The sequence below is a fragment of the Bacteroides sp. OM05-10AA genome, from assembly GCF_003439055.1.
GTDB classification, from domain to species: Bacteria; Bacteroidota; Bacteroidia; order Bacteroidales; family Bacteroidaceae; genus Bacteroides; species Bacteroides intestinigallinarum.
In genome coordinates this window covers 57672-115342 of record NZ_QSUR01000020.1, presented here as the reverse complement: position 1 = coordinate 115342, position 57671 = coordinate 57672, and the positions used below count along the sequence as shown (strand labels likewise).

At 43.6% G+C, this 57671-nt stretch carries 52 protein-coding genes (2 of these 52 cut by a window edge); 27 read left to right on the top strand and 25 right to left on the bottom strand.

Going from position 1 to position 57671, the window contains the following annotated elements; genetic code table 11:
• The 3 genes in view from DXB58_RS16365 to DXB58_RS16355 are tightly spaced (at most 2 nt apart) and all read right to left on the bottom strand, a layout consistent with a single transcriptional unit that may run on beyond the window.
• A protein-coding gene (locus DXB58_RS16365; protein ID WP_122137549.1) for an SP_1767 family glycosyltransferase crosses the window boundary here: on the bottom strand, nucleotides 1–799 show its 5' portion. 113 nt of this gene lie to the left of the window's left edge; only the first 799 of its 912 coding nucleotides appear in the window; its start codon is at nucleotides 797–799; its stop codon lies beyond the left edge, outside the window.
• 2 nt (nucleotides 800–801) lie between these two features.
• A complete protein-coding gene (locus DXB58_RS16360) occupies nucleotides 802–2256 on the bottom strand; it encodes a lipopolysaccharide biosynthesis protein (protein ID WP_122137548.1) in 1455 nt (484 codons plus the stop codon).
• Nucleotides 2249–3364, bottom strand: a complete 1116-nt coding sequence (locus DXB58_RS16355; RefSeq protein ID WP_122137563.1) for a glycosyltransferase family 1 protein — start codon at nucleotides 3362–3364, stop codon at nucleotides 2249–2251. Before DXB58_RS16355 ends, DXB58_RS16360 begins: the two co-directional genes overlap by 8 nt.
• A 567-nt stretch (nucleotides 3365–3931) precedes the next feature.
• Between DXB58_RS16355 and DXB58_RS16345 the strand changes: the two genes are divergently transcribed.
• Together DXB58_RS16345 and DXB58_RS16340 are read left to right on the top strand one after the other, a co-directional pair.
• The gene (locus DXB58_RS16345) at nucleotides 3932–4996 is read left to right on the top strand and encodes a Lin1244/Lin1753 domain-containing protein (RefSeq protein WP_122137562.1); all 1065 of its coding nucleotides are present in this window, start codon (nucleotides 3932–3934) and stop codon (nucleotides 4994–4996) included.
• A 199-nt stretch (nucleotides 4997–5195) separates the two neighbouring features.
• Complete coding sequence (locus tag DXB58_RS16340; protein WP_122137546.1) at nucleotides 5196–7001, top strand: bifunctional DNA primase/helicase; 1806 nt, start codon at nucleotides 5196–5198, stop codon at nucleotides 6999–7001.
• A gap of 98 nt (nucleotides 7002–7099) precedes the next feature.
• Here the strand turns inward: DXB58_RS16340 and DXB58_RS16335 are convergent, their stop codons facing one another.
• Complete coding sequence (locus tag DXB58_RS16335) at nucleotides 7100–7357, bottom strand: DUF4248 domain-containing protein (protein WP_004311607.1); 258 nt, start codon at nucleotides 7355–7357, stop codon at nucleotides 7100–7102.
• A 281-nt stretch (nucleotides 7358–7638) separates the two neighbouring features.
• On the opposite strand from DXB58_RS16335, the gene DXB58_RS16330 reads away from it, so the two are divergent.
• The gene (locus DXB58_RS16330) at nucleotides 7639–8175 is read left to right on the top strand and encodes a DNA-binding protein (protein ID WP_122137545.1); all 537 of its coding nucleotides are present in this window, start codon (nucleotides 7639–7641) and stop codon (nucleotides 8173–8175) included.
• A gap of 212 nt (nucleotides 8176–8387) precedes the next feature.
• Complete coding sequence (locus DXB58_RS16325) at nucleotides 8388–8834, top strand: N-acetylmuramoyl-L-alanine amidase (RefSeq protein WP_122137544.1); 447 nt, start codon at nucleotides 8388–8390, stop codon at nucleotides 8832–8834.
• 103 nt (nucleotides 8835–8937) lie between these two features.
• On the opposite strand, the gene DXB58_RS16320 is transcribed toward DXB58_RS16325, so the two are convergent.
• From DXB58_RS16320 to DXB58_RS16290, 7 genes are all read right to left on the bottom strand, one after another.
• The gene (locus DXB58_RS16320; RefSeq protein WP_122137543.1) at nucleotides 8938–10056 is read right to left on the bottom strand and encodes a glycosyltransferase family 1 protein; all 1119 of its coding nucleotides are present in this window, start codon (nucleotides 10054–10056) and stop codon (nucleotides 8938–8940) included.
• 26 nt (nucleotides 10057–10082) lie between these two features.
• Nucleotides 10083–11276 carry a glycosyltransferase family 2 protein gene (locus tag DXB58_RS16315; protein ID WP_122137542.1) on the bottom strand — a complete coding sequence of 398 codons (1194 nt, stop codon included), beginning with the start codon at nucleotides 11274–11276 and terminating at the stop codon, nucleotides 10083–10085.
• Nucleotides 11277–11290: 14 nt separating this feature from the next.
• On the bottom strand, nucleotides 11291–12208 hold the full coding sequence (locus DXB58_RS16310; protein ID WP_122137541.1) for a glycosyltransferase family 2 protein: 918 nt from the start codon (nucleotides 12206–12208) through the stop codon (nucleotides 11291–11293).
• Complete coding sequence (locus tag DXB58_RS16305) at nucleotides 12205–13515, bottom strand: O-antigen ligase (RefSeq protein WP_122137540.1); 1311 nt, start codon at nucleotides 13513–13515, stop codon at nucleotides 12205–12207. Before DXB58_RS16305 ends, DXB58_RS16310 begins: the two co-directional genes overlap by 4 nt.
• Nucleotides 13505–15730 (bottom strand): hypothetical protein, encoded by a 2226-nt coding sequence (locus DXB58_RS16300; protein ID WP_122137539.1) that lies wholly within the window; start codon nucleotides 15728–15730, stop codon nucleotides 13505–13507. Before DXB58_RS16300 ends, DXB58_RS16305 begins: the two co-directional genes overlap by 11 nt.
• Nucleotides 15731–15741: 11 nt before the next feature.
• Nucleotides 15742–16488 (bottom strand): TolC family protein, encoded by a 747-nt coding sequence (locus DXB58_RS16295; RefSeq protein WP_122137538.1) that lies wholly within the window; start codon nucleotides 16486–16488, stop codon nucleotides 15742–15744.
• A 137-nt stretch (nucleotides 16489–16625) separates the two neighbouring features.
• A complete protein-coding gene (locus DXB58_RS16290; protein ID WP_199487974.1) occupies nucleotides 16626–17897 on the bottom strand; it encodes a BamA/TamA family outer membrane protein in 1272 nt (423 codons plus the stop codon).
• A 218-nt stretch (nucleotides 17898–18115) separates the two neighbouring features.
• Between DXB58_RS16290 and DXB58_RS16280 the strand changes: the two genes are divergently transcribed.
• The 16 genes from DXB58_RS16280 (at nucleotide 18116) to DXB58_RS16200 (ending at nucleotide 34561) form a co-directional block, all read left to right on the top strand.
• Nucleotides 18116–19510 (top strand): C1 family peptidase, encoded by a 1395-nt coding sequence (locus DXB58_RS16280; RefSeq protein ID WP_122137536.1) that lies wholly within the window; start codon nucleotides 18116–18118, stop codon nucleotides 19508–19510.
• 171 nt (nucleotides 19511–19681) lie between these two features.
• Complete coding sequence (locus DXB58_RS16275; RefSeq protein ID WP_122137535.1) at nucleotides 19682–21031, top strand: Na(+)-translocating NADH-quinone reductase subunit A; 1350 nt, start codon at nucleotides 19682–19684, stop codon at nucleotides 21029–21031.
• A 121-nt stretch (nucleotides 21032–21152) separates the two neighbouring features.
• On the top strand, nucleotides 21153–22325 hold the full coding sequence (locus tag DXB58_RS16270) for an NADH:ubiquinone reductase (Na(+)-transporting) subunit B (protein ID WP_004306321.1): 1173 nt from the start codon (nucleotides 21153–21155) through the stop codon (nucleotides 22323–22325).
• A 13-nt stretch (nucleotides 22326–22338) separates the two neighbouring features.
• Nucleotides 22339–23013, top strand: coding sequence for a Na(+)-translocating NADH-quinone reductase subunit C (locus tag DXB58_RS16265; protein ID WP_074636550.1), 675 nt, complete (start codon nucleotides 22339–22341; stop codon nucleotides 23011–23013).
• Nucleotides 23014–23034: 21 nt separating this feature from the next.
• Nucleotides 23035–23676 carry an NADH:ubiquinone reductase (Na(+)-transporting) subunit D gene (locus DXB58_RS16260; protein WP_117933127.1) on the top strand — a complete coding sequence of 214 codons (642 nt, stop codon included), beginning with the start codon at nucleotides 23035–23037 and terminating at the stop codon, nucleotides 23674–23676.
• Between the two features lie 30 nt (nucleotides 23677–23706).
• Nucleotides 23707–24333, top strand: coding sequence for an NADH:ubiquinone reductase (Na(+)-transporting) subunit E (gene nqrE, locus DXB58_RS16255; RefSeq protein WP_008999403.1), 627 nt, complete (start codon nucleotides 23707–23709; stop codon nucleotides 24331–24333).
• Between the two features lie 18 nt (nucleotides 24334–24351).
• Entirely contained in the window at nucleotides 24352–25626 is a 1275-nt protein-coding gene (nqrF, locus tag DXB58_RS16250; protein ID WP_117933129.1) for an NADH:ubiquinone reductase (Na(+)-transporting) subunit F, read from the top strand.
• Between the two features lie 249 nt (nucleotides 25627–25875).
• The gene (locus DXB58_RS16240) at nucleotides 25876–26055 is read left to right on the top strand and encodes a hypothetical protein (protein WP_122137534.1); all 180 of its coding nucleotides are present in this window, start codon (nucleotides 25876–25878) and stop codon (nucleotides 26053–26055) included.
• Nucleotides 26056–26059: 4 nt separating this feature from the next.
• A complete protein-coding gene (locus tag DXB58_RS16235; RefSeq protein WP_122137533.1) occupies nucleotides 26060–27388 on the top strand; it encodes a DEAD/DEAH box helicase in 1329 nt (442 codons plus the stop codon).
• A 205-nt stretch (nucleotides 27389–27593) separates the two neighbouring features.
• Nucleotides 27594–28661 (top strand): 3-phosphoserine/phosphohydroxythreonine transaminase, encoded by a 1068-nt coding sequence (serC, locus tag DXB58_RS16230; protein WP_122137532.1) that lies wholly within the window; start codon nucleotides 27594–27596, stop codon nucleotides 28659–28661.
• A 98-nt stretch (nucleotides 28662–28759) separates the two neighbouring features.
• Nucleotides 28760–29680: an NAD(P)-dependent oxidoreductase gene (locus tag DXB58_RS16225; RefSeq protein ID WP_008999406.1), complete on the top strand. Its 921-nt coding sequence runs from the start codon at nucleotides 28760–28762 to the stop codon at nucleotides 29678–29680.
• Between the two features lie 162 nt (nucleotides 29681–29842).
• Complete coding sequence (locus DXB58_RS16220; protein WP_122137531.1) at nucleotides 29843–31090, top strand: DUF1015 domain-containing protein; 1248 nt, start codon at nucleotides 29843–29845, stop codon at nucleotides 31088–31090.
• A gap of 250 nt (nucleotides 31091–31340) precedes the next feature.
• The gene (locus tag DXB58_RS16215; RefSeq protein ID WP_004300400.1) at nucleotides 31341–31958 is read left to right on the top strand and encodes a YigZ family protein; all 618 of its coding nucleotides are present in this window, start codon (nucleotides 31341–31343) and stop codon (nucleotides 31956–31958) included.
• A 96-nt stretch (nucleotides 31959–32054) separates the two neighbouring features.
• A complete protein-coding gene (locus DXB58_RS16210; protein WP_122137530.1) occupies nucleotides 32055–32801 on the top strand; it encodes a C39 family peptidase in 747 nt (248 codons plus the stop codon).
• A 35-nt stretch (nucleotides 32802–32836) separates the two neighbouring features.
• The gene (locus tag DXB58_RS16205) at nucleotides 32837–33922 is read left to right on the top strand and encodes an HpaII family restriction endonuclease (RefSeq protein ID WP_122137529.1); all 1086 of its coding nucleotides are present in this window, start codon (nucleotides 32837–32839) and stop codon (nucleotides 33920–33922) included.
• Nucleotides 33923–33991: 69 nt separating this feature from the next.
• Nucleotides 33992–34561: a nitroreductase gene (locus tag DXB58_RS16200; protein WP_122137528.1), complete on the top strand. Its 570-nt coding sequence runs from the start codon at nucleotides 33992–33994 to the stop codon at nucleotides 34559–34561.
• Between the two features lie 123 nt (nucleotides 34562–34684).
• Here the strand turns inward: DXB58_RS16200 and gcvP are convergent, their stop codons facing one another.
• From gcvP to DXB58_RS16170, 6 genes are all read right to left on the bottom strand, one after another.
• On the bottom strand, nucleotides 34685–37534 hold the full coding sequence (gene gcvP / locus DXB58_RS16195; protein WP_122137527.1) for an aminomethyl-transferring glycine dehydrogenase: 2850 nt from the start codon (nucleotides 37532–37534) through the stop codon (nucleotides 34685–34687).
• Between the two features lie 112 nt (nucleotides 37535–37646).
• A complete protein-coding gene (locus tag DXB58_RS16190) occupies nucleotides 37647–38285 on the bottom strand; it encodes an MBL fold metallo-hydrolase (RefSeq protein WP_122137526.1) in 639 nt (212 codons plus the stop codon).
• Between the two features lie 43 nt (nucleotides 38286–38328).
• On the bottom strand, nucleotides 38329–38949 hold the full coding sequence (gene rsmG / locus DXB58_RS16185; RefSeq protein WP_004300406.1) for a 16S rRNA (guanine(527)-N(7))-methyltransferase RsmG: 621 nt from the start codon (nucleotides 38947–38949) through the stop codon (nucleotides 38329–38331).
• A 113-nt stretch (nucleotides 38950–39062) separates the two neighbouring features.
• Nucleotides 39063–39914, bottom strand: coding sequence for a DUF3298 and DUF4163 domain-containing protein (locus DXB58_RS16180; RefSeq protein ID WP_074557205.1), 852 nt, complete (start codon nucleotides 39912–39914; stop codon nucleotides 39063–39065).
• Between the two features lie 144 nt (nucleotides 39915–40058).
• Nucleotides 40059–40292 carry a YecH family metal-binding protein gene (locus DXB58_RS16175; RefSeq protein WP_004306297.1) on the bottom strand — a complete coding sequence of 78 codons (234 nt, stop codon included), beginning with the start codon at nucleotides 40290–40292 and terminating at the stop codon, nucleotides 40059–40061.
• Nucleotides 40293–40366: 74 nt separating this feature from the next.
• Nucleotides 40367–41452, bottom strand: coding sequence for a metallophosphoesterase (locus tag DXB58_RS16170; RefSeq protein ID WP_122137525.1), 1086 nt, complete (start codon nucleotides 41450–41452; stop codon nucleotides 40367–40369).
• A gap of 196 nt (nucleotides 41453–41648) precedes the next feature.
• On the opposite strand from DXB58_RS16170, the gene DXB58_RS16165 reads away from it, so the two are divergent.
• The 4 genes from DXB58_RS16165 (at nucleotide 41649) to DXB58_RS16150 (ending at nucleotide 47098) form a co-directional block, all read left to right on the top strand.
• Nucleotides 41649–42047, top strand: coding sequence for a hypothetical protein (locus DXB58_RS16165; RefSeq protein ID WP_122137561.1), 399 nt, complete (start codon nucleotides 41649–41651; stop codon nucleotides 42045–42047).
• 124 nt (nucleotides 42048–42171) lie between these two features.
• The gene (locus tag DXB58_RS16160; RefSeq protein WP_122137524.1) at nucleotides 42172–44394 is read left to right on the top strand and encodes a TonB-dependent receptor; all 2223 of its coding nucleotides are present in this window, start codon (nucleotides 42172–42174) and stop codon (nucleotides 44392–44394) included.
• Between the two features lie 72 nt (nucleotides 44395–44466).
• Nucleotides 44467–44790 carry a heavy-metal-associated domain-containing protein gene (locus DXB58_RS16155; RefSeq protein WP_117933150.1) on the top strand — a complete coding sequence of 108 codons (324 nt, stop codon included), beginning with the start codon at nucleotides 44467–44469 and terminating at the stop codon, nucleotides 44788–44790.
• A 97-nt stretch (nucleotides 44791–44887) separates the two neighbouring features.
• Entirely contained in the window at nucleotides 44888–47098 is a 2211-nt protein-coding gene (locus DXB58_RS16150) for a cation-translocating P-type ATPase (RefSeq protein ID WP_122137523.1), read from the top strand.
• A 139-nt stretch (nucleotides 47099–47237) separates the two neighbouring features.
• Here DXB58_RS16150 and DXB58_RS16145 read toward each other — a convergent pair whose 3' ends face one another.
• Nucleotides 47238–48077 carry a helix-turn-helix domain-containing protein gene (locus DXB58_RS16145; protein WP_074636520.1) on the bottom strand — a complete coding sequence of 280 codons (840 nt, stop codon included), beginning with the start codon at nucleotides 48075–48077 and terminating at the stop codon, nucleotides 47238–47240.
• A 66-nt stretch (nucleotides 48078–48143) separates the two neighbouring features.
• On the opposite strand from DXB58_RS16145, the gene lipB reads away from it, so the two are divergent.
• Nucleotides 48144–48827: a lipoyl(octanoyl) transferase LipB gene (gene lipB / locus DXB58_RS16140; protein ID WP_122137522.1), complete on the top strand. Its 684-nt coding sequence runs from the start codon at nucleotides 48144–48146 to the stop codon at nucleotides 48825–48827.
• On the opposite strand, the gene DXB58_RS16135 is transcribed toward lipB, so the two are convergent.
• The 7 genes from DXB58_RS16135 to DXB58_RS16105 form a co-directional block, all read right to left on the bottom strand.
• The gene (locus tag DXB58_RS16135; RefSeq protein ID WP_122137521.1) at nucleotides 48784–49701 is read right to left on the bottom strand and encodes a PorV/PorQ family protein; all 918 of its coding nucleotides are present in this window, start codon (nucleotides 49699–49701) and stop codon (nucleotides 48784–48786) included. The genes lipB and DXB58_RS16135 overlap by 44 nt on opposite strands.
• A gap of 2 nt (nucleotides 49702–49703) precedes the next feature.
• A complete protein-coding gene (locus DXB58_RS16130; protein WP_122137520.1) occupies nucleotides 49704–51260 on the bottom strand; it encodes an N-acetylmuramoyl-L-alanine amidase-like domain-containing protein in 1557 nt (518 codons plus the stop codon).
• A gap of 6 nt (nucleotides 51261–51266) precedes the next feature.
• Entirely contained in the window at nucleotides 51267–53255 is a 1989-nt protein-coding gene (locus tag DXB58_RS16125) for an OPT family oligopeptide transporter (RefSeq protein WP_122137519.1), read from the bottom strand.
• A gap of 105 nt (nucleotides 53256–53360) precedes the next feature.
• Nucleotides 53361–53756: a DUF1573 domain-containing protein gene (locus DXB58_RS16120; RefSeq protein ID WP_004300420.1), complete on the bottom strand. Its 396-nt coding sequence runs from the start codon at nucleotides 53754–53756 to the stop codon at nucleotides 53361–53363.
• A 98-nt stretch (nucleotides 53757–53854) separates the two neighbouring features.
• Nucleotides 53855–54454, bottom strand: a complete 600-nt coding sequence (locus DXB58_RS16115; RefSeq protein WP_122137560.1) for a DUF4923 family protein — start codon at nucleotides 54452–54454, stop codon at nucleotides 53855–53857.
• A gap of 13 nt (nucleotides 54455–54467) precedes the next feature.
• On the bottom strand, nucleotides 54468–55073 hold the full coding sequence (gene yihA / locus DXB58_RS16110) for a ribosome biogenesis GTP-binding protein YihA/YsxC (RefSeq protein ID WP_122137518.1): 606 nt from the start codon (nucleotides 55071–55073) through the stop codon (nucleotides 54468–54470).
• A gap of 7 nt (nucleotides 55074–55080) precedes the next feature.
• Nucleotides 55081–56532, bottom strand: coding sequence for a sodium:solute symporter (locus DXB58_RS16105; protein WP_122137517.1), 1452 nt, complete (start codon nucleotides 56530–56532; stop codon nucleotides 55081–55083).
• A gap of 91 nt (nucleotides 56533–56623) precedes the next feature.
• On the opposite strand from DXB58_RS16105, the gene recR reads away from it, so the two are divergent.
• Nucleotides 56624–57241, top strand: a complete 618-nt coding sequence (gene recR, locus DXB58_RS16100) for a recombination mediator RecR (protein ID WP_122137559.1) — start codon at nucleotides 56624–56626, stop codon at nucleotides 57239–57241.
• A gap of 26 nt (nucleotides 57242–57267) precedes the next feature.
• Nucleotides 57268–57671, top strand: the 5' portion of a protein-coding gene (locus DXB58_RS16095; RefSeq protein WP_122137516.1) for a hypothetical protein. 55 nt of this gene lie beyond the right edge of the window; the window shows 404 of its 459 coding nt (coding positions 1–404); the start codon lies at nucleotides 57268–57270; its stop codon lies off the right edge, out of view.

The following is a 57671-nucleotide window of genomic DNA, read 5'->3' as shown; positions in this document are numbered from 1 at the left end:
CTCCCATCCGCCACCATTCATACTCTACGTCCACATGACCAACGTCGATGGCCTGATAGCCGGCTTTAAACAAATCGTAGGCCAACACAGTGGCTGCGGGGCCGAGGGCAATCAGAAACAAGGCTTCTTTTTCCACTTTGCAGGCCTCCCGCTTGATGTCTTCCAGGCGTTCGAATGCATCTCTGGGCGGACAGAGAATACGCCGGATGCTCCGGGCATTATCGAAAAGATCGTTGCCCACTCCGAGCCGGCTTTTCTCCCCTTCGATGAAGACGATGTCCCGGTTGTCCCAAATGCCCTTCATGTCGTGAAACCATCGGGCGGAATCTTCTTTGCGGGCAAAATCCATATACGGACGGGTGACGAATGTATTATAATATTTTCGTCCCGCTACCAGCAAACGGTCCCACCACGAACCGTACAGATAAAAATGAGTTCTCCAGAACCGGCGACTTTTGCGATTGTAGCGATACAAATCGCGGAATGCGTCGGAGATGCAGACAATATGTCCTTCTTCGTGACTTTGCAGCACTTCGGTCAGTCTTTTAGCCAATAACGGATCACCTTTCTGGAAACGGATTTCCTTTTCCGGACTGGTGAGCAACACTTCACCGTCGCCAAAACGGCTGACAGAGCAACGGTCGTCGATGATTTTACGTATCGTTTCGTCGATGGAAGCTACTTGCGGTGTGATTTTTCTCTTTTTCCGCAAGACGATGTACCAAAAATTGTACCATTCCACAGTGCTACCATATCTTATTTTATAACGTAGCGTTATAAAAATGTCGCGTATATTCATAGCTATAGACTTTTTTTTCTGAACGACCGCACTTTACCGATAATGTCATACTCATGCGTCATCTGTATATAAATGCCAAAGATAATAAAACTAACGATACCTTTAGCAATAATTGTCACAAAAATGTTCATCCCTTCCAGCGCATACTGCATTGGAATGAGGGCTAATGCTATCAAAATGCTAATCACCAACGGAGAAATAAGCTGACGGATGAACGGCCAGGCACTTTGCCGGAAGGTCACCCGGTACATCTGCCAATAACACTGTATGAAGTTGATGGTGAATGTCACCACAATGCAACTGGCCACTGCTGTCAGGGTTCCAAAATGGAAGATGCCGAGCAAAATTCCCGCCACGTTGAACGCGGACGAAAACACTCCGCACACAAACAAACTTCGTGTATCGCCTGCCGCTTGAAAGATGGAGCCGGACGAAGAGAGTATAATCTGAATCCCTACGGAGAGCGACAGTATCCGGAACACGGGTACGGACGGCATCCATTGATCGCCGAAAATAATAAGCGTCACTTCCTCTGCCGTGAAGAAAAGCAGCACGCTAAGCGGCAGACCGATAAAGGCGAGGAAACGGACGATACGTTCGTAAGAACTCAACAGTTTTCCCTTGTCATTCTGGAAATCGCTGAAAATAGGGTGCATCACCGGAGTGATTACCTGCGTGATATTCTGCAAGGGCAGCATCATCAAACGATACGACTTTTCGTAATATCCCAGATCGGACATACTCATATATTTACCAATCAGCAGTTTGTCCAGATTGCGGCTGAAATAGTTGATAACATTGAACAGGAATTGATAGGCGGAATAGGAAAATATCTTCCGGAGTACCGTCAGTCCGAGTGTGAAACGCAACCGTTGCGGATAACGCTGAAAGGAAATCACGAAGATCAGTACGCTGGATACGATTGGATTGATAATCAATGCGTACAATCCTGCTCCGCAGAGGGCGGCGGTTACCGCGGCTGCACCTGCCGAAATCTGGATGACGAAGCTACGGATGGCAATGAATTTAAATTCTTTGTTCCGGTAGAACATGGCTCCCGGCACGATGGTGGCGGAGGCGAAGAACAGGTTGACGGACAGCAGTTGGCACAGGATGCGCAGGGTGTCGCTTTGGTAGTAATCGGCGATGATCCACGAAGAAGCGAAAAACAGGATGCTGATTCCGATGCCCGTCCATATAGTAAATGAGAAGATGTCCGACAAATCATCTTTAGTCAGCGATTTGTGCTGCACGATGGCGGGAGACACTCCCATGTCGGTGAGAAGATTGAAGAAGGCGATGATTACGGTGGCAACAGCTACGATACCGAAGTCGTCCGGTGATAGCAGACGGGCCAGAATTCCTGCCACAACAAGGGATATGACGACGCCACTGTATTTGGCCAGCGCTGTGTAAAATACCCCCGAAAATAATTGACTCTTAATGTTATTAGCCATTGATTGCTTGTTTATATGTTTGCGCGTATGCTTGTCCCACTTTGCGGATGCTCATGTTTTCCATACCGTATGCGTAATTCACTTCCCCTTGTCCCCATGCGGCAAGCCGGCGGGCTTCTTCGAGTGCTCGCAGGATGTCTTTCTTGTCGTCGGGATCGAAAGTCGGGTTACCGGTTTCGGAAAGCAGTTCGCCGATGTTTCCCACCTTGGGACCCACCACAACTTTGTGGTAGAGGAAGGCGAGGGGGACATTGCCCGAATTCAGTATATCTTTCCGCTGGATGAATATCACGTCTGAAGCAGCCATATAGTAGGGCAGGTCGCAGTTGTCTATCAGCTCGTCGTTGGCTCCCGCTTGTAGTTTATACATACGGTTGAGCAGCGGCATGAGCAGATAGTATCCGGCTTTTGAAATCCATTGTTTGATGAAATTCCTGCCATAGCTGTTGCGTCTCGAGAAAGGGTAGAGGCGCGGAGCCAGCAGCATCTTGTGCTCCTCGTCCCAGGCGCGGAAAGCTCCGAGCACCATGCGTATTTCTTCACGGTTGCGGAATTTTCCGAAAGCCGTGACGATGAATGCATCTTGCGAGAGGTTGAGATACTGACGTGCACGCTCTACGCTGATATCTTCTTTGTAGGTATATTGGTAAATGTGATGAGGAATGACAACATTCTGACTGTCAGGATACTTCGTGAGAAATTCGTCCCGGCTAAACCGTCCCATGTGTACAACGATATCACTCTGCGATTCGATAATGTCATAGGCCCGGCTGATGATTCCGTTTGCGTAATGCGGACGGACATTGTGGCGTGTGTAGACAAAACGCGTTCCCCCGGAACGAAAAAAACTGATTCGCTCTTCCAGACGCCTGATGATATCAGGATCGTTGCATGTCCATCCCACCACTTCTTCCGGCCACTGGAAATGTATGATGTCATAATGCTTATCCGAGTTCCAAAACTCTTTTGTGGAACATCGCACGTCAATGCCAGCCATCCTGATCGCATCGCACAAAATGGGTACGAACAAGTTGTCCGTATCCCCGTTTTCTCTAAAGACAATGAGTGCTTTTACCGATGGATTGCTTGTGTCTTCACTCTCATTCATGTTTTTTCCTTTGGTTTTGACAGCTACGCTGTGCTGCAAAGGTAATAAAAGATATGATATTTCTATCTTTTTCAGGATTTAAATTCATACTTTGTCGCTATTCTGTTGATGAGAAAATATATCAGTCCGTCTTATCATGTCAATAAGTTTTTCCGTGTAAGGGATTTTATGCTCTTCCATGTGAAGTCGGAAAAAGTTACATGCACATATATAGTTACTTAGGCTGATGTGGCTTGTACTGTTTTTATACCTGTAAAAAGTGGCTTCGTTAATGCCGAGATGAATGCACAGATCCTCGATTGTGAGATGACATATATTAAGGAATTCATTGATTAAAATTATTCGATATTTATACTGTTCTTCTACAAACTTAATTTCCTCGATTTCAACTGATGTGTAATTACGATGCTTTTCCATTTATTTTATTGCTTTATGTTAAATATGTTGCAAATATCCGATAAAAAAGAATACGTTGTCTCGCAAAAATGCGAGATATGTAATAAAAAAGTTTCCACACCTTTGCAGTCGGATTTTTTTATGTTGAATTTTAGATACTTAGCTATTATAATGAAGAAAGACCAATATTTTAATTTGGAGGTAAATTTATTGAATGACGATAATATTGCCGTTATGATGTCGGAGTTGGATGCTGCGGAAGCGATCGGAATTTATATGATGTTGTTGCTGCATCTCCGAACAAAAGATGATTATGAATCATCCTGTCAGCCCTTTTTGCTAAAGGCGTTTGCCCGGCGTTATGATGTGGACCCGGAAATACTGAAACGGGTGTTGTATGAATTCAATCTTTTCGAGGTGGATGAAGAACGGAAAACGTTTCGTTCTCCCTATCTCGACAGGGTGATGAAAAGGCTCGAAGAAAAGTGGAGATTGAATGCTGAAAACGGTAAAAAAGGAGGTCGGCCGAAGAAGTCTGTCCGAAGCGCTGAAACGCCCGCTGGCAAGGGGCAAAAACCGAACGAAACCCAAGAGAGGAGAGTAGAAGAGAACAAGGGTATTTCTTCTGTTGTAAACAACAGCAGCAATACCGGTGCGATACCGCAGGTTGCTGCTGTTGGTGCTGGTGGTGGAAATGGAAGTTCTCCGGTGGCTTCTGCTATCGTTGCTGCCGGGGTGGAGATTCGTCCGTCGACTCCTGCGATTACCGGAGGCGGTATGCGGATTCGTCCGATAGATGAAGAGAGTCAACGTCCGTTGCAGCCCGTAGAATCTTGGGAAAACTTGGTCGACCAACTTGCTGCCTCCGAATCCTACATGGAACTGGCAGGCCAACACTCCGGTCTGGGACGCCTTTTTCTCGATCATCGGCCGCAAATCATCAGGCTGTTCAAAGATCATATACGTCTTTATGGCAAGACTGCCGAACTACTTTTTCTGGAAGATGTGAGACGGTATTTCTCTAATTATATTGCTGCCGGATCTACCAGTTGCCGTGTGTTGCGTGAAGCATTGGTGGCAGGAATGAGAGAGAAAAACGACCGGAATGACGGCCGTTTTGAAGACAGGGTTAATGGGCAACGGACCTATCTGGGGCATCCCATTCCGAATGACGCGCCACCACGACCGGATGCGTCGGCAGTATGGGATGATGTGAAAAAGAAATGGGGACATTGAGCCCGCACTTCATTTGCATTGTGCCCGTACCTCGTCCTATCTGTACCCACGTCTTACTGATATGATGCCCGCACCTCACCGATGTTTAGCCCACTCTCCGGACTTGATAAGCCCGTGGGTGATGAAATTTAATTCCCGAATGGCGCTATTGCACTTTTTCGGTCAACCGTTTGAAACAATTTGAAAAAGAAAGAAAATTATGAGAAATTTTGCCAGTTATGATGTCGACATTCGCGGAAAATCGAGCGGTGTCCTCAAGACGATTTGTAAAAAATGTCTTCCTACCCGGAAGAACAAGCGCGACCGTTCGCTGCGTGTCAACGTCGACACGGGACATTGCCACTGTTACCATTGTGGAGCCGATTTCTACGTCCCCGATGAGATTGTTGAACGCGAAAAGGCCGAACGTGCGGCAGCTCGCAAACGTCGTGCGGCAGCCATTCCGCAGCATTTCCAGCGTCCTGTGTTCGATGCCTCGAAAACCACACTTTCCGAAGACATGGAGCGTTGGCTGGTGGAGACGCGTTGCATCCCTCAATCCGTCATAGCCGCATTGCGCATCACCGAGCAGGAAGAATTTATGCCACAATCCGGCAAAAAGGAACGTTGCATCTGCTTCAACTACTTTGAGGGGGAGCAACTGATAAACACTAAATTTCGCGCTCTCCCCAAACTTTTCAAAATGGTGCAGGGGGCCGAACTGATTCCCTACAACATCGATTCCATCGTAGGGCAAACCTCCTGCATCATCCACGAGGGCGAACTGGATGCTGCTTCTTCCATCGCCGCGGGATTTAAAAGCGTCATCTCCGTGCCAGCCGGAGCCAACTCGAACCTCTCCTGGCTCGACCGCTTTATGGAAACTCATTTCGAGGACTTGAAAGAAATCATCATCGCCGTAGATGCCGACTCTGCCGGGCTCAAGCTACGTGATGAACTCATCAACCGTCTGGGAGCCGAGCGTTGCCGGGTGGTCACCTATGGGCCGGAGTGCAAGGATGCCAATGAGCATCTCTGTAAATATGGAATCCAAAGTCTCCGCATTGCCATCGAACAAGCGGCAGAAGTGCCTCTTGAGGGAATTTTCACCGCTGCCGATTTGCATGCCGATCTGCGTGCTCTTTTCGACAACGGTTTCGGTCCCGGTGCTGATACGGGTTGGGAAGCGATGGATAATATCTGTACCTACGAGCGCCGTCGTCTCCTTATTGTGACCGGAGTGCCCGGTGATGGAAAATCCGAATGGATTGATGAGCTGGTATTGCGTCTCTGTCTGCGTCATCAATGGAAGATTGCTTTCTTCAGTCCGGAAAATAACCCTGTTGTCTATCATCTCCGAAAACTGATAGAGAAACTTACCGGCCGTCGTTTTCAGAATGGTTGTGGCATGACGGAGGGGCTTTTGATACGTTCGGAGGAATATCTGACTGAAAACGTTTCTCACATTTCTTTGAATGGCAATGTGACGCCCGACCGTGTGCTTGCCAAAGCTCGTGAACTGGTTGTCCGCCGGGGATGTCGTATCATTGTGCTCGACCCGCTCAACCGTTTCGACCACAATCCTCTGCCGGGGCAAACGGAAACGCAGTATCTTTCTAATTTACTGAATAAATTCTCGGAATTTGCAACGCAATATAACTGTCTGGTGGTGGTCGTTGCCCATCCCCGCAAAATGAACCGCAACCTCGTAACGAACACGACTCCCCGTGTGGAAATGTATGACATCAGCGGTTCTGCCGATTTTTACAACAAAGCCGACTACGGAATCGTAGTGGAACGGGACAAGGATGCGGGCGTCACCCGTGTGTATGTCGATAAAGTGAAATTCAAACATCTGGGCACGGGCGGAGTAGCCAGCTTTATCTACGACCCCGTGAACGGGCGTTACCTGCCTTGCCAAGAATCACACGATCCCGCCGTCCCTGTGGAAAAACGTATCTCCAACACGGTGTGCGACAGTTCCTGCTGGCTACCGGAAAAAGATTTACTAGGTGATAAATGGTAAATGATAGATGATAGGTGATAGATGATAGTTGATAGATGATAGGTGATAGATGATAGTTCTGCCATCTATCATTTATCACCTATCACCTATCAACTAATTTAAGGTTCTTGGAGTACTTCGACGATGAGTCTTACTTGTGCGGGAGTGTAGTATCTGCTACGTGGATTCATGCCGGTGGCTAGGAGTCGTTCTTTTAATCCGGGTGCAGCTTCAATCCATTCGTTGAATCGGTCTACTGCGCTTTGTTGCAGGATATTGGGGAGGTACAACAGGGCGAGTTCGCCTTTCCCGTAGGTGCGGTATTGGAATGTTTTTTCTTCTTCTTGTTCGGGGAGAATCTTGTTTTTTGTTTTCATTTATAGTTGTGCTTTTGGGTTACTTTATTTGAAGTAAAGTTACTCATTTTTAGTGGGATAGGCAAATTTTTGAGAGCAGATGTTCAAACTATTGGAGAATGGATTATTGAAAACTAGGGAATAAGCCTACATATTCCGGTATAATTCGGTATAATCAGTTTTAATCCGGCATAAGCCGGTGTAGTCCGTTGTAATCCGGCGGTCGCTGTTCTGTTGTCGTATCTTTGTTTCACTAACAGAAAGGGAGAATGTACTTCTTTTCGTAGAAACAATTTTAAAATATGGCAACAGTCACAGTTGTGCGCTACAAGCGCAGAAAACGAATCGGTGATGAGAAATCGCCGATGGTATTTGCCCTCAAACCCAAGTCGGGTGAGGCGAAAATCTATTCCATTGAGTTATTGGCACGAGAAATCGAAACGATTGGTTCGCTTTCGGTGGAAGACGTGTCGCACGTTATGAAATCCTTTGTCCGTGCGATGAAGAAAGTCCTGGTAGCAGGTAATAAAGTGAAAGTGGATGGGTTGGGTATCTTTTACACCACGCTGACCTGTCCCGGTGTGGAAGCGGAAAAGGATTGTAGTGTGAGAAATATCACTCGTGTCAATCTTCGTTTCAAAGTCGATAATTCCTTGCGGCTTGCCAATGATAGCACGGCAACCACTCGTGGCGGGGAGAATAATATGATTTTTGAATTGCTTACGGACAAGAAGAATGCCGCAGGGGGAACTGGCGGCGGTTCCGATGATTCCGGCAAGGGGGATAGCGGCTCCGGTGATAGCGGAGGTAGCGGAGAAGCTCCGGACCCGGCCGCTTAATAATTCTTTGCGGTGATATACCATCTTCAGGCATAGACAATGTGCTTTTCGGGAAGTTTGTGCACGACTTTCCGGAAAGGTTGAAAAAAACGTGAATAATAACCAGTAAAATGCAAAAACAATGATTGACAAAATCTTAGAAGTTGTATTGGAAGTGCTGTTTTTCTTTCGCAGAAAGAGAAAAGCGAAAAGAGTGAAAGGACAGGTTGATGATGAGGAAGATTAACCTGATTGTGATCCACTGTTCCGCCACAAGGGCGGACAGGGATTTCACTGAAGACGATTTGGAAGTCTGCCATCGTCGGCGTGGTTTCAACGGGACGGGTTATCATTTTTATATCCGCAAAAATGGAGATATAAAGACCACCCGTGAGATTGAACGAATCGGTGCGCACGCAAAAGGACACAACCAGAACAGTATTGGCATCTGTTATGAGGGCGGACTTGACTGCCACGGTCATCCTGCCGATACCCGTACCGAATGGCAGGTTCATTCAATGCACGTACTGATTCTTACGCTTTTGCGTGATTATCCCGGCTGCCGGGTGTGCGGACATCGGGATTTGAGTCCCGATCTGAATGGAAACGGAGAGATTGAACCCGAAGAATGGATTAAGGCATGTCCGTGTTTCGAGGTGAAAGCCGAGTGGGATGGTTAGATAAAATCACCTTCGCTACAACTATCTGTGGCGAAGGTGATTTCGTTAAAAAGGGAAGTTTTGACACATTCTCTTTTTGATTTAGTTATTGCTTTTTGGTATTTTACTTGGCAAATTCTTTATATATTTTTAGCAGCGATTCTGCCGTATTCCGCCATGAAAACAACTGGCTACGTTGTATGCCATATTCCACTTGTTGCTGATAGAGTGTCTGGTCATTTTCCAGTTGCAGTATTTTTTTTGTAATATCATTGGGGTTGAACGGATCTGCCAGTAAAGCTCCCTCGCCTGCAATTTCGGGCATGGCTGATGTGTTTCCCGCAATGATGGGCGTTCCGCAAGCCATTGCCTCCAGCATCGGGATCCCGAAACTCTCGCGAAGCGATGGATAAAGGAATGCGAATGCACCACAATAGAGTGCCGCAAGATCAGTATTCGCAATGTATCCCGGAGCGTGGATATAACTCTTGATTTCTGTAATATTTTCTTCTTCCAATATCCGGTCGATAACATCTCCCTTGAGGTCGGCAATGAGCAATGGCAACTTTTGGGTGGACTGTTTCAGATAGTCGCTATATGCTTTCAGCACTCTGGGAGTGTTCTTCTTAGGGTCGGTGTTTCCCAGAAAAAATAGATAATTGTCTGCATCAATATATTTTCGGGTGATCTCCGGAGCTTTGGGTTGTACATGGAAATGACTATTGAAACCGTTGTACACGGCTACTAATTGTTCTTCCGGCAGATGCAGCACGTCAAGGATTCGTTCACGCTCAAATTGCGAGACAGTGATAATTTTCTCGCAGTTGGCCAATACGCGTGGTACTACCATTCGTCGATAAAACCATCCCATTTCCTGATACCAGGTGAAGCTGGAAGAATGACGCTTTTCTAAATAAATAATGTCGTGTAGTGTTAGTATTAATGGTACGGGACATTGCAATGGGGCAGTATTGCTTGTGCAGTGCAATAAATCGGGCATGATTTTTTTTACTGCGCGTGGAAGAGCCACTTGTTCCCAAAGGGGGTAAGTGGGGCATTTTAGTTCGATAATATGCACATTTTCCGATTCTTCCAAGCATCTGTCTTCACCAGGAGTAACGAAGATGAAATATTCGTTCTCATGGTCTATTTTTTGCAATTCCCGGATACTTTCAAGAGCAACGAAATCCATTCCGTGTTTATTAGTGCGGAAAATTCGTTGGGCTTCAATAGCGATTTTCATTGTTGTTTTCTTGTTATGTTTGATTTCTATTTATGATGTTCACCATGTTCCGTATGGATGAACTTTTTATTGGCTCCTTTCAATTTAAATAAATTACCGATCATAGTAACAGCCAGCATAGGCATTTTGGTGATTGCTTTCCCTACCTGTTTGGTAAATAGTCTGCCGCCCGGTACGGGTAGCATCATGGCCGCTACTTGTGCAGCCGACAATATCCACCATTTGATGGCTATCATCCATTCGTTGCTGCCATTGCATAGGCTCAATATAAGGCCGATAACGGTAAAGACAAAGGTCAAGCCGAATACTCCTGCCAACTGAATCAATCGTGGCGGAAGCATCCATTGGCATATCTTGTCGCAGTAATCGAAATTTCCTTGTAAAAATGCTTTGGGTAGGTGAGGTAGCGAAGCACGGAGTGCACCGAATTGGGCAGCTATCCAGCGTTTGCGCTGGTTGCTGATGGCCTCTTTCTTTTGCGTTTTCTCGTCGAACACAAGCAGGTCGGGCAGATAAACGGTATAGATACGCTGTTGCAGGAGCATGGCTTCCAATTCTTTGTCTTCACCTGCTGTCTGGAGATATTTCACGTTCTGATGAAACCATTCTGCTTCGAATGCCATTCCCGAACCGGATAGTCCGGCAGAAAGTCCTACTGCGTTGTGTCCGCTGCGGAAGAATCCATTGTTTATTTCTTCGCTGGCGCTGTCGAGCACGGAAATGTCTGTGTTCAGATTCTTTCCTGTACGGTGTGCCTGTACGGATTTTATGCCACTGTCAAAAACACGGTTGATGGTAGACAGGAAATCGGGCGTGGTCATGTTGTCGGCATCCATGATAGCTACAATGTCGTATGCATTGGTATCAATGGAGTCCATGGCCATTGCCAGTGCTTTGGCTTTCGAACTTTCCTTGTAATTTGCCATCAACAGGCGGATGGGAAGGGCTGCCAGAGCGTCATTTGTTTCCGGTCGCATCTGATCGGAAATGACTATGACCTCATAGAGTTCCTTCGGATAATCCTGTTCAAGAAAACTCTGTATGGAAGCAACAATCACGCGGTCTTCCTTGTAGGCGGGAAAGAGCACGACGATGCGTCGGAGCGTACGGGCTTCGGGATATTGGGGAGCCCGGTAAAACTTGGAGGCAATAGCGTATAGCAATAGGTAGCATACGCAAAACACCAGGGGAATGTAGAGAATCCAGTCAATAATGTTCATAGTATCTAGAGTTTTTATGCGTTCTTATTGTTATTATCTGATGAAGACATGAATAGCCCTGTGCAGACTCCATAGTAGGTGGCACAAAACAGGTCGAAACGGCCTTTGAAGGCGAATGACAGACTGTTTTTGCCGGCTGCAATGGTGCTCTGGTAAAGTACGGACATCAATCGTTCTATGCCTTTCATATTACGGCGGGCATAGAGCAGGCGATTTCGTGTCAGGAAATAGGTGCGTAGTTTGCTTAGTTGGCCGGTGCTTTGGCTTTCTTTATGAAAAACAGTGCAACGCGGTTCGTACCATAGCTCGTAACCGGCACGGGTCATGCTTGTGCTCCAGTCGAGTTCTTCGTAATAAAGGAAGAAGATTTCCGGCATCATTCCGATTTTTTCGATCACTTCGCGTTTGATAATCATGGCTGCCCCGTGTAGATAGGGGGTAGGATGGGGGGTATCGTAGCTTCCGTCGTCGGGACAGTCGAAACCCAGCATATTGTTGCGCAATGTTATCTTTGTCAGCGGGGTGAATCCTGCAAACTGTATGTGTTGCGGCGGAAAGGCGAAACGTATTTTAGGAGACACGCCTCCGATTTCCGGACGACTTTCCAATCGTTCCACCAGGTAGGCGATTTCATCGGATTCGATATAGGTATCGTTATTGATAAGGAAAATGTATTTGCCTTTTGCTGCACGGATGCCAATGTTGTTGCCACCGGAAAAACCTCCGTTCTCATTGCTGCGGATGCTGATAACCGTTGGGTATAATTCGTGTATTTTGGCTGCTTCATCTTCGCGTGAAGCATTGTCTACCACTATGATTTCATAGCTCACAGACTTCAGCTTTTTGTGCAGTGATTCTATCAGTTCACAGGTGTCTTTGAACCCGTTGTAACAGATGGTAATAAATGATATGTCGGGACTACTGTTTGTCATTCTTGTTCGTTGATTTCGTTATTAGATAGCTGCCGTTCTTTTTCTTCACTGATACGCTTGTCGATATGTGGAGCTGCAAAACAGAGTGCAAAGCCTATGTATACGGGCAACTGGTTGGGATACTGCATAATGTCGTTGACATAAGTGGCAATAAAAAACCCGGCATCCATACAGAGCCATGCCGCGACAAGTCCACGCAGACCTTTATTGCGTACTTTAAACATGAGTATCCAGGAGCACCAGGCAAAGAGAATACCGTGTATGGAAAGGTAGAGTATCAGTCCCACAATTCCCGTTTCCACCCATACGCTGACTAGCCAGGAGTCGGGAGGGTAGGGCATCTGCTCTCGCGAATTGAAGTTGCCGGCCTTGGAGAGTCCAATGCCGTAGCCTAACGGTTTCTTTGCCATCAATTCTTTCATCCTTTGCCGGTTTTCGACACGCACCTGATAGGAGGCGTCTTCGGACGGATGGAAAGAGGAGCGCATTTTGTGGATGTATTGGTTTCCGCTTCCGATATTGGTGTAACTGAAAAACACGAAAACACTGATAGATATGAATATACCTGCCAATAACGCTTTCCAGTTTTTGGCAATGACGGTTATCATCAACATTCCTCCCATGATGACTCCCATAGCTGCACGGGTTCCCGAAATACCCATTCCGTAAAGTCCCCCGACGGCGATGCAGAGGAAGTAGATGCGTAGCCATTTGGACTCCACAAAAAAGGCGGAGATGGCAAAGACCACAGCGGACATGGCAGCGTGTACTCCGTAGTTTGCTGCGTCGGAGAAGCAGGAAAAATAACGGATGCCCGACCAGATGATGTGTGTACGCCATCCGCCCAGCACGTGCAGGAAATAGAGGTCTTTGGAGCTGAAACCATAGTTTTTTTGCCAGTAGCCTTTTATCGTAAAGACGAGGACGAATACCGACCAGATGATTAATAGCAGCTCGATGTCTTTTTTAGTGCGGACGACAAGCGGAACAACGAAGGCGCATATTAAAGGTATCAGCGCGTAAGGGGTAAGGTTGATGTTCCATGCTGCCAGCACGTTATTGGGATTCAGAATTTCAAGAAGATAGAAGCACAACCAGGCTGTGAACATATAGGTCATGACGTTTTGACCTGCTTTCCAGTTGGTTTGCTCATCATTGCTAAGTTGTATCAAACAGATAGTGGTAAATAACAAGATAATTACCATGGAGAATAATCCTACCTTGACATTTACCAACATACCTGCTGCCACCAACACAAATTGTAAAGCAAGCAGGATATGGAAAGTTACTATCTTATTATTCGTCATCGTCTTCTTCTTCAGTCTCTTTTGCTTTTCTGCTTAGATTGAATTTGATTTTTTCTGTAAGTGACAATTGGCTGAAACGATAGCTGGCTCTACGCAATAAGGTGTATGGCGGAAGTTGTCCTGTGAAGTCTTCCACTGCTTCACGCTTGGCGTTGGTCAGGCACACACGGAACGGAACATCGTTTTTACCCATTTGTGCCATGAGTTGTTCGCAAAGTTGTTTGTCGATGGTTTTCCATCCGCGGTCTGCCGGACTGACCAGAATGTTGGCATTAGCGTCGTTCAACAGTGCAGTCGGGATATTGCTCGACGACAATGGCGGATAGGCAACGATCAGTATGTCTTCTCCTTGCAGGGTGTAAAAATCGGTAATGTTTTTTGCAAGCAGATATTGAGTAGAATCTGTGTTGAAATCTTCTCCATACGTGATGAATCTCGTATTTAACATCCGGCTTTGCATATATCCGCAGATCAGATTTCCAACGATGTCCTCACCGGAGTTTTCGCTGGTACTGAACAGGTTGATGATAAACACGCCGGGTGACTTCCGCTTCGTCAGGAAGCGGAGTAGGGAGTTGCTCAACTCTTTGATAGAAAGTTGGACGTAGGTTTTAGTAAGTCCGCCATAACGGGAGGAAGAGGGGCTGGGGACGGCTCCTATTACCTTAAATCCGGTTACTCGTTTGGTTCGGTTTGCATCACGCAACGTTCTGTCAAGAATCTCGATTAATAATAATAGGGCGATGATTATCAGGAAACTACCTATGCAGGCGGCAATAATAATCTGCTTGCGGTTGGTCGAGTTGGACGCAATCGGATAGGTAGGTTCATTGAGCACTTTCAATGTCGCAGAAGTCATTTCCAGATTTTTCTTTCTCAACAGGGCTTCGTTGTAGCTCTGCAATACGGTCAGGTAGCTGCGTTCCGTGAAGTTGATGGAGCGTTCTTTTTGCTTGATGGTGGTACCCACAGGGGCAAAAAATACGTAACGGTCGTTCAATTCCTGACGGGCATTTTGCACAATTAGTAGTTCGGCCTTAGCTTTTTCAAACAACAGAGTTTGTTCCAGCCATTGGTCGATGATATTGGTCCGGCTAGCGCCTTCTTTGGTGTATTTATGACTTACGTAGGAAGTGGTTAAATCATTCAATTCTTGTTTAAGTTCGCTCAATCGTTTTTTGTCACCTGTCAGTGATCCGGCATCTTTTTGCTTGGAGTCGCTCATCGCTTCCACTTCCGAGATTTTGCTGGTGATATTGGATGCTTCTCTTAATTTGTCCACAAATTCCATATTCTTGAGCACTTGCTTGGCATTGCTGTCCATGTGCTTTTCCAGTTCTTCGAGCATCGACTTGGTACTGTTGTATGCAAAAAGCGCATCTTGTTCCCGCAGCTCGAATTCTTTACTGATGGCCGCGATTTCTTTCGTTTCATCAAGGTAGTTGATGATACGTTTTTCTACGTTGTATTTAGTTAGGTCTTCTTCTTCCAAATTGAGTTTTTTGCCGATGCGCTTCAACTCTTCCTCAAAGTATTTGATGACTTTGTCGGTCTCTCCGTAACGGATACGGCGGTATTCTTCCACAAATTCGTCCATCAGGATACTTACCGTGTTGTAGGCTATGCCGGGATCGCCGGAAGTATAGCTGATGTCTAGCAAATCACTCGTGAGCCGACGTTGCACTTTGATGTTTTTCAAAGCGTTGTAGCTGTAGAAGGGGTGATTGTAGTAGAACATTTCATAGATGTAGTTACCTTTTTTCGGACGCATATATGCTTCAAGATTGGCAACTGTTTTATCTTCGCTCGATTTGTCGATCAGCTTTAATATTTCCGGTCCATTCGGACTGTTTTTTAAGTGGTTGTAGGTGTAATTGTAGCTGGATGGGGTGATTCCGTCATTGTCGTTATCCGGATTTCCCTGAATAAGTACGCGGGCAAATAATCGCAGGAATACTCTTTTCAGAGTGCTCTCGGCTTGCATGATACTAATCAGGTTGTCCATCGAATTTTGTACTGTCGCCCAGTCTGTGCGTTTATCGCTCTCCAAGTTATATCCCGAAGCTACTCCGGTATAAAGTGTTGCTTTCACGTCGTATCCACCCCGCATATGGCGTGTGTAGTAGAAAACGAGTAGTGTAAAGATAGCAGTCCCTACCAATATCAGCCAGCGGTGGCGAAAGAGGGTCCGTATGATAGAAATGATGAAGTTCATATTTTATTCTTTTATTTTCGTATTAGGGGAGTTCGCGAAATAACCTCGAGTATCATCAAGCTTTTGGTCAATTCAAACTTGCTATTCTCATATGCCTCACGTGCAGTCGACTGTCTTTCTTTATCTACGGCCAAGTCGGAAGATTCTATGGTTCCGTTGGCAAAATTCTTTTCAGAAATTTCATATTGCACATTAGCGAGTACCAAACTTTCACTTCTCATTTTAAGTACTCTTATTTGTGAAGTAGCCATCGCATACATCTCAATAATATTCTTCTTGATTTCGTCGTATTTCACTTCCCGTTCCAGTTCAGCACTGCGTAATGTGAGCCTTTGCCGACTGATTTTACCTTTGAGGTCGAATAGATCGTCTAAAGGAATACTTAAACCTGCGCCTACCGTGTAACCGTTTTGTGCCTGGGTGGAGTAGGTGAGGTATGGAGCGACTGCTACGTCCGTAAAAGTGGACTCATTGCCGAACATTCCATATTGATAACTCCCTCGTAAACTGAAAAAACCTAGAAATGACCATTTCTCTTTTTGGAGTAACTTGCGCTCGATTCTCGCCTTTACGTCCGCCATCTCATAAATGGGGCTGTTCTTGGCATTTTCGAATAAAACGGATAGTGGGGGGAGAACTATTTTACTATAATCTTCTTCACTTAGTTGAGAATAGTCAGACACTTCTTGTGCAACTACACGGGTGGTAGAGACGAATAGAAGTAATAGCCCCGAAAAAAAACATATAAATTGCTTCATAAAAAAATCCTATTATTTGCTCTTGCTGTGTTATAGCTTGCGCAAATATAAGGATTAATTTCATTTATGTGCAGTCTTTTATTATCTATTTTACAATCTTTCGTGTAAATTGTGCACAGATCGTTGCTAAAATGGTATTAGAATGCTTCTGTCATGTTGAAGTAGAACAAATTCTGCTTGTTCACCATGTCTCTTCCGAAGTCGAGGCGTACATTCATACGGGGTTGAACTTCAATGCGTAACCCTAATCCGAGGTTGGGGAGCACGCCTTCTATCTTGCCCGGAGTGGGTCCCATAAATCCGCATCCGCCCCATGCTACGTATCCCACATGGCTCAACATCTTTTTTACCCAGGTGCTTTTGTCTGTATTTATCATCTGACGGTATTCGGCCATCATGACATGCGAGGACTTGTCGCGAAACTGTCCCATGTAGTAACCGCGAAGATCGAAGGGGGTTCCGCTAAGTACGTATTTTGTTAGGGGTACATCTCCGAATGCGTTTTTGCTTTGCACTGTCCAGGCTATCACCTTGCGGCGGCCTACTGTTTTGTATTGGCGGTAGTCGATTTCCAAACGGTAAAAGTTATTATCGCTTCCGAATACCTTATTATACATCATTCCCCGAAAGTCGAGGTAGGTTCCGCTATATGCATTTGCCGGAATATCGCGTGTGTCATACGTCAGCAGGAAACCGAGTCCGGAACTGAAATTTTTGTATCCGCTTTCTGTACCTCCTGCCGCTATATACGAGGATTCGTTAACCATTCCGGCAGCCGGTTTGGTAATTTTATCATAGTTCAAATCGACTTGGGGACCTGCAAAAATGTTGCTCTCTCCCAGACGGAACAGGAACCATGGGTTTACTTGGATGCCGCTGTAACGGTATTCGCTGGTATCTTCTCCACGTTCATAATCTTTATTGGTGGAATAGCCGATGCCATAAAAATTCTCGATTGTATTTTTATATGAGAAAGTTCCGAAGATACGGAAGCGGTCGCCTTTAAAAAAGAGTTGTGGTTTTGTCATCAGGTTCAGCCCGCCTTTGAACATCAAGGCAATGGCCACTGGCACTACCGAACGTCGTTGGGTGGTATCACTCGGATTCATCCGGAACGTCATCAAGGCACTACCGCCTACCAATACACCGAAGTCCGGTGTGTAGCTGGGACCACCTAATATGTTATAGTGCAAATTTCGTTTTGCTACACGCTGGCGGCGCAACTCGCGCTTTGAAAGGGCAGGAATGGTATCTGACGGGATGTCTTCAATATCTGTAGGAGTAGTATCACTGATAGAAGTTGTAGACCTTTGCAGTTCATCGCTCTTTACTGCCGTACTGTCAGCCGCGGCTGACATCATATTGATGGATGGAAGCATCATCAATATTCCTATTATATATTTCTTCATAATTTCTCTGTGAGGAATTCGACTGCAAAGAAAACTCTTTTATTCCGATTAGTTTTGATATTCTTAGATAATAAATCTAAAAAAGAATCGTATTTTTGCGGAATATGATGTTTTTCGATATGCTGATAAATAAAATCGCATGATTTAATCTCATACATTTAAACCGTATTTATTAGTGTATCATGATCCGTCAGCCTATTAATTAATTACTTATATCAATGAATAAACAGATTTTATCAATTTTTGTTTTATGTGCTTTTTCTTATTCTACACAAGCGCAAGAAGTGAAAGGCGGCATCAGCGACTCCATGATGCAACAAATCAAGCAGAGTTACGCAAACACTCCTACCGACAAGGCTATCCGCAATGCTATCGGTAGCAATGACATTCGTAAACTGGCTCTCAATCAGGATAACCTGAAGGGGATGGATACGCATTTCTCCATCAAAGTGCCTTCCAAAGGTATCACCGATCAGAAATCTTCCGGCCGTTGCTGGCTTTTTACAGGTTTGAATGTGATGCGTGCCAAAGCGATCGCCAAGCATGACCTCGGTTCCTTCGAATTCTCGCAAACTTATCCTTTCTTCTTCGATCAGCTGGAGAAAGCTAATCTCTTTCTGCAAGGTATTATCGATACCAGCAGCAAGCCGATGGATGATAAAATGGTGGAATGGCTCTTCCGCAATCCTTTGAGTGATGGTGGAACATTTACCGGTGTAGCCGATATCGTCAGTAAATACGGGCTTGTTCCCAAAGATGTGATGCCGGAAACCAACAGTAGTGAAAATACTTCCCGTATGGCAGGTCTGATCGCCCTGAAACTTCGTGAACAGGGGCTTCAACTGCGTGATCTCGCTGCGCAAGGTGCTAAACCTGCTGCCCTTGAGAAAACAAAAACAGAGATGTTGAGCACCATCTACCGCATGTTAGTGTTGAATCTCGGTGTTCCTCCTACTGAATTTACCTGGACTGAATATAACGCTAAGGGTGAGCCTGTGTCTACCGAAACTTACACTCCGCTTTCTTTCCTGAAAAAGTATGGTGACGAAAAACTGATTGATAATTATGTCATGTTAATGAACGATCCGAGCCGTGAATATTATAAGTGTTATGAGATAGACTACGACCGCCACCGTTACGACGGCAAAAACTGGACGTATGTCAATCTTCCCATCGAGGATATCAAAGAAATGGCTATTTCTTCTCTCAAGGATAGCACGATGATGTATTTTTCTTGCGATGTAGGTAAGTTCCTGAATTCTGACCGTGGTCTGCTGGATGTCAAAAACTACGACTACGAATCTCTTATGGGTACTTCTTTTGGCATGAACAAGAAGCAACGCATTCAAAGTTTTGCCAGTGGCTCCAGTCACGCCATGACTCTTATGGCCGTCGATCTTGACAAAAACGGGAAACCGACAAAATGGATGGTTGAAAATAGTTGGGGCCCTGCTGCCGGTTATCAGGGGTATCTCATCATGACGGATGATTGGTTTAACGAATATATGTTCCGTCTGGTAGTAGAAACGAAATATGCATCGAAAAAAGCTCTCGAGGTGTTGAAACAGAAGCCTATCCGACTTCCTGCCTGGGATCCTATGTTTGCCGAATAGCTCTTTTTCTTTGCTTCTTACTTTGGTTTCAAGACAAAAGAAAGAAGATATGTGCACGAACACGAAAGGAATTACGGATATTTTTCCGTAATTCCTTTCTTTTTTCCTCCCGAATCCCAATCTTATTTATTACTTTTGCGGCAAATTTATGAAACCATTATTTTATCTAGCATGGCAAATGTAATAAAGTTACGTAAAGGCCTTGACATAAACCTGAAAGGTAAAGCTGCTGAAACGTACGCAACAGTAAAAGAACCGGGGTTCTACGCACTCGTACCCGATGACTTTCCTGGAGTGACGCCTAAGGTAGTCGTGAAAGAGCAGGAGTATGTAATGGCTGGTGGACCCTTGTTTATCGACAAGTATCATCCTGAAGTGAAATTTGTTTCGCCGGTGAGCGGCGTGGTGACGAGTGTTGAACGTGGTGCTCGTCGCAAGGTGTTGAACATCGTTGTGGAAGCTGCTGCAGAGCAGGACTATGAAGATTTTGGGAAAAAGAATGTTGCTTCGATGGATGCTGAAGCTGTGAAAACCGCTTTGTTGGAAGCCGGACTTTTCGCGTTTATCAAACAGCGCCCTTATGACATCATTGCTGACCCGACGGTCACTCCGAAAGGAATCTTTGTATCCGCATTCGACACTAATCCGTTAGCTCCGGATTTTGAGTTCGCCCTCAAAGGTGAAGAAACAAACTTCCAGACAGGACTTGATGTTCTTGCCAAACTGGCAAAAACCTACCTGAATATCAGTGTGAAACAGAACGCTGCTGCACTGACACAGGCTAAGAACGTTACAATCACCGCTTTCGACGGACCGAACCCTGCTGGTAATGTAGGTGTTCAGATCAACCATCTCGACCCCGTATCTAAGGGAGAAACGGTATGGACCATCGATCCGCAAGCCGTAATCTTCATCGGTCGCCTTTTCAATACAGGCCATGTGGATTTCACCCGTACAGTAGCTGTGACGGGTTCCGAAGTGTTGAAACCTGCATACTGCAAACTCCAGGTAGGCGCATTGCTCACCAACGTGTTTGCCGGCAATGTAACAAAAGACAAAGACTTACGCTATATCAGCGGTAATGTACTGACAGGAAAGCAAGTATCTCCGAACGGATTCTTGGGCGCATTCCACAGCCAACTGACTGTTATCCCCGAAGGTGACGACATTCACGAAATGCTCGGATGGATCATGCCGCGCTTCAACCAGTTCAGTGCCAACCATTCTTATTTCAGCTGGTTGATGGGTAAGAAGGAATATGCGTTGGATGCCCGCATCAAAGGTGGCGAACGTCACATGATTATGTCGGGTGAATACGATAGGGTATTCCCGATGGATATCCTGCCCGAATATCTGATTAAAGCAATCATCGCCGGTGACATCGACCGTATGGAAGCACTTGGCATCTATGAAGTGGCTCCTGAAGATTTCGCTCTTTGCGAATTCGTCTGCTCTTCGAAGATGGAACTGCAACGCATCGTTCGTGCCGGACTTGATATGCTCCGTTCGGAAATGGCGTAAGAGAATTAAAAATTAAAGATTAAAAATTAAAAAATGATAGTTGAGACTTTGTGAAATCGTCTTCTGGTAAACACAGCATAGTTATTTCTCAATTCTCAATTTTCAATTCTCAATTTAATAAATGAAAGCGTTAAGAAATTATCTCGATAAGATAAAGCCGAACTTTGAAGAGGGCGGCAAATTCCACGCATTCCAGTCGGTGTTTGACGGCTTCGAAACATTCCTGTTCGTGCCCAACAAGACTGCGAAAACGGGAACGCACATACATGACGCAATTGATAGCAAGCGCATCATGTCGATTGTGGTTATTTCGTTGGTACCGGCTTTGCTGTTCGGTATGTATAACGTAGGTTACCAGCATTTCACTCACACGGGTGCTACTGGCAGCTTTATCGAAATGTTTGCATACGGATTTCTGGCAGTACTGCCTAAAATTATCGTATCTTATGTAGTAGGTTTGGGTATTGAGTTCGTGGTAGCTCAATGGAAGAAAGAAGAAATACAGGAGGGATTCCTCGTTTCCGGTATCTTGATCCCGATGATCGTTCCGGTAGACTGTCCGCTGTGGATTCTTGCCGTAGCTACTGCATTCTCTGTTATCTTCGCAAAAGAAGTATTCGGTGGTACAGGTATGAACGTTTTCAACGTTGCGTTGATTACTCGTGCATTCTTGTTCTTCGCATATCCGACTAAGATGTCCGGTGACGCCGTTTGGGTGTCAGGCGACAGTATCTTCGGTCTGGGACAAAGCGTAGACGGACTTACCGTTGCTACTCCGCTGGGACAAGCTGCTACATCTGGTAGTGTTCCTGCATTCAACATGGATATGATTACAGGTCTGATTCCGGGTTCGATCGGTGAAACCAGTGTGATCGCTATTCTGATTGGTGCGGTTATCTTGCTTTGGACAGGCGTTGCTAGTTGGAAGACTATGATTTCCGTATTTGTCGGTGGTGCATTTATGGCATGGGTATTCAACTCAATCGGCATGGAAAACAATACAATGGCTCAAATGCCTTGGTACGAACACCTCGTTCTCGGTGGTTTCTGCTTCGGTGCCGTATTTATGGCTACTGACCCTGTGACTTCCGCACGTACGGAAAGAGGTAAATATATCTTCGGATTCCTGATCGGTGTGATGGCTATCGTTATCCGCGTACTGAATCCGGGTTATCCGGAAGGTATGATGCTTGCCATCCTGCTGATGAACATCTTTGCTCCGCTGATTGACTACTGTGTAGTACAGGGTAACATCAGCCGTCGCGAAAAACGCGCTATCAAGTCTAACCAATAAATACCGAAAGAAAATGAATACGAATAGTAATAGTTATACTATCATTTATGCTTCGGTAATGGTTATTATCGTAGCATTCCTGCTGGCATTCGTTAGTTCTTCATTGAAATCTACACAAGATAAGAATGTGCAGTTGGACACTAAGAAACAGATTCTCGCTGCACTGAACATTAAAAATGTGGAGGACGCGGATGCTGAATATAAGAAATATGTGAAAGGGGACATGCTGATGAACGTAGACGGTACGCTGACTGAAAATACAGGTGAATTTGCTACCAACTACGAGAAAGAAGCGAAAGAACAACAACGTCTGCACGTGTTTGTGTGCGAAGTGGACGGTCAGACTAAATATGTGGTTCCTGTTTATGGTGCCGGCCTTTGGGGCGCTATCTGGGGATATGTTGCACTGAACGAGGATAAAGATACCGTTTACGGTACTTACTTCTCACACGCTAGTGAAACTCCGGGTTTGGGTGCTGAAATTGCAACCGAAATGTTCCAACAGGAATTTGTAGGCAAGAAGACTTTGGAGAATGGCTCTGTTGCTTTGGGTGTTGTAAAACACGGTAAAGTGGAGAAGGCTGATTATCAAGTGGATGGTATCTCTGGTGGTACAATCACTTCTGTAGGTGTAGATGCCATGCTGAAGACTTGCCTGAATAGTTACTTGAGTTTTTTAACTAAATAATAAGGAGGAGAAAGATAGAATATGGGACAACTGTTTTCAAAGAGAAATAAAGAAGTATTCTCTGCTCCGTTGGGAATTGATAACCCGGTAACCGTACAGGTGCTCGGTATCTGTTCTGCACTTGCTGTTACTGCAAAACTGGAGCCTGCTATTGTAATGGGACTTTCGGTAACAGTGATTACTGCATTTGCTAACGTCGTTATTTCATTGTTGCGCAAAACCATTCCTAACCGTATCCGTATCATCGTTCAGTTGGTAGTGGTAGCCGCTCTGGTAACTATTGTAAGTGAAGTTTTGAAAGCGTATGCTTATGATGTAAGTGTTCAGCTTTCTGTATATGTAGGTTTGATTATCACCAACTGTATCCTGATGGGACGTCTGGAAGCATTTGCTATGCAGAACGGTCCTTGGGAATCTTTCTTGGACGGTGTAGGTAATGGTTTGGGATATGCCAAGATTTTGATTATCGTTGCTTTCTTCCGCGAACTGCTCGGTTCGGGAACATTGCTCGGTTTCAATATCCTGAACTACGAACCTATCCAGAATATCGGATACGTAAATAACGGTTTGATGTTGATGCCGCCGATGGCATTGATTATCGTAGCTTGCATTATATGGTATCAACGTGCACGTCACAAAGAACTGCAAGAAGAAAGTAATTAATTCTTCATTCTTAATTCTTAATTAAAAGATATGGAACATTTATTAAGTTTATTCGTCCGCTCTATCTTTGTGGACAACATGATATTCGCATTCTTCCTGGGTATGTGCTCATACCTGGCTGTTTCGAAGAATGTGAAGACTGCCGTAGGACTGGGTGTTGCTGTGACTTTCGTGTTACTGGTGACGCTTCCGGTGAACTACTTGTTGCAAACCAAAGTGCTGGCTGCTAATGCTATCATTGAAGGTGTCGACCTTAGTTTCTTGAGCTTTATTCTTTTCATTGCCGTTATTGCCGGTATCGTGCAATTGGTGGAGATGGTGGTAGAACGCTTCACTCCGTCACTGTACGCTTCGCTGGGTATCTTCCTGCCGTTGATTGCCGTTAACTGTGCTATCATGGGTGCTTCTCTGTTCATGCAACAACGTATCAACGTCGCTCCGAGCGATCCGAAATACATTGGTGATATCTGGGATGCTCTTTCTTATGCATTAGGTTCCGGTATCGGTTGGTTGCTGGCTATCGTAGGTCTGGCTGCTATCCGCGAGAAAATGGCTTACTCTGACGTACCTGCTCCGTTGAAAGGTTTGGGTATCACATTTATCACAGTAGGTCTGATGGCAATCGCATTTATGTGTTTCTCTGGTTTGAACATCTAAAAAGAAAGGAATAAGACAATGGATATGAATTTAATATTAGCGAGCATTGGGGTATTCCTTGTGGTTATTCTGTTGCTTGTTGTAATCTTGTTGGTTGCCAAGAATTTCCTGGTACCATCAGGAGACGTGAAACTGACCATCAACGGCGAAAAAGAATTGGAAGTGGCTTCCGGTTCTACTTTGCTGAATACGCTGTCTGTGAATGGTATATTCCTGTCATCCGCTTGTGGTGGTAAGGGCTCTTGCGGACAGTGCAAATGCCAGGTGCTTGAAGGTGGTGGAGAAATCCTGCCTTCTGAAGTTCCTCACTTCAGCCGTAAACAGCAACAAGATCATTGGCGTCTGGGCTGCCAGGTGAAAGTGAAAGGGGATATGTCTATCAAGATTGATGAGTCTATACTTGGCGTAAAAGAGTGGGAGTGCGAGGTTATCTCCAACAAGAACGTGGCTACATTTATCAAAGAGTTTATTGTTGCTTTGCCTAAGGGCGAACACATGGACTTTATTCCGGGTTCTTATGCGCAGATCAAGATTCCTAAATTCTCAATGGACTATGACAAGGATATTGATAAGAGTCTGATCGGTGACGAATACTTGCCTGCATGGGAGAAATTCGGTCTGATGGGATTGAAATGTAGAAATGACGAAGAGACGATTCGTGCCTATTCTATGGCGAACTATCCTGCCGAAGGTGACCGTATCATGTTGACAGTACGTATCGCTACTCCTCCGTTCAAACCGAAAGATCAGGGACCTGGATTTATGGATGTAATGCCGGGTATCGCTTCTTCTTATATCTTTACCCTGAAACCGGGTGACAAGGTTGTCATGAGTGGTCCTTACGGAGACTTCCACCCGATCTTCAATTCCGACAAGGAAATGATGTGGATCGGTGGTGGTGCCGGTATGGCTCCGTTGCGTGCGCAAATCATGCACTTGACGAAGACGTTACATACTACCGACCGCAAGATGTCTTACTTCTATGGTGCCCGTGCCTTGAACGAAGTGTTCTACTTGGAAGACTTCCTGCAAATCGAAAAGGATTTCCCGAACTTTACTTTCCATCTGGCACTCGACCGTCCGGATCCTGCTGCTGATGCTGCAGGCGTGAAGTATACTCCGGGATTCGTTCACAACGTAATCTACGAAACTTACCTGAAGAATCACGAAGCTCCTGAAGATATTGAATACTATATGTGTGGTCCTGGCCCGATGTCGAAAGCTGTTGAGAAGATGCTCGACGATCTTGGCGTTCCGGCACAGAACCTGATGTTCGATAACTTCGGAGGATAATTCGCGGAAGAGAACAACCGGTCGGTAAAATGACCGGAAAGAATATATCAAACAGAGCGGGAAATCTGAAAAGCAGTAGTGCTTCTTGGATTTCCCGCTTCTTTTTTTAGGGTATTCCATGATGTCTTTACGCTATGTTTTCTATCTATTTTATGTCTGTTTAAAAGATAGTTCTCCTTTTTTATCTGTACTTATCTATTATATTCGTATATTTGACTACACAATAAAATTATTAAAATACAATAGGTTATGGAATATCATCGTATATCTTTCATTCACAATGATACAGAGTATTCATTTGTTAAAGCAATGAGTTCGAACTTAACGGGATATGCATTAGTAACAGCTTGTAGGGCAGAAGTAACGATTTACATGAAAGAGAACAATATGAAAGGTTATTATATATTGACCGGCATGGCTAAAGTTTAATTGTATGAAAAATGAAATTATACAGGCAGCTCTCCGCAATTTGAAGATTGAAGAGCTGAATCCGATGCAGGAAGCATCACTTGAACAAGCTACCGGAAGAAAAGACGTTATACTGTTGTCACCGACAGGGTCGGGCAAGACATTGGCTTATCTGTTACCTTTGCTCCTTACCCTAAAACCGAATGATGACAGCGTGCAGGTATTGATTCTGGTTCCTTCACGTGAGTTGGCATTACAAATAGACTCTGTGTTCAAAGCAATGGGGACTTCCTGGAAAACCTGTTGTTGTTATGGCGGACATCCTATCGCTGAAGAAAAGAAGAGTATAGTGGGTAATCACCCTGCTATCATCATCGGTACTCCGGGACGTATCACCGACCATCTGTCGAAAGGAAATTTCAACCCCGAAACCATCGAGACTTTAATTATCGATGAGTTTGACAAATCTTTGGAGTTTGGTTTCCATGATGAAATGGCAGAGATTATCACGCAGCTTCCGGGATTAAAAAAACGTATATTACTTTCGGCTACCGATGCTGAAGAGATTCCTGAATTTACAGGATTGAACCGCACGGTGAAGTTGGACTTCCTTTCGGACGCTTCTGAAGAACAGGAGTCCCGCTTGAAACTGATGAAGGTACTTTCTCCTTCCAAAGATAAGATTGATACTTTATATAATCTGCTTTGTACATTGGGAAGCAGTTCGAGCATCGTATTCTGTAATCATCGGGATGCAGTGGATCGTGTGCATCAGTTATTGGCGGATAAAAAACTGTCTGCGGAACGTTTTCATGGTGGTATGGAACAGCCGGACCGCGAACGTGCGCTCTACAAATTCCGTAACGGTAGTTGTCATGTGTTGATTTCTACCGATTTGGCTGCCCGTGGACTGGATATTCCGGAGGTGGGACATATTGTTCATTATCATTTGCCGGTAAATGAAGAAGCTTTTACGCACCGCAATGGACGAACAGCACGTTGGGATGCTACCGGAACGTCCTATCTGATTTTGCATGCCGAAGAGAAACTTCCTCCGTATATCCCGGAAGATATGGAAACAGTTGTGTTACCTGAAAATCCTCCCCGTCCTCCGAAATCGGTTTGGGCTACCATTTATATAGGTAAAGGGAAAAAGGAGAAACTTAGCCGGATGGATATTGCCGGATTCTTATATAAAAAAGGAAATTTGGCCCGTGAAGATGTCGGAGCGATTGACGTCAAAGAACATTATGCTTTTGTCGCTGTTCGCCGGGCTAAGGTGAAGCAACTCTTGAATCTGATTCAGGGGGAGAAAATCAAAGGAATGAAGACTATTATAGAAGAAGCGAAGTAAAGATCTTTTCTGTAAGATACCTTACTTGACATCTATGGATAACAAAATGGTGTATATATCCTGTATAAACCAATAAAAAGAAAGGAAAATCTGCTTTAAAACAGTATTTTTATAAGGAAAGATTTGTGCGGCGGAAATAAATTCGTAAATTCGCAAGGTCAAAAGACAAAAGTAACGAAATTGTTAAACCAAAAACAAACTTCAAATGAAAAAGCATAATTTCAATGCAGGACCTTCCATTCTTCCGCGTGAGGTGATAGAGGATACAGCGAAGGCTATTTTAGATTTCAACGGCTCTGGTCTCTCTTTGATGGAAATCAGCCACCGCGCCAAAGACTTCCAACCTGTGGTTGACGAAGCAGAGGCATTATTCAAGGAATTACTCAATATCCCCGAAGGCTATTCGGTACTGTTCCTGGGTGGAGGTGCTAGTATGGAGTTCTGCATGGTTCCTTATAACTTCCTGGAAAAAAAAGCTGCTTACCTGAATACTGGTGTATGGGCTAAGAAAGCAATGAAAGAAGCTAAAGGGTTTGGCGAAGTTGTAGAAGTTGCTTCCTCTGCTGAAGCTACATATACTTATATCCCAAAAGATTACACAATCCCGACAGACGCAGATTATTTTCACATCACGACTAACAACACAATTTACGGTACAGAATTGAAGAAAGACCTCGATTCTCCGGTCCCGATGATTGCCGATATGTCTTCTGATATTTTCTCACGTCCGATCGACGTTTCTAAATATATCTGTATCTATGGTGGTGCACAAAAGAATCTGGCTCCTGCGGGTGTTACATTTGTTATCGTTAAGAATGATGCTGTAGGTAAGGTTTCTCGTTACATCCCGTCAATGCTGAACTATCAGACACACATTGATAACGGTTCTATGTTCAATACTCCTCCGGTAGTGCCTATTTATGCTGCATTGCTGAACCTGCGCTGGATCAAAGCACAGGGTGGTGTGAAAGAAATGGAACGTCGTGCCATCGAAAAGGCTGATATGTTGTATGCTGAAATCGACCGTAACAAAATGTTTGTTGGTACTGCTGCCAAAGAAGACCGTTCACGCATGAATATCTGTTTCGTGATGGCTCCTGAATACAAAGACTTTGAAGCTGACTTCTTGAAGTTTGCTACTGAAAGAGGCATGGTAGGCATCAAGGGACACCGTTCTGTAGGTGGTTTCCGTGCATCTTGCTACAATGCTCTGCCGAAAGAAAGCGTACAAGCTTTGATCGACTGCATGCAGGAATTTGAAAAACTTCATTAATAATATTTTCACCACAGATTACACAGACGGACGCAGATTTTTTAATTCTGTGAGAATCTGGGTAATCTGTGGTGAGTCTTTATAAACAGAATTAGATTATGAAAGTACTTGTTGCTACTGAAAAACCGTTTGCTAAAGTTGCAGTAGACGGTATCCGTAAAGAAATAGAAGCAGCCGGATTTGAGCTTGCTTTACTTGAGAAATATACAGATAAAGCCCAGTTGCTGGATGCGGTGAAAGATGCTAATGCCATCATTATCCGTAGTGATATTGTTGATGCAGAGGTGCTTGATGCTGCTAAAGAATTGAAAATCGTAGTTCGTGCCGGTGCAGGATATGACAATGTGGACCTGGCTGCTGCCACTGCTCACAATGTATGTGTGATGAACACTCCGGGACAGAATTCTAATGCTGTTGCCGAACTTGCTTTGGGTATGATGGTATATGCTGTCCGTAACTTCTATAACGGAACTTCCGGTACAGAATTGATGGGTAAGAAGCTGGGTATTCATGCTTATGGAAACGTAGGCCGCAATGTAGCTCGTGTTGCCAAAGGTTTCGGAATGGAAGTGTATGCTTATGATGCATTCTGCCCGAAAGAAGTAATCGAAAAAGATGGTGTGAAAGCACTTGATTCTGCAGAAGAATTGTACAAGACTTGCCAGGTGGTATCTCTTCATATTCCGGCAACTGCCGAAACAAAGAACTCTATCAATTATGCGCTGTTGAAAGATATGCCGAAAGGTGCTATGTTGGTAAACACTGCCCGTAAGGAAGTGATTAACGAAGCAGAACTAATCAAACTGATGGAAGAGCGTGCAGACTTCAAATATATCACAGATATTATGCCTGCTGCTAACGCAGAGTTTGCAGAAAAGTTTGCCGGACGTTATTTCTCAACTCCTAAGAAGATGGGTGCTCAAACTGCTGAAGCAAATATCAATGCCGGTATTGCTGCCGCTCAACAAATTGTTGGCTTCCTGAAAGATGGTTGCGAGAAATTTAGAGTAAACAAGTAAGATTCTGAATAAGTCTGCCGGATTTTTCAGGATAACTAGGGTAGTATCTGAATAAAAACAATCCGTTGCAGAATGTCTTTTTTAGAAATAAGTAGTATATTTGAGCCACAGATTTTCAAGAAGTCTGTGGCTTTAATTTTTTACATATAAAATACTAATATCATGGCAATAATCAAACCTTTCAAGGGCATTCGTCCTCCGCAAAACCTCGTAGAACAGGTCGCTTCACGTCCTTATGATGTACTGAACTCTGAAGAAGCCCGCGCAGAAGCGGAAGGTAACGAAAAGTCTCTTTATCATATTATTAAACCGGAAATAGATTTCCCTGTTGGTACGGATGAACATGACGAACAGGTGTATGCTAAAGCTGCCGAGAATTTCCAACTGTTTCAGGACAAAGGCTGGTTGGTGCAGGATAAGAAGGAAAACTATTATATTTACGCCCAGACGATGAACGGGAAAACGCAATACGGATTGGTAGTCGGTGCTTATGTTCCCGATTATATGAATGGTATTATCAAAAAGCATGAGCTTACCCGTCGTGACAAGGAAGAGGATCGTATGAAACATGTACGTGTGAACAACGCGAACATTGAGCCTGTTTTCTTTGCTTATCCTGATAATGAGAAGCTGGATGTTATTATAAAGAAATATACAGCAAACAAGCCGGTTTATGACTTTATCGCTCCGGGTGATGGCTTTGGACATACTTTCTGGATTGTCGACCAGGATGCAGATATTGCTACCATTACTGCCGAATTTGCTAAAATGCCAGCTCTTTATATTGCTGACGGGCATCACCGTTCTGCCGCTGCTGCATTGGTGGGAGCAGAGAAAGCAAGATTAAACCCAAATCATCGTGGTGATGAAGAATATAATTACTTTATGGCTGTTTGCTTCCCGGCAAATCAGTTGACTATCATTGACTACAACCGTGTAGTGAAAGATCTTAATGGTTTGACTCCCGAACAATTCTTGGCTGCACTTGATAAAAACTTTGTAGTGGAAGAAAAAGGTGCGGACATCTATAAACCGTCCGGCTTGCATAATTTTTCACTCTATTTGGGTGGTAAATGGTATAGCTTGACCGCTAAGGCCGGTACGTATAATGATAACGACCCTATTGGGGTGCTTGATGTTACAATCTCTTCCAACCTGATTTTGGATGAAATTTTAGGTATAAAGGATCTGCGTTCTGATAAACGTATTGATTTTGTAGGTGGTATCCGTGGATTGGGAGAGCTCAAGAAACGTGTGGATAGTGGTGAAATGAAAGTGGCTTTGGCTCTCTATCCTGTATCTATGAAACAGTTGATGGATATTGCAGATACAGGCAATATTATGCCGCCGAAGACTACTTGGTTTGAACCGAAACTCCGTTCAGGGCTGGTGATTCATAAGTTAGATTAAGAAATATCTGTTATGCGAAAATCATTGTTGACGGGAATTATATCAATAGATGTGACGCTTGATTGATGTAGAAAAAATAGTGACGGGATATGCCCGGGATAGTGACGGTATCGTTGTGGTATAGCGTCACTATTTTTATTGGATAGCGTCACTATTTTTAATTCCCCCAACTGCCTATCATCGATAAGTGGAACATTAATATTTCCAAATGATAGATTGACTTTTCTCATTAAAGACGTATCTTTGCAACATGACTGCTGAAGATACTTATAAAACCATCATTGAGCCTTCCGAAGGTATTTATACGGAAAAACGAAGCAAGTTCATTGCTATAGCCCTTCCTGTGCGTACTCTCGATGAGATAAAAATGCATCTTGAAACGTATCAGAAAAAGTATTATGATGCCCGGCATGTATGCTATGCTTATATGTTGGGAGCTGCACGAAAGGATTTCCGTGCCAATGATAACGGAGAACCTTCCGGAACAGCGGGTAAACCCATTCTCGGACAGATAAACTCGAATGAACTGACGGATATACTGATTATAGTAGTTCGTTATTTTGGAGGAATCAAGTTGGGGACAAGTGGATTGATTGTTGCTTACAAGGCCGCTGCTGCCGAAGCTATTGCTGCTGCTACTATTATAGAAAAGACGGTAGATGAGGATGTGACGGTAATGTTTGAATATCCTTTTATGAATGATGTCATGCGCATTGTGAAAGAAGAGGAACCGGAGATTCTGAATCAGTCGTATGATATGGATTGTAGCATGACATTGCGGATTCGTCGTTCGATGATGCCTAAGTTGCGTGCACGTTTGGAGAAGGTGGAGACAGCGCGGATTCTTGATGATGAGAATATTTTGTAGGTAAAGTATTAGAAGTAGTAATAGAGATAGAGAGTGGATTGCATGATAAATAAATGTCACATAATTTTTAGTCTGTTTTTAAGTTCCTTTGTATGGATGAGTGTTCAGGCGCAAGCACAAATACAGGAAACTCAAAAACTGGCTCCTAATAATATTCCTGTTCCGTGGTATTCGCAGAAAATCGCAGGATGCCCTTACTCGCATTGCTCTCTGGCTTCTTCGTTAATGGTCTTTGATTATTTTAAGGGAATGACGGCTGATACACAACGTACAGCCCAGGATGCAGAAAAGAAACTGATTGAATATCAGCGGAACTACTTTCTGAAAAAACGTGCTCCTTTCCGTCGCCGTACTTCAATAGGGCAGGGAGGATATTATTCTTTTGAGATTGATTCGTTGACACGTTATTATGAAAACATGATAAGTGCCGAACATTTCCAGCAGAAAGATTACCGGATATTGAAAGATTATATTGATCGTGGCATTCCTGTGCTTGTGAATGTGAGATATACAGGTGCAGTTCGTGGTTTGCGTCCCGGTCCGAGAGGGCACTGGATGGTGCTTCGTGGTATTGATGATAAACATGTGTGGGTGAATGATCCCGGACGTTCGCCGGAGATGCGGACTAAAGGAGAAAATATCTGTTATCCTATTAAGAAACAGTCGGGTAACCCTTCTTATTTTGATGGTTGTTGGACGGGACGATTTATCATAGTTACTCCCAGAGAATGGGTACGAAACTCCCTGTTTGCACAAGTAGGCAAGCTCCCTCCATTGGAGGAGGTGACTCATATAGTTCCTCCGGTTGTGTCGTCTGTAATATCAGTAGTAGAATTAAGATAAAACATTTGTAGTAAAATAAAGAAGAACAAAAATATATGGCATTTGAAGCAACCAAAAAAGAATGGTGCGAACTCTATTCTTTCTTTCGTCTCTTAGCAGATGGAAAAGTAGTGTTAGGCACAGCAGAAGCAAAGGCGGGAGATACATTTTGGCCTGTTGCAATGATTCAACGGGAAGAACATGATGGAACACGTCAGTATTATATTGAGGAAGATGCGATTCGTATAGAAGGAGAGAATGGGAGTAAGTCCATGCCTCGTGAAGATTTTGGTATTGTAGCTGATCTGATATTGCAGGCTGTGAAATCTTCTTCGGAAAATGATGTTGCTTCTCCGGAAGGAGTAGAAGAGTTTTTAGACGAAGCTGCCATTTTCGATTTGGAAGCAAAAACAGAAGATCGCACAGATTTTTCCGTTGCGTTCTGGCATCCGAAAGCTCCGTTAAGAGGTTTCAATGTCCGTTCACGGTTGGGCGTAATGAATCCGTTGTTGGACGGAGGGCGTGCAGCGAATCTTAAACTGGAACAGAGTGGAGTCAAATTTGCCACTCCAACAGTGAATAAAATCAATGCTTTGCCTGAATCTCCGAATGAAGTTGCCGAACGGATGATGATGATCGAACGTTTGGGTGGCGTACTTAAATACGCTGATGTAGCCGACCGTGTGTTCCGCAGTAATCTTTTGATGATTGATCTGCATTTTCCACGTGTATTGACAGAAATGGTTCGTATCATGCATTTGGATGGTATCTCCCGTATTAGTGAGTTGACGGAAGTTATCAAACAAATGAATCCGTTGAAGATTAAAGATGAACTCATCAATAAGCATAAGTTCTATGAATTCAAGATGAAACAGTTCTTGATGGCATTAGCATTGGGAATGCGTCCTGCAAAGATTTATAATGGATTGGATTCGGCTGTGGAAGGTATTCTATTGGTGGATGGAAGTGGAGAAGTGCTTTGTTATCATAAATCGGAAAAGCAAATAATGGAGGATTTCTTGTTTCTAAATACCCGTTTAGAAAAAGGATCTTTAGAGAAAGATAAATACGGGTTTCTGGAGAGAGAGAATGGAATCTATTATTTCAAACTGAATGCAAAGATTGGGCTGGTCAAACGGTAGAAAAGTACAATGTATTGATTGCAGTCAAACTAATAATGATGACATACTTATATAAAATACTTGTTATCTATGAAAACAAATGAAGTTTTAGAGAACATTAAAGCACGCCGTAGCGTACGGGCTTATACTGGCCAGCAAGTTTCAGAAGAGGATTTGCAGGCTATTTTGGAAGCTGCAACTTATGCACCAAGTGGAATGCATCTGGAAACATGGCATTTTACAGCTATTCAAAATATGGATAAGTTGACAGAACTGAATGAACGGATTAAAGGGGCTTTTGCAAAAAGCGACGATTCTCGTTTGCAGGAACGTGGACATAGCAAGACTTATTGTTGCTATTATCATGCTCCGACTTTAGTGATTGTATCTAATGAACCTACTCAATGGTGGGCTGGTATGGATTGTGCCTGTGCCATAGAAAATATGTTCCTGGCTGCCCAGTCTTTAGGTATCGGCTCTTGTTGGATCAATCAGTTGGGGACAACATGTGATGATCCGGAGGTTCGTGAATTTATTACTGCTTTAGGTGTTCCTGCCAATCATAAAGTCTACGGTTGTGTAGCTTTGGGTTATCCTGATTCGAAGATTCCAATAAAAGAGAAAAAGGTAAAGGCTAATACAATAACTATCGTTAGATAGAATACAGCTTCTTTTCTGATAAAAATAATTCCGGGACTTAACGTATGTGAGTCCCGGAATTATTTTTGTGAGGTGATTCTTTAAGAGACAGTGCTCTGTAAATCTCTTTGGATAGGCCCCTTTTTACTCGAAAGTACCATAACGGGTGGGGAGTAGTTTACGGTCTCCCAAGGTGTTATCTACGCGAGCTACATTTATCCAGAATTTATTGTCACGTACACTTTCTATAGGATAAGCTGCTTTCTCGCGTGTATATGAGTGTTCCCAACGATCACTTACAATTTCATATTCCGGATGAGGAGCATTAATCAATACATTATTATCTTTATCCGCTTCGCCATTCTTCACTTCTTGAATTTCTTTCCAGATATTCAGCATGACATCTACGAAATTGTCTAGTTCTGCCAGACTTTCACTTTCTGTTGGTTCAATCATCAACGTACCGTGGACGGGGAAGGAGAGAGTAGGAGCATGATAACCGTAATCCATCAGGCGTTTAGCAATATCATTCTCCGAGATGCCTGCTTCTTCATGTACTTTCCGGCATTCCAGAATCATTTCGTGTCCTACGAAACCGTTGGCTCCCCGATAAACAACTCCATACGTATCTTTCAGACAAGTAGCCAGATAATTAGCGTTCAGGATCGCAATTTTAGTTGCCTGTGTCAGTCCTTCTGCACCCATCATACGGATATATCCGTATGTGATAGGCAGAATACCTGCACTGCCGAATGGAGCTGCCGATACTTGATTTTGTGAATTGCCGAAGATTCCGTGTCCGGGAAGGAAAGGAACCAGATGTTCGGCTACGCAGATAGGACCGACTCCCGGACCTCCGCCACCATGAGGGGAAGCGAATGTTTTATGAAGATTCAAGTGACAGACATCCGCACCGATGAATCCCGGATTGGTTAATCCTACCTGTGCATTCATATTGGCTCCGTCCATATATACTTGTGCACCACAGGCGTGAATGATGTCGCAAATCTCTTTTATCTCGGTCTCGAAGATACCATGTGTAGAAGGATAGGTAATCATCAGTGCAGCCAATTCATCTTTATTCTCTTCAGCTTTTGCACGTAGGTCAGCCATTTCTACATTCCCCTGTTCGTCGCATGCACAGGTGACAGTTACGAAACCTGCCTGTATAGCAGACGCAGGATTGGTTCCGTGAGCCGAAGCCGGAATCAAGACTTTGTTCCGGTGTCCCTGACCGATACTTTCGAGATAGGCACGAATCACACGAAGACCTGCATATTCTCCCGCGGCACCCGAATTGGGTTGTAGACTAACTCCTGCAAATCCGGTGATAACTTTCAAATCTTCACTTAGGTTCTTGATTAATTCACGATAACCTTCTGCCTGGTCTTCCGGAACCAGCGGGTGCATACCCATAAACTCGGGACGGCTTAACGGCAACATTTCTGCGGCTGCATTCAGCTTCATTGTACATGAACCGAGGGAAATCATGGATTGTGCAAGAGAAATATCTTTGCGGTCCAGACGTTTGATGTAACGCATCATCTCTGTTTCCGTGTGATACTTGCTGAATACTTCGTGTGTCAGGAAAGGAGTTGTACGTTTTAAATCCTTGTCGATGTTGTTTCTTTCCGGAATGTCGTCTACTTTCTGGTAATCTTTTCCGGCGGCAATGGCAAAAATCGAGAGCAACACATTGGCAGCTGCCACATCTGTTGTTTCGTCAATGCTGAAACCAACATTACCATTTTCATAATAGCGCAGATTAACTTCTTTGGTAAGTGCTATCGTACGGATTTGCTGTGCCGAAACGTGTTCGGGCAATTCGAAACGTAAGGTGTCAAAGTATTGAGCGTTGACTTGTGTATATCCGCATTTCTTTAATTGCTTTTCAAGAAATACAGTAATGCTGTGTATACGTGATGCAATTGTAGTGATACCTTCCTGACCGTGATAAACGGCATAAAAGCCTGCCATAGTAGCTAATAATGCTTGTGCGGTACAGATATTTGAAGTTGCTTTTTCCCGTTTGATATGTTGTTCACGTGTCTGTAAAGCCATTCGGTAGCAGAGTTTGCCATATTTGTCTTTAGACCATCCGATGATTCGTCCCGGCATATTCCGCTTGTATTCGTCTTTGGTAGCAAAGAAAGCAGCCGACGGACCGCCATAGAACATTGGAGTACCCAGGCGTTGTGTGGTTCCGAATACAATATCTGCTCCCCATTCCCCCGGAGGAGTTAGCAGGGCGAGACTTAAAATATCAGCGGCAACAGCTACTTTGCAGTCTGCGGCATGTGCTTTTTCGGTAAATTCGGAATAGTCCTCTACGTTTCCATGTGAGTTCGGATATTGCAGAATACAGGCAAACACTTCCGGCGAAGGTTCAAAATCTTTATATTTGCCTACACGTAGTTCAATGCCTTGAGGTACGGCACGTGTGGTCATAACAGCTAATGTCTGTGGAAAAATATTCTCGTCTACGAAGACTACGTTCGCATTGGCTTTCTGTTGTGCGCGGGAGCGTAAGGCATACATCATGCTTACGGCTTCGGCGGCGGCAGTTGCTTCGTCCAGAAGCGAGCAGTTGGCAAGTGGCATGGCAGTAAGGTCACATACGGCTGTCTGGAAATTCATCAATGCTTCCAGACGTCCTTGCGATATCTCTGTCTGGTACGGAGTGTAAGAAGTATACCATACCGGATTTTCGAATACATTCCGCTGGATAACAGCCGGAGTGATCGTGTTGTACCATCCCAAACCGATATACGTGGTATATAGTTTGTTTTTAGCTGCCAGTTCAGCGATGTGTTTTCCAAATTCGTATTCCGTCAGCGGACTAGTCAATGCTAGCGGCTCTTTCAGCCGTATATTGGCGGGAATTGTCTGATTAATCAATTCATCCAGTGAGTTCACGCCAATTTTGCGGAGCATTATGGCTGTATCTTGTTCATTGATGCCGATGTGACGGCTAGCTAACAAATCGGTTTTCATAATAATCAAGTATTAAATTAAGTATTACGTATCAAGTATTAAGTATTACTGCGGTTAATGGGCGGTTCGCCTTGTTAATACCTAATACTTGATACTTAATACTTATTTTTTATTATCTAAAAAATGGGTTTTCAGCTTTCTCCATTCCGATAGTCGTGGGAGCGCCGTGTCCCGGATAAACGACTGTTTCGTTGGGAAGAACGAATAAACGGCTGCAAATATGTTCTATCAGTTCATCGAAGTTGCCTCCTGTGAGATCAGCACGGCCGATGCTGCCTTGGAACAGGACGTCACCGGAGAACATGCAGTTGTCTTCTTTGCAATAGTACACCAAGCTGCCGGGTGAATGTCCGGGCACGTGTATTGCTTCCAGTTTGGTATGTCCGAAAGTGATGATATCTCCGTCGTGCAGGTATTTGCCCAATGGTACAGGTTCTTCCTGCAACTGAAAGCCAAACATTCTGCTTTGTTTCGGTGCTTCGTCAATCCAGTACTCGTCTGCTTTGTTTGCTTCTGCCGATAATCCGAATTCTTTCAGCATGAACGGATTTCCGAAGATATGATCCAGGTGTAAATGAGTATTCAGCAGATGCTTTACATTCAGTTCATTGGTAAAAATGAACTTTTTCAGTGCTTGCTTTTCTTCTTCATAGAAACAGCCCGGATCAATTACGACTGCTTCTTTAGTGTCATCCCATAATACGTAGCAATTTACGGGAAACATATTAAATTCAAATCTTTTTATTTTCATGGTTTCTCTATGATTTATCATCTATCAGAACATATAGTCTTGTTTAAATCGGAACATATACCACTTTTTTTGTTTTAAAGAACTCTTCCTCGAAGTTGTCGCTCAAGCTATGAATGACCGTTTTATGTTTGAACGGCATTGTTTCATGCTCCAGTTCACCGCCTTTGAGACAGATAAGTCCGTTGGGCAATGCATTCTGTTGTTTCGAAGAGATATTCTTTTTGATAATCTTAATCAAATCCGCCAAAGGCATTACGGCACGGCTGACAACAAAGTCGAACGTTCGTTTCTCCTCTTCTGCACGGGCATGGCGGAAAGTCACATTTTTCAGTCCGATGGCATTTGCCACTTCGGTTGCTACACGTACTTTCTTGCCGATACTGTCTACGAGGTGGAATTTTACCTCGGGAAACAGGATTGCTAAAGGAATGCCGGGAAAACCTCCTCCTGTACCCAAGTCCATGATGCTGGTTCCGGGGCGGAATTGGATGACTTTGGCAATGCCTAATGAATGGAGCACATGATGCTCATATAAATTCTCAATGTCCTTGCGGGAGATAACGTTGATTTTTGAATTCCAGTCAGTGTAGAGGTCGTATAGAGCTGCAAATTGTTTGCGCTGCTCTTCCGTCAGATCAGGAAAATATTTCAGTATGATTTCCACTGTTTGAATTTTGAATTATAAGTTTTGAATGATAGATGTGGATGAATATCCTATTCTGTCACATGGAAGTGATAACAACAGGATATTCATTGGTGTTCAGCTTTTTATGATTTTTAATTTTTTAGCTCTCCCAGAATCGGGTTACTGCCTAATAGATGTTCCATCATAGCAAATGGGATTGTTACCTTTACAGGTCCCATAGAATAAGGAGTGATATCATATACATTATAATAGAAGGTGACTCCTTCTTTGCTTAGGTAGAAATTCTCTGTCGGAGTGATGTCACCGGTTGAAGCATATCCCATGTCTTCCAATGCTTCGTGAGTGGTCACTTTGTTATCTGCCATGAGCTGATTCCAGATCAGGTCGGTCAATGCATCTTTGTAGTCTCCGACAAAAATATCATCGAGACGGAGCGGACGCATCAGGGTGAGGTCCATATTTAAATAAGTTGCCATGTAAATTCCATGTGCACCTCCGGTATATTCGTTATAGTCGATGCGATATACAAGTAGGTCTTTATCATACAGTTGCACATGGCTTTCTATACCTTTATAATAAGAATACCAGGCACCGATGGAAGATTCGTCTTCCTTGTCTTTCTCATCCTCGGTATACATAGGTTCGAGATCGCGACGGTATTCGCTGATATAATTCTCGGTATATTGCTTTACAACTTCTTCCGGTTTTTCGCCGATATATTTATCTCCGAAACAAGCCGAAATGAAATAAGTATTCAGACTGTCTTTCAGCATATCATCCGATGATTTTACCGGATAAGCAAAATTAATAATAATATTGCAGGCCGGTTTGGCTGTATCATTGAAGAGGTGAGCTGTCTTATTCACTTGAATGCTATCAAACTGTAACGCACCTGTGTTTTTGTTCATCTTGTCATGACAAGAAAACAAAAAGCCGCTTACCGAAAGTATAATTGCAAGCAGACTGACATATTGTTTTTTCATACCCGTTTTTTCTGTAAATTCAACATTTGTTTTATCATTCACTATTGACAAATATAGATGAAATTCGTGAACCGGGCTAATAAAAACAGAAAAAAATGCAGCTATTTATTCCCTATAATGGGATTGGCGGATATTATCCGCCAATCAATGCTTGCAAACTTTAGTGATATCTACTGTGAATCCATCTTCAGCAGGCATAAATTTCCCTTTCATTTTCAGGAATTCGATAAGGGTATCTACATCCATGTTTTCTGCCGAGCAAGCATAAAAACGTTGCTGTGAGCCAAACTTCTTAATGATTGCTTCCCGCAATGATGATTCCGAGTAGCTATTTCCTTCCATCATGTGGAGGACTTCATGAGCATGTAATTGTTCCATAATCTTTTTTTTCTGCAAAGATAGGGCAGAGATTGCTTAGAAACTGTAACATATGTGACAAAACTGCATAATATTCATTGAAAATTGAAAATAACCATTTCACTATGCGTTCCTATTCTGAAGGGTGGTCCCCAAAGGGACAATCCGGAAGATACATACACATGACTGTTTCCCCATTGGCGATAACCGTGGCTTTGCTCGAAGATATAGTCGGTCACCCAATTAATAGGCCATATTTGTCCGTGGTGTGTATGCCCGCTGAATTGCAGGTCGATGCCGGCAGCTTCCGTTTTTTCCAAATCAAAGGGTTGATGATCCAATAAAATGATAGGTTTGCTTTTATCGACATTCACCATTAACTCTTGCAGGGAATGACGCATGCGGTTATGGCGGTCATCACGTCCTATCAGTTGTATGCCGTTGGGAAGTGTAACTACTGAATCGCGCAATAATTGTATTTGAGTGTTTTTAATATATCGGATACTTTCATCGATACCGCTAATGTATTCGTGATTGCCGAGAACCATATAGATACCCATAGGAGCTTTCAAGTTAGCTAATTCTTCCGCCATATTCTCTGTATAAAGAGGTACAACGCTATTATCAATTAGGTCACCACTAATCAGAATCAAGTCGGGATGCTGCGCATTTATCATTTTCACATATTTTTTTAATGCGGCTTTCCCTGTACCATTTCCCAAGTGAACATCGCTGATTGCGACGATTTTAATTGCTTGGGGAGTATCTTCATATTGTTTATTGGTTAAAATGTTGACTACATTGGTTTCCGGATGATGATAGTTATATACCCCATATCCCAGCAATCCCAACGTGAACACTAAAGACAGATAGAACCTATATTTGCAGACAACTTTGAATAATTTCAAGAGATCAAACAAAAGCAGGAATAATGCCATGTATAGAGTAAATATCAACCAACTTGTTCCAATGGTGTACATCGAATGGGAGATAAAGACAGGCATCTCAAGGTTACGAGCCAGCATCGTGCCGAAAAAGGATAAAGCACATATCCAGAATAAAACGGTCAGGAATATTTTTACTCCGAGAGATTTAACTTTCAGAGCTTGCTTTGCTCTGATAAATATGTAGGCATTACCTGCCAGATAAAGAGTGATAATGATGAGTAAATATGTAAGCATAGTGTTTACTTAAAAATCAGAGAATTTATTGGGGCAAAGATAGGTTTTATTGTTGAGTAAAAAGAGTTAATAGTGCTGATATGACTCTAAAATAGCCAAATAAAGGAAAGAGAATGTGTCTGTAACGGATTGATTAAATCTTAATTACGAAAAATTATAGGAAAATCTGTTTTTATTCTTATCTTTGTCCTCTGAAATGAAAAGACTAACCTACATAACAGCACTTATCCTTTCTCTCCTGATTATCTATTCAGGAGGTGGAGTCTCTCTTGTGCGTTATTGCTGTGCCCGTTGTGAAGCGGTGCAGAGCTGTTGTGATACAGGCTGTCCGAAGTGTAAAAAGACTCATACTTGTGATTCAAAAAAAGGTTGTAAAGATAAGGGTTGTACAGCTACTATCTATAAGCTCGATTTGATGAAACATACTACTGAACTGACAACATCAGCTTTAGTAGTCGATCTTTTGTGTGAGCATTTTTGCTATCTGTTGACTCCGACCTATGCGGATAAACCGGTAGAATATGATAGTCTGACCTCTCCGCCACCTCTCTGTTCGAGGCAGAAGCTGGCGCTATATTCCACTTATATTATTTAGCCACTATTTCTTTCTTATTTATTCCTTTGCTTTCTATCGAATATGGAAGTAAAGCGAAACTGAATGCAACTAAGTTGCATGAGAAATGAATTAATTTTGTATCTCGAAAGTAACTTTAGAAAGAATGAAATATATGATAATAGGACTGTTCCTGTTATTTGCCGGTAATCTATATGCGCAAGTACGGGGAACAGTGAAAGATAGTACTGGGGAGGCTATTCCGGGTGCAAATGTGTTCTGGATGAATACAGGACAAGGAGTGACAACTAAGGAAGATGGTAGTTTTTCTATTGTAAAACCTTCCAAAAGCCACATGTTAATAATCAGTTTTATTGGTTTTCAGAATGATACCATTCATGTGAGCAGTAAAAATCAGCAGTTGGATATTGTGCTTCGTGATGGAGTGGAATTGAATGAGGTGAATATTGTCACTCGCAAACTGGGGACGATGAAATTACGCAGTAGCGTGATGAACGAAGATATGATAAGCAGTGCTGAATTGAGTAGAGCTGCTTGTTGTAATCTGGGTGAAAGTTTTGTGACCAATCCTTCGGTAGATGTGAGCTATTCTGATGCAGCAACAGGGGCCAAGCAGATTAAATTGTTGGGACTGTCCGGCACTTATGTGCAGATGTTGACGGAAAACATTCCGAATTATCGTGGGGCAGCTTCTCCTTATGGACTAGGTTATGTTCCCGGTCCGTGGATGCAGAGTATACAAGTTTCCAAAGGAACGTCTTCAGTAAAGAATGGTTATGAAGCCATCACCGGACAGATTAACGTGGAATTTAAGAAGCCGCAGTTGCCGGAAGCCGACTGGGTATCTGCCAATCTTTTTGCAAGTACTACCAACCGGTATGAAGCCAATGCAGATGCTACATTAAAAATTTCCAAACGATGGAGCACTTCTTTGCTGGCACATTATGAGAATGAGACTAAAGCGCATGATGGCAATGATGACGGATTTGTGGATATTCCTCAAGTAGAACAGTATAATGTGTGGAACCGATGGGCATATATGGGCGACCATTATGTTTTTCAGGCAGGTATCAAAGCTCTTTCCGAAACACGTACCAGCGGACAGTTCAATCATGGAGGGGCAATACACTCCGGTGATTTATATAAAGTGGGGATTGATACAGAACGTTATGAATTCTTCACCAAGAACGCTTACATATTTAATAAGGAGAAGAATACGAATCTGGCTTTGATTCTTTCCACCACTTTGCACAATCAGGATGCTACGTATGGACGCAAACTGTATAATGTGGATCAAACCAACGTTTATGCTTCGCTGATGTTTGAAACGGAATTTAATCCGCAGAACAGCTTTTCTGCAGGATTAAGCTTTAATTATGATGCTTACGACCAGCATTATCGTTTGGAGAATAATACGGATAATCCTCTCAAAGCCTTTGAAAAGGAAGCTGTTCCCGGTGCATACGTGCAATATACGTTGAACCTGAATGATAAATGGATGGTGATGGCGGGTTTGCGTGGAGACTACAGTAACGAACATGGTTTCTTTGTGACTCCGCGTGCACATCTTAAATACAATCCGAATGATTATGTGAACTTCCGTCTTTCTGCCGGAAAAGGGTATCGTACCAATCATGTGCTGGCAGAAAACAATTATCTGCTTTCCAGTAGTCGTAAGGTAGAAATAGCTAAGAATTTGGATATGGAAGAAGCATGGAATTACGGTGCCAGTGTATCTACTTATATTCCTATATTCGGCAAAACGCTGAATGTAAATGCGGAATACTATTACACAGATTTCTTGAAACAAGTAATAGTGGATATGGATAGCAACCCTCATGAAGTGGCTTTCTATAATTTGAATGGACGTTCTTACTCGCATGTATTCCAGGTGGAAGCAAGTTATCCTTTTTTCAAAGGATTCACCTTGACAGGAGCTTACCGACTCACGGATGCAAAAACGACTTACAAGGGGGTGCGAATGGAGAAACCTCTAACCAGCAAATACAAAGGCTTGCTCACTGCTTCTTACCAGACTCCGCTGGGGATTTGGCAGTTTGATGCAACACTGCAACTGAATGGTGGAGGTAGGATGCCTACTCCTTATGAATTGGGAGATGGACAGTTGTCCTGGGAACGTCGTTATGGTAGTTTTGAGCAGTTGAGCTTACAGGTGACACGTTACTTCCGCCGCTGGTCTATCTATGTAGGAGGAGAGAACCTGACCAATTTCAAACAAAAGAATCCGATTATCGATGCGGCAAATCCTTGGGGAAACAACTTTGATTCCACTATGATATGGGGACCGGTACACGGGGCAAAAGGATATATCGGAATACGTTTTAATTTAGCTAGGAATAGTGAGTAAAAACTAGGAATAGTGAGTTGCGAAACGATCGCATAGAAAATAAAGAATACTAATTTTAAACTGATAGGAAAAATGAAAACAAAAAGATGGATGGCCACTTGCGTGGTGGCTCTTTTGAGTGTAGCAGCTGTATTGGCAAAAGATATTCGTGTAGTCGTATTCAAAGTGTCCCAGATGCATTGTGAGAAATGCGAAAAGAAAGTAAAGGACAATATGCGTTTTGAAAAGGGATTGAAGGATATTGCGACCGAAGTAAAAACTAAAATGGTGACTATCACGTATGATGCTGAAAAAACGAATGTAAAGAACTTGCAAGCAGGATTTAACAAGTTCAATTATGAAGCTGAATTTGTAAAAGAAACAAAGAAAGACGATCAGAAGACTGATAAGAAGTAATTGAACAAATACCTGTATTAGCTTGTTTCTATAAACAAACAATGGTTCTTCCCCGACTCCTTTCCGGGAGGAAGGGAAGACCGTAAATAATAATTATATGGGTAACACAATAAAAAAGGCATTTCCTGTACTTAATATGCATTGTGCAGGATGTGCCAATAATGTAGAAAAAACAGTGAAAAAATTGCCGGGAGTCATTGAGGCTTCCGTTAATTTTGCTACCAATACATTGACCGTTTCTTATGAGAAAGACCAGCTGACTCCCGGGGAAATCCGTGCGGCTGTGCTTGCGGCAGGTTATGATCTGATTGTGGAAGAAGCCCACAAGGAGGAACGCCGGGAAGAGGAGCAGCATAAGCGTTACACTCGTTTGAAGTGGAAGGTGATTGGGGCTTGGATTTTGGTAGTACCGTTGCTGGTATTTTCCATGATACTGATGCATGTACCCTACTCTAATGAGATTCAAATGGTACTTGCTATCCCTGTCATGGTCTTTTTCGGAGGTGGTTTCTTTACCGGAGCTTGGAAACAGGCTAAACTGGGACGGAGCAATATGGATACACTGGTTGCACTTAGTACTTCCATTGCTTTTCTGTTCAGTCTGTTCAATACTTTCTTCCCCGAATTTTGGTATGCTCGTGGATTGGAACCGCACGTCTATTATGAGGCTTCTGCGGTGATTATCGCTTTCGTTCTTACCGGAAAATTGATGGAGGAGCGTGCTAAAGGAAATACCTCGACTGCTATTCGCAAGTTGATGGGAATGCAGCCTAAAGTTGCCCGGGTTCTGCGCAATGGAGTGGAAGAGGAGATTTTGATCGAGAACCTCCAGATAGGTGATATGGTTGTTGTACGCCCGGGAGAACAGATACCTGTGGACGGTCAGCTTTCCGAAGGCGATTCGTATGTTGACGAAAGTATGATTAGTGGTGAACCGGTTCCGGTAGAAAAGAAGAAAGGCGATAAAGTCTTGGCAGGAACGATCAACCAGCGTGGCTCGTTTATCATACATGCCACACAGGTAGGTAGTGAAACGGTGCTTGCCCGCATCATTTCCATGGTGCAGGAAGCGCAGGGTAGCAAAGCTCCCGTGCAACGTATCGTCGATCGTATTACTGGAATTTTTGTACCTGTCGTATTGGGCATTGCTATCCTGACATTTGTTTTATGGGTTGCTATCGGTGGTAGTGAATATATCTCTTATGGTATCCTGTCAGCTGTTTCTGTCCTTGTCATTGCTTGTCCGTGTGCTTTGGGACTTGCTACGCCTACTGCATTGATGGTGGGAATAGGCAAAGCTGCCAGCCAGCATATTCTGATTAAAGACGCGGTAGCTTTGGAACAAATGCGTAAAGTGGATGTCGTTGTACTGGATAAAACCGGAACATTGACTGAAGGACACCCTACTGCTACCGGATGGTTATGGGCACAATCGCAGGAACCTCATTTCAAAGATGTGCTTTTAGCTGCGGAAATGAAATCGGAGCATCCGCTTGCCGGTGCTATCGTTTCTGCACTTCAGGATGAGGAGAAGATAAAACCTGCTGCATTGGACAGTTTCGAAAGTATTACGGGAAAAGGAATCAAAGTCTCTTATGAGGGACATACCTACTGGGTAGGTAGTCATAAACTCCTAAAAGATTTCAGTGCGACAGTAAATGATGTGATGGCTGAAATGCTGGTTCGCTATGAATCGGATGGCAATGGTATTATCTACTTTGGATGCGAAAACGAGTTATTGGCTATCATTGCTGTTTCTGACCCGATAAAAGCTACTTCAGCCGAAGCAGTGAAAGAACTGAAACGTCAAGGTATTGACATTTGTATGTTGACGGGTGACGGGCAGCGGACGGCATTAGCTGTTTCTTCCCGTTTAGGAATCGAACGTTTTGTCGCTGACGCTCTGCCGGACGATAAAGCCGAATTTGTGCGTGAGCTTCAAATGCAGGGAAAGAAAGTCGCTATGGTAGGAGATGGTATCAATGATTCGCAGGCTTTGGCACTGGCTGACGTCAGCATCGCCATGGGGAAAGGAACTGATATTGCTATGGACGTAGCTATGGTAACTTTGATGACATCGGATTTATTGCTGCTTCCTAAAGCTTTTCAGCTGTCAAAGCAGACGGTCAAACTGATTCATCAGAATCTTTTCTGGGCGTTTATTTATAATCTGATCGGCATTCCTATTGCTGCCGGTATCTTGTTCCCATTGAACGGTTTGTTATTGAATCCGATGTTGGCAAGTGCTGCAATGGCCTTCTCCAGTGTGAGTGTAGTGCTCAATTCATTGAGCTTGGGAAGAAAATGAGTAAGCGACTGTAAAAAGAAAACAAACTGTAAGTAAATAATAAACGGTGAATACTTTGCGGATCATGCGCAATTTATTCACCGTTCATTTTTTTGCAATTCGTTGTTATAATTTTATCCTCTATCGTTCTTCGTAAGAATTATCTGTTTCTGAATTCCAATGGCGTCATTCCTACGTACCGCCTAAAATATTTACCAAAGAATGAGGCACTGGGGAAGTTTAGAGAATAAGCTATTTCTTGGATAGTCATATTAGTGCCTTTCAGTTTCGCTTTGGCATCCATGATTACAATATAAGCAATGGTGTCCAATACACTTTTACCTGTCACTTGTCTCACGGTTGTGCTTAGATGCTGAAGCGAGATTCCCAGTTTGTCTGCGTAGAATTGTGCACGACGTTCATTCTTATAATTCTCGGTGATGGCTTGAATCAATTCACGACAGATTTCCTTTTTGCGGTTCGAACTGCTGTTCTCACCCGGAAATTTATGATATATCAGTCGTATGCTTGTCAGGATAGTCTGAAGAGATAACTCAACCAATTCGGAATCCATTTCGAAATTCTCATTGCAACTGGCCCGTGATAATAGAGCAAAATAGTCTTTCAGATAACTGGCTACTTCTTCATTAAGAGGAACCACCGGCTGCTCTATCAGTTTGGGATATGCATTACCAATATTCTTCATCAGATTGATTCGTCCGGCACAATGGGCGGAGAAGCCGGCAAAGCAAAGACATACTTTTTCTGTTCTCTCCCGAAACTGGATGATTGTTCCCGGTAACAATGTTATCAGGTCATTAGGACGAATTTCATAATCAAGCAGATTGATGGAGGCTTTCATCGAACCTTCGGTGCAGATGGCAACAATACATGCCTGCAATCGACACGATTGCTTATAAATATTGAGAATGTCTTCCGTAACATTCGTCCATGCTAATACTTCGGTAGGCAAGTCTACCTGTGGAAAGTCCATTTTCATAGTTGTGTTTGTTATATTAGGCCAACAAATGTACACATTTTCTTTTTATTTCTTACCTTTGTTTTTATGAAAACAGTTTTTATTGATTGGAATTTAATCCCATATGCCGAAGCATGGCAACGGCAGACAGAATGGTTTGATGATATTGTCCGGGCAAAAGTTCAGGGCGGGAGTTATGAAAATCGTGTCGTAATGTGCGAGCATCCCCATGTTTATACATTAGGGCGTAGCGGGAAAGAAAATAATATGCTGTTGAGTGATGAACAGCTGAAAGCGATTGACGCTACTCTTTATCATATTGATCGGGGAGGGGATATCACTTATCATGGTCCCGGACAACTGGTATGCTATCCGATACTGAATCTTGAGGAATTTCAGTTAGGATTGAAAGAATACGTTCATCTGTTGGAAGAAACGGTGATTCGCGTATGTGCTTCTTATGGCATTGAAGCCGGACGTTTAGAGAAAGCGACAGGAGTGTGGCTGGAGGGTGATACGCCCCGTGCGCGTAAGATTTGTGCTATCGGAGTGAGGAGCAGTCACTTTGTCACTATGCACGGACTGGCTTTGAATGTGAATACGGATTTACGTTATTTCAGCTATATCCACCCTTGTGGATTTATAGATAAAGGCGTCACTTCTCTTCGTCAGGAATTAAAGCACGATGTGCCGATGGACGAAGTGAAGCAACGCCTCGAAGATGAGCTTAGAAAACTATTCCAACTCCCAGTTGCCAGGTGCGGTGCATAAAGCAATCCTTATCAGCAAAGGCATAAGAGAAGTCTGCACGTATCGGCCAGAAGTTTATTCCGCAGCCTAGAGTGCCGTAGTTACCTACTCCTTTGTCTTTGTCGCCGAAATGGTATCCTGCACGGACAACACCATATTTCAGGAAATTATATTCGGCTCCTACACCGGCCTGTAGATGACGGATTTCAGAAGGAAGCAGGTAATTGAAGTCGAGCGCAACCTGCAAACGATTTTCTATACTGAACGGCAAGTCGATCGTACCCCCTAAGCCTAATCTGGCGGGTAGCTTCTGTCCATCCAGTTTTTTGCCTAAGTTGGCAGCTTGGAAACCAATGCTCCAGGAAGCCATTTCGTCCAACAGGGCCATGCTGCGATAGTAAGTCGCACCGAAGTCCAGGCAAACACTATTCTTGGTGTCTGCACCTTCTGCGGCTTTGGCTTGCAGGTATCTGAACGTTAATGACATCGACAGATTCTTGGCTACATTTCTGAAATAGGCAGCTTCCAGATCCCATATATGCGGACGGTAATCAAATACTTTGGGATCTTTGAAATGCCGGAAACCTATAGCAAATCCATGTATGCCTTCCCTGCCGATCCGATAGAAAAGGGAGGCACTATGTAGCGCATAGTCTTTGTTGATATTAGCGTATGAATAACTCGCACCCATCACTTCCTGTGAGAAGGCGATGGTAGAAGCATTATGAAAGATAGCTGTACTACCGTTATCGGTGGTAGCTAATCCTGTACCTGCCATACCTGCCGATTGGGCGTCCGGAGTAAGTTCCAGAAAGTAGGCGTTTGCCATTTCTTGTGCTCCCAGCAAAGTGGGGAATAAGCACGAGACGAGAAGGAAATGTTTTACTCGTTTCATAATCAGTTATTTTTAGAGTGAGACATCCGGACAACACGTATGCCTGTCCACGATTTATTGTTGTTTAGCATGTGATTGAGAGGTTCATCGCTGACAACTACTTTTCCCAATGTAGAAGAAGCGTGTAGCAGATGCAGTTTTCCATGTCTATATGCTGCTATTCCCACATGAGCTATATCCAATCCGGACACCTTCGTTGTAATGGCAATAATATCTCCATTCATGATCCAGGGCAATCCGGCTTCCGGCAGTTCGCTTTTCGGCAGCCAATGTACCACTTTTCCGGAGATTGCTTTTTCATGTTCGGCCATTTGTAGTACATTTTCCGGCGAATCAGCCAATTTTTTGTATTGCCGGGGGTGAGCGGACATATATGAAAGAGCTAATTTCTTAGTATGTACACTGTTCTTGGCAGTAATATCTGTGAGGAATCCGTGGCGAACGCCGTTTTCAATCCATTCAGAAGTGTAATGCAACCGGGAAGGATATCCGTTGATGATGCCATCCCGATAGCGTATTTTTTGCAGATTGTCAGCAAAGGAAGAACCGAGTGCCTGTGCAAGTGTATATTCTACAAAAGTGAGGCAGTCTACGGCATCAGTCCGAATCACTAGCGCTTCTTTTTCGTCTTGGTCTAATGTGTTGGCCACATATTTGGTTCCCAGGTAAGATTTCCCGATTCGTAACATAGGTTCCGAATCTTCCGGGAATACAACACCGTCACGCAGCCATTTCTCCAATTCTTGTGTCCATTGTTGCTTATATTTAAAACTGTCCTGAAATCCCCAGCCATGTCCTCCGGTAGGATAGACATGGAGAGTGGCCGGGACTTTGTTTTTTTGTAAAGCAAGGTAATAGTTTACTCCATGATAAGGCGATACGGAAGGATCGTCGGAGGTAATAGCTATAAATGCTTGCGGAGTATCGGGAGTTACTTGCAGTTCGGCAGAGAATTTCTGTATCTGTTCCATCGTAGGATTCTTACCGAGCAATGCCTCTCTTGTATTTCCCCGGGTGACTTGCATCATCGTGACCACCGGATAAAGTAATATCTGAAAATCCGGACGTGTTTCCGAATTATAATGAGTGGCGATTGTAGAAGCTAAATGTCCTCCTGCAGAGGCTCCCATTATTCCTACCCTGTGAGGATTGACATTCCATTCCTTGGCATGTTGCCGTACCATGCGAATTGCTTGTTCGGCATCTGATATGGGGACTTCGCAATGTCCGTTCGGCATCCGGTATTTTAACACAATATAGGTGATACCTTGTCCGCAAAACCAGGGGGCCATATCATAGCCCTCTCCATCCATACCAAGTCCACGATAACCTCCTCCGGGGCACATGATAATGGCCATTCCATTTGGCTTTTCCGGATGGTAGACCGTCATAGTGGGGTATGTGACATTGGTGACAAAATGGGGGCGCACTTCCTGCTCTTCTCCAGTTAACCCACTGGAATTGGGAGCACCGTCGGGCCACAAAGGTAGCTCGACGGGCTGTTGTGCAAATGTTATTGCAGTTATAAGTGATACTATGATGGATAATAGTCTCCTCATAATTAATTATTTAACTTTCATTGAAGCCTTTATAAAGTAAAGAATCAATAATGCGTATGCTCCTAATGCCAACACTTCAGACCAAGTATTGTTCAACCATGCTTCATTGACCAGATTGATTCCGCCAAAGCGCATTGCAGCACTGATTACTCCCATCAATGCACCTCCGGCAATGAAACCGGATGCCAACAAGGTTCCTTTTTCCCCTCTTTCCGTATTCAGGCTTGCATCTTTGCCACGGGTGGTCACAAACCAATTAACAGCTCCACCCACTACCAACGGTACGTTCAGTTCCAATGGAATAAACATACCCAGTGCGAAAGCTAATGCAGGAATTTTACAAAGAGTCAGAATAATCGCTAAGACAGCACCGATGCCGTATAACAACCAGGGTGCGCCTACACCACTCATCAACGGTTCGATAACGGCTGCCATTGCATTGGCTTGTGGAGCAGCCAGTGCGCCACTTGTAAATCCGTATGTCTTATTCAGGATAATCATTACACCGCCCACTGTTGCAGCTGATACGATCGTTCCCAAGAACTTCCATGTTTCCTGTTTGGCGGGTGTACTTCCGAGCCAGTACCCAATCTTCAAGTCGGTGATGAAACCTCCTGCCATTGACAGTGCAGTACATACCACACCACCCATCACCAATGCGGCAACCATACCCGAAGGACCTTTCAGACCGACAGCTACCATTACTACGGAGGCCAAAATCAGTGTCATCAACGTCATTCCCGAAACCGGGTTAGTACCTACAATGGCAATAGCATTAGCGGCTACTGTGGTAAACAGGAAAGAGATACCTGCAACTAAAACGATAGCTACCAATGTATGCAACAGGTTTCCTTGCATAACGTCGAGGTAGAAGAATAATACGATTAGTATCAATGTGATGATCGAACCGATAGCGATAATCTTCATTGAAAGATCCCGTTGCGTGCGGATAATGTTTTTCTCCACATTTCCTTTGCCACCCATCTCTTTAGCAGCCAGTCCGACAGCACTTTTGATGATGCTCCAGGAGCGGATAATACCAATCACACCTGCCATAGCAATACCACCGATACCGATGCTCTTGGCATAATATTTGAATATCTCTTCCGGACTCATCATTCCTACGGTAGATGTAACTTCCGGGTTCCAGGCATTCAATACACTGTCGCCCCAGATAGCGGACATTCCCGGAATGATAATCCACCATACAGCCAATGAACCGGCACAAATGATGGAAGCATATTTCAGTCCGACGATATATCCCAAACCGAGTACAGCAGCACCGGTATTTACCTTGAATACTAACTTTGCCTTTTCTGCGAGCATTTCTCCGGCACTGCAAACACGGGTGGTGAAGTTTTCGTTCCACCATCCGAATGTAGCTACGATGAAGTCATATAATCCACCGATCATACCTGCCATCAATAACGGTTTAGCCTGGCTGCCTCCTTTTTCTCCGGAGATCAGCACTTGTGTAGTAGCCGTTGCTTCCGGAAAAGGATATTTTCCATGCATATCACTAACAAAATATTTTCGGAAAGGAATCAGGAACAGGATACCCAATACACCACCCAGTAAGGAGCTGATGAATACCTGCATGAAAGTAACCGTCATTTCGGGATATTTGGCTTGAAGAATATAAAGAGCGGGGAGGGTAAAGATCGCTCCGGCAACAATGACACCGGAACAAGCTCCGATAGACTGGATAATAACATTTTCTCCCAACGCATTTTTTCTTTTTGCGGCTCCGGAAACTCCTACGGCAATGATTGCAATCGGAATAGCGGCTTCAAATACCTGTCCGACCTTCAACCCCAGATAGGCAGCGGCGGCTGAAAATAGGATTGCCATGGCAATACCCCATGCAACTGACCAGATATTAACTTCCGGATAATTTTTTGAGGGACCCATCAACGGGTTGTACACTTCCCCGGGTTTCAACTCTCTGAACGCATTCTCGGGTAACCCGGTGAATTTGTCTTCTTCTTGTTTCATAGTTTTTATAATTTGCTAATGTGTCAATTTACATTTCCGTCCTCAAAGTAAACAAAAAAAAAGGAGAACCGAAAGATTCTCCTTTATGTAATAGTCTATTTTTTCCTACTTTGCATCTTTTGCTGTCATATCGCCCTCGATATACAATCTTACCATCTCTGTTTTGGCATTGGTACGCAAGGTGATTGATTTTTTGAAATGTCCCGGATATTTGCCTGTTCCGTTATAAGTCACCTTGATTGTTCCCTTTTTGCCCGGCATGATGGGCTCTTTTGTATATTCGGGTACTGTACATCCGCATGAGGCTACAGCTTGATGGATTACCAAAGGAGCATCACCGATATTAGTAAAGGTAAATGTGCAACTGACAACCGGACTATTTTCTGAAAACTTACCGAAATCGTGAGTTGTTTTGTCAAACTTGATATCTGCATTTGTTTGCGCAAATGCAAAACTTACACCCATTACTAACAGGGTCATTAAAAAAAGTATCTTTTTCATTTTTCCTTCTCTTTTTGATTACAAATGCCAAAGATAATGCTTTTTCCCCTAAAATATACTTTATAGAGTGCGAAATAGTATTAAACGGCTCTCTTTTGCTATTTTGAGAGTTGGAATCCCAACATCATTCCGTCGTAATTATCAGCGAGTGAACTAACTGTTTTTAGTGCGGTACTGTTGCTTTTGCTACCGATGAAAGCCATCAGTTTCAGTAGCTTGTCCGAGTTGAACAGTAACTCCAGTGAACTGGAGCTGCAATTAACTTTTGCATGCAGATTCAGCAGTTTCAGGTATTTCAGGTCTACTTGTTTGGTTGAAGCGTTGTAGGAATAAGTTCCTTTCAATGTTTTTTTACCCACTGTGCTGGTGAAAGTGCTGTCGGCATTGAAGGTGAAGCTCATCTGACCGTCTTTAATACCTATTTTGCTTAATTGCTCGTTCAGTTTGTTTTCAGCCATAGTAGCTGCGGCCGCTCCTCCTGCTTTCATCAGCAAGTTGTCCGATTCAAATTCTACAGCCGAACCTTTGTAGTTCCATGTTCCGGTCATATCGATAGATTCGGTATTTCCTGTTATGGCATTCACTACCTTTGAAATGTTGTCCTTATTCAATAAATCTGACCATGATTGTGCCTGGCTGTTAGTCGCCATTAGCATAAATGCTGCCATAAAGGCAATTGATAAAAAACTCTTTTTCATTTTCATTCTTTTTTCATTTAATATTGAGATCCTTGTTTATGTTTTCGATGTAGTTGAGTATGTCTGTACGCCCCATACGGTCTTCCGAGGAAGAAACGAAGTAAGGCGGGAGCTCTTCCCATTGTTTACTCAACTCACGTAAGTAAGCATTGATATTTATTTTTAAACGTCCACCTTTGAGCTTGTCGGCTTTGGTAAAGATGATAGAGAAGGGAATACCATTCTCGCCCAGCCATTCCATAAACTCCAGGTCTATTTTTTGAGGTTCCAGCCGACTGTCTATCAGGACGAAGAGATTGGTCATTTGCTCCCGTTCCAGGATGTAATCTTCGATTATGGTACGTATCTGGTCTTTTCCTTTTTGTCCGCGTCGGGCATAGCCATATCCCGGAAGGTCGACGAGGTACCAGTTCTTATTGATAAAGAAGTGGTTGATTAACATCGTTTTTCCCGGAGTGGCGGAAGTCATAGCCAGTCCTTTACGGTTAGTCAGCATATTGATAAGACTTGATTTACCCACATTTGAACGGCCTATAAAGGCATATTCCGGGAAAATTCCGGCCGGGCATTTCTTCACGTCCGTATTGCTAATCACAAATTCAGCACTTGTTATTTCCATCTTCTTGTCATTTATTTCTTTGTAGCTCCTTTTTAGACATCAACATTAAGCCCGCAAAGGTAAGCGTTCCATTTAACATTAGCAATTCATAACCGAATTTATATCCGGTTTCTTTTCCAATCCACCAATCGGCAAGATAGCAGAGTAGCGGTGAAAGGATGGCTATCAGAGGGACCCATCGGTCATTTGTTTGTCTTCGGGTAAAGAGCCCGAAAGCGAACATTCCGAGTAGGGGGCCGTACGTGTAGGAGGCGATGATATATATGGCGTCAATTACGCTTTTGTTGTTGAGCATTTCTACCAGGCAAATGAAAAATGCCAATAAGATTGATAGCAGTAAATGTACCTTATTCCTTTTGCGACGCGCTACCTCTTCTGTGTCTTTTTCGGTATTCAGCAGGTCTACACATACGCTGGTTGTCATTGCTGTCAGAGCGGAATCCGAGTTGCTGAAAGCTGCTGCGATAATACCGATTGTAAAGAGAATTAATACGGATTGTCCCAGATAACCTTGCGCTGCAAACATGGGTAGTATATCATCATTCATAGCCGGTAGTTCGAGCTGCATTTGTCCCGCTAGCGTTATCAATAGAATTCCCAGGCATAGAAAAAGAAAATTTAATGGAATGAACGAGAAGCCGTAGCAATACATATTTTTTTGTGCTTCCCGGAGGTTCCGACAGGAAAGGTTCTTTTGCATCATATCCTGATCCAGTCCGGTCATCACGATAACGATGAAGATACCGCTGAAGAATTGTTTGAAGAAGTTTTGCCGCGATACCCAGTCGTCAAATACAAAAATGCGGCTATGTTCACTACTTTGGATTGTTTGGACAATACCGCTTAAATCAAGGTCTAATCTTTGGATCGTAAAATAGATGATAAAGATCAGGGCGGCAATCAGGCAAAATGTTTGTAAGGTATCTGTCCACACGATGGTCTTTATCCCGCTTTTATGAGTATATATCCATACCAGTGTAACAGAGCCGACAGCAATCAGCCAAAAGGGGACGTGCATTTCCTGAAATACATAAGTATGTAGAATGAGGCAGACCAGATAAAGTTTGGCTGCGGTTCCGAGCATGCGTGACAGTAGAAAGAAAAAAGAACTTGTGCGATAAGCACGCAATCCGATACGGGTGCCGATATACCCGTAGATACTTGTTAGATTTAGTTTATAATATAAAGGAAGTAAGACGTGAGCCACAACCATGTATCCGAAAAAAAATCCGAGTACCGTTTGCATGTAAGTCATATCCATTCCGCGCACCATTCCCGGTACAGAAACAAAAGTGACTCCGGAGATAGAGGCGCCAATCATTCCGAAAGAGACTATATACCAAGGTGATTGGTTCTCTCCCTTAAAGAACGCTGCATTCGATCCGCCCTTGCGTCCGGTGATACGGGCTATTAGTAGTAATACCGCAAAGTAGCAAATAATAGTGATAAGTATCATCATAACAGATGCAAAGGTAGCAATTTTTGTAGGTATTAAAAACAATAATCTGTATCTTTGCAAGGTTTTATCGATAGAACAGCAATTATTATCTATGAACCAACAATATCCTTCTATACTGCTTGAAAAGGCAGTCGGCGAATTTTCCAAACTTCCGGGTATCGGGCGTAAGACAGCTATGAGGCTTGTCCTGCATCTGCTCCGTCAGGATACGGCTACTGTGGAAGCTTTCGGGAATTCTATCATAACTTTGAAACGTGAGGTGAAGTATTGCAAAGTGTGTCATAATATATCCGATACTGAAACTTGCCAGATTTGTGCTAATTCGCAACGGGATGCTTCCACTGTTTGTGTAGTGGAAAATATTCGTGACGTAATGGCAGTGGAAGCCACACAGCAGTACCGCGGACTTTACCATGTATTAGGTGGAGTCATTTCTCCAATGGACGGAGTCGGACCGAGTGACCTTCAGATTGAAAGCCTGGTGCAGCGGGTGGCTGAAGGTGGAATCAAAGAGGTTATTCTGGCTTTAAGTACCACGATGGAGGGGGATACTACCAACTTCTACATCTATCGCAAGTTAGATAAGCTGGGTGTGAAACTAAGTGTCATTGCCCGTGGCATATCAATTGGCGATGAACTTGAGTATGCCGATGAAGTAACTCTGGGGCGCAGCATTGTAAACCGGACACTTTTTACCGGAACAGTATAATTTTTATTAATAATTTAAGAACGAACATGGAAGAACAGATAAAACGAGCTGTTAGAAATTTGAATATTAGTTATGTTTTCTTTTGGGTACTCCCGGCTTTTTTGCTTGGGGCAGGAGAGTTTGAACTCTTTCCTGTAGGAGGTTTGGTAGATAATGCACAAGCTATCTACTATTTTGAGACAGTAGGCATTTTGCTCACAGCTTTGTGTGTACCTCTTTCTCTCAAATTGTTTAGCCTGGTGCTTAAAAAGAAAATAGACCATATGACCATCACGCTTGCTTTGAAACGATATGTGCAATGGAACATTGTTCGTTTGGGAGTACTTGAGGTAGCTATTGTAGTGAATCTTTTGTGTTACTATCTGACATTGAGCAGTACGGGCAATCTTTGTATGCTGATTGGTTTGACAGCATCACTTTTTTGTCTTCC

What these genes read in the sequence shown, in the direction of transcription:
- yihA (WP_122137518.1), bottom strand. Translation starts at nt 55,073, where the DNA reads ATGGAAATAACAAGTGCTGAATTTGTGATTAGCAATACGGACGTGAAG.
- DXB58_RS16210 (WP_122137530.1), top strand. Translation starts at nt 32,055, where the DNA reads ATGAGTGTTCAGGCGCAAGCACAAATACAGGAAACTCAAAAACTGGCT.
- DXB58_RS16335 (WP_004311607.1), bottom strand. Translation starts at nt 7,357, where the DNA reads ATGAAAACAAAAAACAAGATTCTCCCCGAACAAGAAGAAGAAAAAACA.
- DXB58_RS16135 (WP_122137521.1), bottom strand. Translation starts at nt 49,701, where the DNA reads ATGAAACGAGTAAAACATTTCCTTCTCGTCTCGTGCTTATTCCCCACT.
- DXB58_RS16115 (WP_122137560.1), bottom strand. Translation starts at nt 54,454, where the DNA reads ATGAAAAAGAGTTTTTTATCAATTGCCTTTATGGCAGCATTTATGCTA.
- DXB58_RS16340 (WP_122137546.1), top strand. Translation starts at nt 5,196, where the DNA reads ATGAGAAATTTTGCCAGTTATGATGTCGACATTCGCGGAAAATCGAGC.
- DXB58_RS16290 (WP_199487974.1), bottom strand. Translation starts at nt 17,897, where the DNA reads ATGAAGAAATATATAATAGGAATATTGATGATGCTTCCATCCATCAAT.
- DXB58_RS16360 (WP_122137548.1), bottom strand. Translation starts at nt 2,256, where the DNA reads ATGGCTAATAACATTAAGAGTCAATTATTTTCGGGGGTATTTTACACA.
- DXB58_RS16305 (WP_122137540.1), bottom strand. Translation starts at nt 13,515, where the DNA reads ATGACGAATAATAAGATAGTAACTTTCCATATCCTGCTTGCTTTACAA.
- DXB58_RS16190 (WP_122137526.1), bottom strand. Translation starts at nt 38,285, where the DNA reads ATGAAAATAAAAAGATTTGAATTTAATATGTTTCCCGTAAATTGCTAC.
- DXB58_RS16320 (WP_122137543.1), bottom strand. Translation starts at nt 10,056, where the DNA reads ATGAAAATCGCTATTGAAGCCCAACGAATTTTCCGCACTAATAAACAC.
- DXB58_RS16130 (WP_122137520.1), bottom strand. Translation starts at nt 51,260, where the DNA reads ATGAGGAGACTATTATCCATCATAGTATCACTTATAACTGCAATAACA.
- DXB58_RS16355 (WP_122137563.1), bottom strand. Translation starts at nt 3,364, where the DNA reads ATGAATGAGAGTGAAGACACAAGCAATCCATCGGTAAAAGCACTCATT.
- DXB58_RS16215 (WP_004300400.1), top strand. Translation starts at nt 31,341, where the DNA reads ATGACTGCTGAAGATACTTATAAAACCATCATTGAGCCTTCCGAAGGT.
- DXB58_RS16105 (WP_122137517.1), bottom strand. Translation starts at nt 56,532, where the DNA reads ATGATGATACTTATCACTATTATTTGCTACTTTGCGGTATTACTACTA.
- DXB58_RS16270 (WP_004306321.1), top strand. Translation starts at nt 21,153, where the DNA reads ATGAAAGCGTTAAGAAATTATCTCGATAAGATAAAGCCGAACTTTGAA.
- DXB58_RS16265 (WP_074636550.1), top strand. Translation starts at nt 22,339, where the DNA reads ATGAATACGAATAGTAATAGTTATACTATCATTTATGCTTCGGTAATG.
- serC (WP_122137532.1), top strand. Translation starts at nt 27,594, where the DNA reads ATGAAAAAGCATAATTTCAATGCAGGACCTTCCATTCTTCCGCGTGAG.
- DXB58_RS16280 (WP_122137536.1), top strand. Translation starts at nt 18,116, where the DNA reads ATGAATAAACAGATTTTATCAATTTTTGTTTTATGTGCTTTTTCTTAT.
- DXB58_RS16310 (WP_122137541.1), bottom strand. Translation starts at nt 12,208, where the DNA reads ATGACAAACAGTAGTCCCGACATATCATTTATTACCATCTGTTACAAC.
- nqrF (WP_117933129.1), top strand. Translation starts at nt 24,352, where the DNA reads ATGGATATGAATTTAATATTAGCGAGCATTGGGGTATTCCTTGTGGTT.
- DXB58_RS16240 (WP_122137534.1), top strand. Translation starts at nt 25,876, where the DNA reads ATGGAATATCATCGTATATCTTTCATTCACAATGATACAGAGTATTCA.
- DXB58_RS16145 (WP_074636520.1), bottom strand. Translation starts at nt 48,077, where the DNA reads ATGAAAATGGACTTTCCACAGGTAGACTTGCCTACCGAAGTATTAGCA.
- lipB (WP_122137522.1), top strand. Translation starts at nt 48,144, where the DNA reads ATGAAAACAGTTTTTATTGATTGGAATTTAATCCCATATGCCGAAGCA.
- DXB58_RS16275 (WP_122137535.1), top strand. Translation starts at nt 19,682, where the DNA reads ATGGCAAATGTAATAAAGTTACGTAAAGGCCTTGACATAAACCTGAAA.
- DXB58_RS16165 (WP_122137561.1), top strand. Translation starts at nt 41,649, where the DNA reads ATGAAAAGACTAACCTACATAACAGCACTTATCCTTTCTCTCCTGATT.
- DXB58_RS16300 (WP_122137539.1), bottom strand. Translation starts at nt 15,730, where the DNA reads ATGAACTTCATCATTTCTATCATACGGACCCTCTTTCGCCACCGCTGG.
- DXB58_RS16325 (WP_122137544.1), top strand. Translation starts at nt 8,388, where the DNA reads ATGAGGAAGATTAACCTGATTGTGATCCACTGTTCCGCCACAAGGGCG.
- DXB58_RS16260 (WP_117933127.1), top strand. Translation starts at nt 23,035, where the DNA reads ATGGGACAACTGTTTTCAAAGAGAAATAAAGAAGTATTCTCTGCTCCG.
- DXB58_RS16330 (WP_122137545.1), top strand. Translation starts at nt 7,639, where the DNA reads ATGGCAACAGTCACAGTTGTGCGCTACAAGCGCAGAAAACGAATCGGT.
- DXB58_RS16125 (WP_122137519.1), bottom strand. Translation starts at nt 53,255, where the DNA reads ATGAAACAAGAAGAAGACAAATTCACCGGGTTACCCGAGAATGCGTTC.
- nqrE (WP_008999403.1), top strand. Translation starts at nt 23,707, where the DNA reads ATGGAACATTTATTAAGTTTATTCGTCCGCTCTATCTTTGTGGACAAC.
- DXB58_RS16315 (WP_122137542.1), bottom strand. Translation starts at nt 11,276, where the DNA reads ATGAACATTATTGACTGGATTCTCTACATTCCCCTGGTGTTTTGCGTA.
- DXB58_RS16225 (WP_008999406.1), top strand. Translation starts at nt 28,760, where the DNA reads ATGAAAGTACTTGTTGCTACTGAAAAACCGTTTGCTAAAGTTGCAGTA.
- DXB58_RS16150 (WP_122137523.1), top strand. Translation starts at nt 44,888, where the DNA reads ATGGGTAACACAATAAAAAAGGCATTTCCTGTACTTAATATGCATTGT.
- DXB58_RS16155 (WP_117933150.1), top strand. Translation starts at nt 44,467, where the DNA reads ATGAAAACAAAAAGATGGATGGCCACTTGCGTGGTGGCTCTTTTGAGT.
- recR (WP_122137559.1), top strand. Translation starts at nt 56,624, where the DNA reads ATGAACCAACAATATCCTTCTATACTGCTTGAAAAGGCAGTCGGCGAA.
- DXB58_RS16170 (WP_122137525.1), bottom strand. Translation starts at nt 41,452, where the DNA reads ATGCTTACATATTTACTCATCATTATCACTCTTTATCTGGCAGGTAAT.
- DXB58_RS16180 (WP_074557205.1), bottom strand. Translation starts at nt 39,914, where the DNA reads ATGAAAAAACAATATGTCAGTCTGCTTGCAATTATACTTTCGGTAAGC.
- DXB58_RS16120 (WP_004300420.1), bottom strand. Translation starts at nt 53,756, where the DNA reads ATGAAAAAGATACTTTTTTTAATGACCCTGTTAGTAATGGGTGTAAGT.
- DXB58_RS16235 (WP_122137533.1), top strand. Translation starts at nt 26,060, where the DNA reads ATGAAAAATGAAATTATACAGGCAGCTCTCCGCAATTTGAAGATTGAA.
- DXB58_RS16205 (WP_122137529.1), top strand. Translation starts at nt 32,837, where the DNA reads ATGGCATTTGAAGCAACCAAAAAAGAATGGTGCGAACTCTATTCTTTC.
- DXB58_RS16200 (WP_122137528.1), top strand. Translation starts at nt 33,992, where the DNA reads ATGAAAACAAATGAAGTTTTAGAGAACATTAAAGCACGCCGTAGCGTA.
- DXB58_RS16160 (WP_122137524.1), top strand. Translation starts at nt 42,172, where the DNA reads ATGAAATATATGATAATAGGACTGTTCCTGTTATTTGCCGGTAATCTA.
- gcvP (WP_122137527.1), bottom strand. Translation starts at nt 37,534, where the DNA reads ATGAAAACCGATTTGTTAGCTAGCCGTCACATCGGCATCAATGAACAA.
- DXB58_RS16345 (WP_122137562.1), top strand. Translation starts at nt 3,932, where the DNA reads ATGAAGAAAGACCAATATTTTAATTTGGAGGTAAATTTATTGAATGAC.
- DXB58_RS16295 (WP_122137538.1), bottom strand. Translation starts at nt 16,488, where the DNA reads ATGAAGCAATTTATATGTTTTTTTTCGGGGCTATTACTTCTATTCGTC.
- DXB58_RS16175 (WP_004306297.1), bottom strand. Translation starts at nt 40,292, where the DNA reads ATGGAACAATTACATGCTCATGAAGTCCTCCACATGATGGAAGGAAAT.
- DXB58_RS16220 (WP_122137531.1), top strand. Translation starts at nt 29,843, where the DNA reads ATGGCAATAATCAAACCTTTCAAGGGCATTCGTCCTCCGCAAAACCTC.